A 57,481-nucleotide genomic window follows, 5' to 3' on the forward strand; every position below is an offset into this window, starting at 1 on the left:
CCGCTCCGCGCAACGACGTACGCCCAGCAGAAAGGCAGGACCGCGATGACCCGCGTGCTAGTGGTCGACGACGAGCCGCAGATCGTGCGTGCCCTCGTGATCAACCTGAAGGCGCGCAAGTACGAGGTGGACGCCGCGCCAGACGGGGCCACCGCCCTCCAGCTCGCCGCCGCCCGCCACCCCGACGTCGTCGTCCTGGACCTCGGGCTGCCCGACATGGACGGCGTGGACGTGATCCGGGGCCTGCGCGGCTGGACCCGCGTCCCGATCCTGGTGCTCTCGGCCCGCCACACCTCCGACGAGAAGGTCGAGGCGCTGGACGCGGGGGCCGACGACTACGTGACCAAGCCGTTCGGCATGGACGAGCTGCTGGCCAGGCTGCGGGCCGCGGTGCGCCGGGCGGAGCCGGTCGGGCCGGGCGGCGGGGACCAGGCCGTCGTCGTGGAGACCGCGGGCTTCACCGTCGACCTGGCCGCCAAGAAGGTCCACCGCGACGGCCGCGACGTACGGCTCACCCCCACCGAGTGGCATCTGCTGGAGGTCCTGGTCCGCAACGGCGGCCGGCTCGTCAGCCAGCGCCAGCTCCTCCAGGAGGTCTGGGGCCCCTCGTACGGCACCGAGACCAACTATCTGCGGGTCTACATGGCCCAGCTGCGGCGCAAGCTGGAGGCCGATCCCTCCCATCCCCGCCACTTCGTCACCGAGCCCGGCATGGGTTACCGCTTCGAGCGCGCCTGAAACCGCCGGCCGCCCCCGAGACGGCCGCGCACAGTCCTTCGTTCGAGTGAGACGGCGGCCACCCGCCACGCGCCCGCGGGACCGGTACCCTTCGGGTATGAGTGCTGTTCCCCGATCCGAGAAGCCCCACAAGGGCGACCGGCCGTCCGGGCGCTTCCGCCGGATGCTGGACCGGCTTTCCAGCTCCCAGCAGGACCTGGAGTGCGAGGAGCTGGAGGAGGACACGCAGGCATCGGGGTGCACCCGCATCTCCGAGTGCACCGACCGCCAGATCGTCAAGGTGACTGGTACCTTGCGGACGGTCACCCTGCGGCCGCGCGCCGGAGTGCCCGCCCTGGAGGCGGAGCTCTTCGACGGCACCGCGCCGCTCGACGTGGTCTGGCTCGGCCGCCGCTCCATCGTGGGCATAGAACCGGGCCGCAAGCTCATCGCCTCCGGCCGGATCGCCATGAGCCACGGCCGCCGGGTGCTGTTCAACCCCAAATACGAACTCCGACCGCTCGGCAAGGAGTAGCCGGTGACGTCTCTCGACAAGCCGACGTCCGACACGGACCGCACCACCGACCAGCAGGACGCCGACAGCAGGGCGGTCACCGAGGCCGCCCTCTTCGAGGCGTTCGGCGGCGTGAGGGGCATGGTGGAGACGGTCCTGCCCGGACTGCTCTTCGTCACGATCTTCACCATCGACAAGAACCTCACCAACTCGGCCATCGCGGCCGTCGCGGTGTCGCTGGTGCTGTTCGCCGTGCGGCTCATCCGCAAGGACACCGTCAAGCACGCCTTCAGCGGCGTCTTCGGCGTGGCCTTCGGTGTGGTCTTCGCCAAGATGACGGGCAACGCCAAGGACTTCTACCTGCCGGGCATGCTCTACACCCTCGGCCTCGCCGCGGCGTACCTGGTCACCGCGGCCGCCGGACTGCCCCTGATCGGCCTCATCCTGGGCCCGGTCTTCAAGGAGAACCTCTCCTGGCGCACCCGTAACCCCGGCCGCAAGAAGGCGTACGTCAAGGCCAGCTACGCCTGGGGGCTGATCCTCCTCGCCAAGTCGGCGGTCCTCTTCCCGCTGTACTGGTGGGCCGACACCACCCAGCTCGGCTGGGTCCTGGTCGCCCTCAAGATCCCGCCGTTCCTGCTCGCCGTCTACCTGACCTGGGTGTTCCTCGCCAAGGCGCCGCCGCCCATCGACGTCTTCGCCGAGATGGAGGCGGAGGAGGAGGCCGAGAAGGCCCGCAAGGCCGCCGCCGAAGCCGCCCGGAGCCAGGACGCCTGACGCTCATGGAAAGGGGCCCGTCACCACCGGTGACGGGCCCCTTCCGCGTACTCAGTCCTCCGGATCGCCCCGGCGCACCGACAGCAGATCCTCCAACTGCTCCTCGCGCGCCTGCGCGGCCACGAACAGCAGCTCGTCACCCGCCTCCAGGCTCTCCTCCGGGCTCGGCGTCAGCACCCGCTGACCCCGGATGATCGTCACCAGCGAGGTGTCCTCCGGCCAGGCGACGTCCCCGACCTGCGTACCCGCGAGCGCCGACTCCGGCGGCAGCGTCAGCTCCACCAGGTTCGCGTCGCCGTGGCTGAAGCGCAGCAGCCGGACCAGATCGCCGACACTCACCGCCTCCTCGACCAGCGCCGACATCAGACGCGGCGTGGAGACCGCCACATCGACGCCCCACGCCTCGTTGAACAGCCACTCGTTCTTCGGATTGTTCACCCGCGCGACGACGCGCGGCACGCCGTACTCGGTCTTCGCCAGCAGCGAGACGACCAGGTTCACCTTGTCGTCACCCGTCGCCGCGATCACGACGTTGCAGCGCTGCAGCGCCGCCTCGTCCAGCGACGTGATCTCACAGGCGTCCGCCAGCAGCCACTCGGCCATCGGCACCCGCTCCACCGAGATGGCGGTCGGCGCCTTGTCCACGAGCAGCACCTCGTGCCCGTTCTCCAGCAGCTCGCCCGCGATGGAACGCCCCACCGCACCGGCCCCGGCAATCGCGACACGCATCAGTGACCGCCCTCCTCGGGGCCCTCGGCGAAGGCCGCCTCGACCTTCGCGATCTCGTCCGTACGCATCATCACGTGGACGAGGTCGCCCTCCTGGAGCACCGTCTGCGACGACGGCAGCATGGCCTCGCCCAACCGGGTGAGGAAGGCGACGCGTACGCCCGTCTCCTCCTGGAGCGTGCTGATCTTGTGGCCGATCCAGGACGGGGTCGTATGCACCTCCGCGAGCTGCACCCCGCCGCTCGGGTCGCGCCACAGCGGCTCCGCGCCCGAGGGCAGCAGCCGGCGCAGCATCTGGTCCGCCGTCCAGCGCACGGTGGCGACCGTCGGAATGCCCAGGCGCTGGTACACCTCGGCCCGCCGCGGGTCGTAGATCCGGGCCGCCACGTTCTCGATGCCGAACATCTCGCGCGCCACCCGGGCCGCGATGATGTTGGAGTTGTCGCCGCTGCTCACCGCGGCGAACGCGCCGGCCTCCTCGATCCCCGCGTCCCGCAGGGTGTCCTGGTCGAATCCGACCCCGGTGACGCGGCGTCCGCCGAAGCCGGAGCCGAGGCGCCGGAACGCCGTGGGGTCCCGGTCGATGACGGCGACCGTGTGCCCCTGCTGCTCCAGGGTCTGCGCGAGAGCGGCTCCCACTCGCCCGCAGCCCATGATGACGATGTGCACCTTGCGCCTACCTCGCAGTCCTGGTCTTCCGGCTGACCTGCGAAAACACCCTGCTCACACTCTTTCCTCGGCTGGCCGGGCAAACAACGGGGCAACGGGGTGCCCCGTCGCCCGGCATTGAGCTTATGCCGGGCCCGTCGCGGCGCCTCATCCGAGTGGCCCCCTCGCGCGGCGGAGCCGGGCGGCGGGCGGGCGCGGCGCAAGGATCGCGTTAAGGATTCCGCGGCGTTTCCGGCCGAGCGCAGGAGATTGGCGGGCCACGCACGTCAGGCGGGGGCGGGCTCCATACGGAACCCTTACGATCCTCAGCGTGTCCAAACTGACCGACGTGCCCAAACGGATTCTGATCGGGCGGGCGCTGCGCAGCGACAAGCTGGGGGAGACGCTCCTCCCCAAGCGCATCGCCCTCCCCGTCTTCGCGTCCGACCCGCTGTCCTCGGTGGCGTACGCACCCGGAGAAGTCCTTCTGGTGCTGTCCATCGCGGGCGTGTCGGCGTACCACTTCAGTCCCTGGATCGCCGTCGCGGTCGTCGTCCTGATGTTCACGGTGGTCGCCTCCTACCGGCAGAACGTGCACGCCTACCCCAGCGGCGGCGGCGACTACGAGGTCGCCACCACCAACCTGGGGCCCAAGGCCGGGCTGACCGTGGCCAGCGCCCTGCTGGTCGACTACGTGCTGACCGTCGCCGTGTCGATCGCCTCCGGCGTGGAGAACCTGGGCTCCGCGATCCCCTTCGTCGTCGAGCACAAGACGGCGTGCGCGGTCGCGGCCATCGTGCTGCTGACCCTGATGAACCTGCGCGGGGTCAAGGAGTCCGGCAAGCTCTTCGCCATCCCCACGTACCTCTTCGTGGCCGGCGTCTTCATCATGCTCCTGTGGGGCGCCTTCCGCGGGCTCGTCCTCGGCGACACCATGCACGCCCCCACCTCCGGCTACACCATCAAGGCCGAGCACCAGGGGCTGGCCGGCTTCGCGCTGGTCTTCCTGCTGCTGCGCGCCTTCTCCTCCGGCTGTGCGGCGCTCACCGGCGTCGAGGCGATCAGCAACGGCGTACCCGCGTTCCGCAAGCCGAAGAGCAAGAACGCCGCGACCACGCTGGCGATGATGGGCCTGCTGGCCGTCACCATGTTCTGCGGCATCATCGCGCTGGCCATGGCCACCGACGTCAAGATGGCCGAGAACCCGGCGAAGGACCTGATCAGCGACGGCCGGCCGGTCGGCTCCGGCTTCGTCCAGGACCCGGTCATCTCCCAGGTCGCCGCCGCGGTCTTCGGCGACGGCACGTTCTTCTTCGTGATCCTCGCCGCTGCCACCGCCCTCGTCCTCTTCCTCGCCGCGAACACCGCGTACAACGGCTTCCCGCTGCTCGGCTCGATCCTCGCCCAGGACCGCTACCTGCCCCGCCAGCTGCACACCCGCGGTGACCGGCTCGCCTTCTCCAACGGCATCGTGCTGCTGGCCGGCGCGGCGATCGCGCTGGTGGTCGTCTACGGCGCCGACTCGACCCGCCTCATCCAGCTGTACATCGTCGGCGTGTTCGTCTCCTTCACGCTCAGCCAGACGGGCATGGTCCGGCACTGGAACCGCCATCTCGCCGTCGAGAAGGACCAGGCCAAGCGCCGCCGCATGATCCGCTCCCGCGCGATCAACACCTTCGGCGCCTTCTTCACCGGTCTGGTGCTCGTCGTCGTCCTCGCCACCAAGTTCACCCACGGCGCCTGGGTGGCGCTGCTCGGCATGGTGATCTTCTACGGCACGATGACCGCGATCCGTAAGCACTACGACCGGGTCGCCGAGGAGATCGCCGCCGACGAGACGTCACCGGACGAGTCGATCCGCCCCTCGCGGGTCCACGCCATCGTCCTGGTCTCCAAGCTCCACCGCCCCACCCTGCGCGCCCTGGCCTACGCCAAGCTGATCCGTACGGACCATCTGGAGGCGCTCTCCATCAGCGTGGACGCGGCCGAGACGAAGGCCCTGCGGGAGGACTGGGAGCGGCGCGGCATCAACGTGCCGCTGAAGATCCTCGACTCGCCGTACCGCGAGGTGACCCGCCCGGTCATCGAGTACGTCAAGGGCCTGCGCCGGGAGAGCCCGCGCGACGTCGTGAGCGTGTACATCCCGGAGTACGTCGTCGGCCACTGGTACGAGCATCTGCTGCACAACCAGAGCGCCCTGCGGCTCAAGGGCCGGCTGCTCTTCACACCCGGTGTGATGGTCACCTCGGTCCCGTACCAGTTGGAGTCCTCCGAGGCGGCCAAGAAGCGCGCCCGCAAGCGCGCCAACTGGTCGGCTCCGGGCTCGGTACGCCGGGGACCGGTGGAGCGCCGGAACTCCAAGGAGCCGACGCCCAAGGTGTGAGGGGCCGAGGCGGGGGAGCCGTCCGTGGTCGGCGGCCCGGCCACACCCACGTAGACTCGTAGGTTGTCGTCCGGCCGCCGGCCGTCCCCCTTCCCTCCCTGGAGCCATCCCCTCATGCAGAACGAATCCACGTCGCCGCAGACCGGGGAGACACCGCCGGAGTCGCTGGTCGGACGGGAGTACGAGGTCGAGGTCGGCCCGGTCGCGCACGGCGGCCACTGCATCGCGCGCACCGACGAGGGCCGGGTCCTGTTCGTCCGCCACACGCTCCCCGGCGAGAAGGTCGTCGCCCGGATCACCGACGGCTCCGAGGACTCGCGCTTCCTGCGCGCGGACGCGGTGGAGATCATCGAGGCGTCCAAGGACCGGGTGTCGGCCCCCTGCCCCTTCGCGGGCCCCGGCAAGTGCGGCGGCTGCGACTGGCAGCACGCCAAGCCGGGCGCCCAGCGCCGCCTGAAGGGCGAGGTCGTCGCCGAACAGCTCCAGCGCCTGGCGGGCCTCACCCCGGAGGAGGCCGGCTGGGACGGCACGGTCGTACCGGCCGAGGGCGACAAGCTCCCGGCGGGCGAGGTGCCCGCCTGGCGGACCCGCGTCCAGTACGCCATCGACGCGGACGGCCGCGTCGGCCTGCGCAAGCACCGCTCGCACGACATCGAGATCGTCGACCACTGCATGATCGCCGCGCCGGGCGTCTCCGAGCTGGGCGTCGAGCAGCAGGACTGGCCGCAGATGGCGACCGTCGAGGCGATCGCCGCCACCGGCTCCCACGACCGCCAGGTCATCCTCACCCCCCGGCCGGGCGGCCGCCTCCCCCTGGTCGAGCTGGACAAGCCGGTCTCCGTCCTGCGCGTCGACGAACGCGACGGCGGGGTGCACCGCGTCCACGGCCGCGCCTTCGTCCGCGAACGCGCCGACGACCGCACGTACCGCGTCGGCTCCGGCGGCTTCTGGCAGGTCCACCCCAAGGCCGCGGACACCCTGGTCCGCGCGGTCATGCAGGGCCTGCTGCCCCGCAAGAACGACACCGCCCTCGACCTGTACTGCGGCGTCGGCCTCTTCGCCGGCGCCATCGGCCAGCGCATCGGCGAGAAGGGCGCGGTGCTCGGCATCGAGTCCGGCAAGCGCGCGGTCGAGGACGCCCGGCACAACCTCCGCGACCTGGACCGGGTCCGCATCGAACACGGCAAGGTCGAGCAGGTCCTGCCCCGCACCGGCATCACCGAATGCGACCTCATCGTCCTGGACCCGCCCCGCGCGGGCGCCGGCAGGTCCACGGTGAAGCAACTGACCACCCTGGGCGCCCGCCGCATCGCCTACGTCGCCTGCGACCCGGCCGCCCTGGCCCGAGACCTGGCCTACTTCCGCGACGGCGGCTACCGCGTCCGGACCCTGCGAGCGTTCGACCTGTTCCCGATGACGCATCACGTGGAGTGCGTGGCGATTCTGGAGCGCACTACAAAGGGCGTCTGAACTGCTGTTTCTTGTGAATCGGCCAGTATGGCCGGGCGTGCTCGACCTGTTTCCTGAAGTACACGGCGTGAAGCGCGTCGTCTGGTGACGAACGCCGTCTGACCTGGCGTTCAGGGATTGTGCCGGGATGGCGATGCGCTCTTCGCCTCTCTCGGCAGGAAGGGAGGCTGACCGTCTCGACGCTCAGTTGACGCTCGTCCTGATGGATCGTCATCGATCGGGGCGCTGGTACTGCCGTTCGGTCTTCACCCTGTCGTCGGGTGGTCACAGCGGAGGGCTGCATGGGTCCCGGCCTGTCGATCGCCGCCGCGATCGCCGAGGGCACGGCGGACGACTGGAACTCGACACGCTACCCGGCGAGGGCTGCACGTTCCGACTCGTCCTGCCGGCCCGGTCTGCGGAGCAGGCAACCAGGTGACACCTCCCCCGGCTTCAGCCGGGGCGGGAGTCACAGCCAGTTCCTTCGTGCAGCCGTAGGTGACGTACGAGGCCCTGACCGAGGATTCGTCCTCATGCTGGGCCCGGAGCATCACGATGGCCACCCACGACCAGTGGGGCCTGGCGCGGCTTCGCCGAGCATGGGCGCTCACGCCGTGTGCACCGTCTGACCGGACTACGTTCTGACCGGGACTACGTTCCGACCGGACTACGTCGGGGCACTGCGGGCCCCGTCCGAGGACGGCCGGTGCCGCTCATTTGACGGTCCAGCCCCGGAAACCAGCGGAGAAGGGCGTCCGGCCCGGCACTCCGCACTGCGGGTGGTCGACCCGCCGTCGAGGACGTCCCCGATGGTCACGAGCAGGCCGAGACCCCTTACCGGGGCGCCGCGATCAGCCGTCCCTGAGAGACGAGTGAGGCGGCCTGCTTGAGGGAGCGCAGCCGGACGCTGACCGTGTAGCCGGTGACCCCGGGCACCGTCGCCAGCCGGCGGCTGAGCCAGTCGTAGAAGTCGGTGATGTCCGTGCACATGACGATGGCCATGAGGTTCTGTGTCCCGGTCGTGGCGCAGGCGAACACGACCCGGGGGAGCGCGGCGACGGTCGAGCCCGTCTCGTGCAGCCGCGCGGGGGAGGTGGTCAGCCAGAGGGCGGCGCTGAAGGGGTAGCCCAGCTTCTCCAGGGCCAGGTCCACGTCGTAGAACAGGGTGCCGGAGCGCTCCAGTGCCTCCAGGCGCCGCGCGACCCGTCCGGTCGTCCAGCCGGTGCGGCCGGCGAGCGTGGCCTGACTCGCTCGGCCGTCCTCGGCGAGCGCGCCGAGCAGGGCGGCGTCCTCCTCGTGCGGTTCGAGCGGCGGGCCCTGAGGGGTGGTGCGCGGGTGGTGCTCGCGGAGGTGCCTCACCGCCTCCTCGGGGAGCGACGGGCCGAGTTGCCCCCAGCCGGCGCCGGGCGGGGAGTAGGTGTGCAGAGTCATACGTGTGTCGATCTGCAGCACCCCCGGTGTGCGGGCGAGCTGGCGCAGCACCTCGGGCATTCGCCCCTCGTAGGGTGTTGCCATCGAGCACACGATCTCCGAGCCGCCGAACGAGATGTGCGCGAAGGAGACATCGGGAAGCCGCGTCAGCGCCTCGGCGCAGGCGTCGATCCGGTCGGGGCGCAGGGAGATCCGGACCACACTCGCCACCAGACCCTGCACCGCCGGGTTGACGAGTCCCACCACCCGTACCGTCCCCGTGCGGCGCATCGTTCGGTAGCGGCGGGCGACGGTCTGCTCCGACGCCCCCACCACCTCTCCGACCAGCCGGAACGGTGCCCGGGGGCTGATGTGGAGTGCGTGGAGGATATGACTGTCCAGAGTGTCGGCCATGGAGCAAGTATGCGGCGAGCCTGCCCCTGGTACGGGTTTCCTTCGGTTCCGTGGGTCCGATTTGATGGAAAGCCCTCCTTCGGTGAAGACTCGGGTGGGCGCTTGACACTCGTTCCCGGGCCCCCGGCCGACGACGTCCCGCGCGGCCCTCCCGTCCTTTCCCCGCGGCGCCGGATCCCGGCGCCGCGAAGGAGTTGTGTTGTCCCAGTCACCGTCCTCCGCCGTGCATCGTCGCGGCGCGACCATCGTCCTGGCCTGTCTCGGGGTCTTCGTCGCCTACCTGCCGGTGACCAGCGTCTCGGTCAGCCTGACCGCCATCCAGTCGGCGCTGTCCGCGACGACCTCGCAGCTGACCTGGGTGTCGGACGCCTTCGTGCTGCCGATGGCGGCCTTCATCCTCACCGCCGGGATCTTCGGCGACGTACACGGCCGGCGCAAGGTCTTCGTGGCCGGACTGCTGCTCTCCGCCGCCGGCGCGGCCACGTCGCTCACCGCGCACTCCATCGGCCAGCTGTGGGCCGGGCAGGCACTGTCCGGACTGGGCGCCGCCGCGCTGCTGCCCACGACACTGGCCCTCATCAGCCACGCCGTACCCGACCACCGTGAACGCGGGAAGTTCATCGGCATCTGGGCGATGTGCCTGCTGGGTGCGCTCGCCGTCGGCAGTGTGCTGGCCGGGGTGATCCTCAGCCACGCCGGTTGGCGCTGGATCTTCCTCGTACCACTCCCCGCGGCCCTCGTCGCCGTCGTCATATCGCTGCGGTCCCTGCCGGAGTCCCGCGCACCGCGCGCCGGGCGGCTCGACTGGGCCGGGCAGATCACCGCGGCGCTCGCCATCAGCGCGCTCGTGTACGGCGTCATCGAGGGCGGCGCGGGCTCTTTCGGCGACACGCAGGTCGTCGTCGTGCTCGCCGTCGCCGCAGTCAGCGGCGTTCTCTTCGTCGTGACCGAGCGGCGTTCCGCGCACCCGATGCTCGACCTCGCGCTCTTCCGCAGTCCGGGCTTCACCGCCACGGCCCTCGTCGCCATGATCATGTTCATGGGCATGATCGGCTTCTTCTTCGTGCTGAGTCTCTACTTCGGCATGGTCCAGCGGCTCGACACGCTCGGCACCGCCTGGCGGCTGCTCGTGATCACCGTGGCCGCGCTGATCGTCAGCGGTGTCGCGGGGCGCGTCATGCACCGGTTCTCCCCGCGCCTCATGATGACCACGGGGCTGCTCGTGTCGACGGCCGCCCTGCTCACCCTGCTCGACGCCGGCGCGGACACCTCCTTCGCCTCGTTCTCCTGGCGGCTGTTCCTGCTGGGTCTGGGCATGGGGCTGGTGACGACGCCGATGACGGCCGTCGCCGTGGCCTCCGTACCGCACCCCCTGGCCGGGATGGCGGCGGCGGGCAACAACGCCTTCCGCCAGGTCGGCGGAGCGCTCGGTCCCGCGGTGCTCGGCGCCCTCCTCACCAGCCGCGCCGTCTCCTCCCTCCCCGGCCACCTCGCCGACGCGGGGGTGAACGGCGCGGTGGCAGACCAGGTCACCGACGCGACGCGGGACGCCGGCCTCGGCGCGGTGGGCTCGATGGACCTCGGTCCGCAGACCGGCCAGGTCTTCGGCGCGGTCGGTGACGCCTTCCTCGACGGCATGCGCCTGTGCCTGATCGTCTCGGCGGGGCTCACGTTCCTGGCGGCGGTCGTCGCCTTCGTCCTCCTCCACCCCCGCCTGGGACGCAAACGCTCGGTGAACGTCACCGGCGAACCGGCCACGCAGGTGCCCGGCGGCACGGATCGGCACGAGGTCGGCACGGGGACACCTGCTTGACAGGGGCCCCTCGGCCGCGCCTGACCGGATGGCGTACCGCCGGGTGGTGTAAGAGATCAAGGCGCGGGAACCCGCAGGTCATCGGGCTGGAGCCGTTGGTTCAGGGACGTGACTCGCGTGAGTTGGGACCTTCGGCGGCAAGCTCGGCGACGGGCAGGGCCGTGACGGTGCGCTGGTCGAGGTCGCCCTTGTCCTTGGCGCCGGCGACCGCCGGCTCGGCGCGCACGCCGAGCGCGACGCCCAGCGGCTGTCCGTACAGCTGGGTGATCGGCGTCTCCCAGGGCAGCGTGATGCGGAAGGGCACACTGCACGGTTCTTCCGCCCCGAGCCGGAAGCCGCCGCCGACGGTGAACCGGTCGAAGACGACGACGCCCTCGCTCTCCCCGTCCTCGTGCTCCGCCTCGACCCGGGCCACCAGCTCGAGTGTGATGTGCTCGATGTCGAAGTCGGCCTGCCCGCCCTTGAGGTGAACCCGGCCGGTCAGCGTGGAGCCGGGCAGGCCGGGAGCCGGGTCGAGAACCGTGTCGACCGTGGGGGCGCCCACACCGAGCGAGCCGAGAAGTCGCTTGAACACCATAGTGGTGTCCACTCCTTGTGCGTACTCGTGTTCCATGAAGTGGCGCCGTCCGGCGGGAAGGATGTGGACGGACGGCGCCCCCCCCGCGTGTCGGGGACTACTTGGCGGTTTCGAGAGCGGCGAGTGCCTGGGCCCAGCGGACGTACTTCAATTCGGCCAGGTCCGCCACCGTCTTGACTCCGAACGCCTCGTCGAGCAGTTCGCCGTCGCGGTCGGAGACGCCCTTCAGTGCCGCGACCGGAGCGGCGAGTATCTCCGGCAGGCTCTTGTCCGCCCACGCCTTGTCCAGCACCTTGTCCAGATCGATCGAAGCCATGTGTGTCTCCAGGGAGTGCGGCCAGGGTCGCCCCCGGACCTGTTTCTACAAATGTGTAGAAGTATAGAGTCGGTCCGGCGGGCAGGGGGCGCGCTCCGGCCGGCCCCGCCCGGAAAGGCCGAAAGGCGCTCCTGACCTGGCCAGAGACCACTCACGAGGGGGTCTCGCCTTCGGCCACCTGTCGGGACGGAGTAGGCAGCGGGCCCGACACAGGGTCGGCACGCGGCGATGCCGGGAACCCGGTTTCGGGCAGAATCGTTTATATGTCCGCACGTCTAGTGAGGGAGCCAGAGCTTGTCCGCCAGATCGACGGACCCTTCGGGGCACAGTCCGCGACCATTGCGCCCGGTACTTCCTGAGCACGGCGCGCGGCGGGGTGGTGCGGGATGAGCGCCGTGGAAGCCTGGCTGGGTGTGCTGGCCGTGTTCGTGCTGACCGCGGGTACCGGCTACTTCGTCGCCCAGGAGTTCGCCTACGTCTCGGCCGACCGGCTCGCTCTCGCGCGTGAGGCCGAAGGGGGCGACAAGAAGGCCGCCCGTGCTCTGAAGGTGCTGGGGCGGCTGTCGTTCATGCTCTCGGGCGCCCAGCTCGGCATCACGGTGACCGGTCTGGTGGTCGGCTTCATTGCCGAGCCGTCCGTCTCCGTGCTGCTGCGGCCCGTGCTCTCCGGCATCGGCATCCCCGACGGCGCCGTCACCGGCATCTCCGTCGTCCTCGCCTTCGTCCTCGCCACGGTCGTGCAGATGGTGTTGGGCGAGCTGGCCCCGAAGAACCTCGCCATCGCCGTCCCGGAACGGCTGGCCAAGGCACTGGCCGGTTCCACCCTGGGCTACCTGAAGGTGGTCGGCCCGGTCGTCCGGATCTTCGACGGGGCGGCCAACAGGCTGCTGCGCGGGGTCGGCATCGAACCGGTCGAGGAACTGCACCACGGCGCCACCCTGGAGGAGCTGGGCCACCTGATCGGAGAGTCTCACGAACGGGGTGAGCTGCCGCGCGGCACGGCCGAGCTGCTCGACCACGCCCTGGAGTTCTCCGAGCGGACGCTGCACGAGGTGATGGTGCCGCGGGCCGACGCGGTCTTCGTCCGAAAGGACGCCACGGCCGCCGAGGCCGTCACCCTCATCGCCCGGCACGGCCACTCCAACTACCCCGTACTCGGCGACCATCCGGACGACGTCGCAGGCGTACTGGGCGTCCGGGAGCTGATGAGGCTGCCCGCCGGGCAGGCCACCGCCGCCACGGCCGGGGCAGCGGCCCGGCGTCCGCTGCTGCTGCCGGACACCTTGCCGCTGCCGGATGCCGTGGCGCGGATGCGCGAGGACGACGACGAGTTCGCCGTCGTCCTGGACGAACACGGAGGCGTGGCCGGCGTCGTCACCTACGAGGACATCGCCGAGGAACTGGTGGGTGACATCGCCGACGAGTCGGACACCGTCACCGAGGTGGCCGTCGCGGACGGCGAGGGCTGGCTGGTGGATGCCGGGCGCCGCCTGGACGAGGTGGCCGAGGCGACCGGCGTCGAGCTGCCCGAGGAGGACGACTACGAAACCGTGGCCGGGCTCGTCATCGACCGGCTGGGGCGCTTTCCGACGATCGGGGACCGGCTCACCGTGGAGCTGCGTGAGGGTGGCAGCGCGGTGATCGACGTACGCACTCTGGACCGGCACGTGCCCGAACGGATCCGGATCGAGCGGCTGGCCGAGAAGGCGGAGGAGCAGGCATGAGTTTCCCGACGGCGCTCTTCGTCACCGTCCTGCTGCTCGTCGGCAGTGGGTTCTTCGTCGCGGCCGAATTCGCGCTGGTCGCCGCCAAGCGGCACCGTATGGAGAAGGCCGTGGCCGACGGGCAGCGCGGCGCCAAGGCCGCGCTGGCCGGCATGCGTGAGCTCTCGCTGATGCTGGCCGGCGCCCAGCTGGGCATCACCGTGTGCACCCTGGGTCTGGGGTCCGTGTCCAAGCCCGCGATCTCCCACGAACTGGACCCGCTGCTGCACAAGCTGGGCCTGCCCACCGCGCTCAGCTACGGCGTGGCCTTCGCCGTGGCGATGATCGTCGTGGTGTTCCTGCACATGGTCCTCGGCGAGATGGCCCCCAAGTCCTGGGCCATTGCCCACCCCGAGCGCTCCGCGATGCTGCTGTCCGCGCCCTTCCGCGCCATCGTGACCGCCGTACGACCGCTGATCGGGGTCCTCAACCGGATCAGCAACGCCCTGGTCCGTCTCTGCCGGGTCACCCCGCGCGACGAACTGGCCTCTGTCCACAACCGGGAGCAGCTCACCCACCTGGTGGAGGAGTCCGAACGACTCGGCCTGATCAGTGAAACGGACTCCGATCTGCTGACCCGGTCACTGACCGAGCCCGAGACGCCCGTACGCGACCTGATGGTCCCGGCCGCCGACATCGTGGCCGTCGACGCCGACGCCGACGCGGAGCAGATCGTGAGTCTGGCCGCCGCTCACGGCCGCACCCGGCTGCTGGTCCGCCAGGGCGACGCGATGCTCGGCTCGGTGCATGCCCGCGATGTCCTCGTGGCGCGAGCGCAGGGGCGGGCAACCGGCGCCCGCGCGCTGGCACGGCCCGTGCCCGAACTGGCGGAGGACGCCACGGTCGCCGAGGCGATCGAGGCCCTACGCCGGCGCAGGGCGTCACTTGCCGTGGTCCACGACGGCGCAGGACGACTCACTGGCATCGTGACCCTGGACGACCTGCTGGCCCGCTACCTCCGGTAGAACGACTTGGCCGACGTGGTCGAGGCCGAGCCTCTGCGGGGTTCGGCCTCGGCTCTTCCTGTGTTGATCTCGTGGCAAAGCGTGATCGTCATCGGTTGAGCCGCTTGCGCTTGCGCGGGGCATGAGCACAATCGACGCGTGCAGATCTTGTCGTCTCCAGAAGCAGCCACTTCCGCCGACCTGCGTGTCCAGGTGAGAGAGATCCAGGAACAGGCATGGCCGTCCGAGGCGGGGCCGGACGCTCCTGTGGCCACCCCCACCCACGATCCCGCACTGCGGCCGTTGTCGATGCTGCTTGTGGGCGAGGGAACCGTGCTGGCCGCGCTGGACATCCTGTTCAAAGAGATCGTCCGTATCGGCCGGCGTCTTTCTGCCGGTGGGCTGAGCACGGTGGTGACGAGCAAGCAGGCACGTGGCCGTGGGTACGGTCGGCGGTTGGTGGCAGCGGCGCGGGAGAGGATGGACCGCCCAGGGCCTGGACTTGGGCCTGTTCACGTGTGATCGCCCCTTGCGGCCGTTCTATGAGAGCGCCGGTTGGCGTGTGCTTCCGGGAGCCGTGCTCATCGGAGGAACGCCGCAGGCCCCCTTCCCCAGCGATCAGCCCGGCTTCGACAAGGTCACGATATCGGGCTTCTTCTCGGCCGCGGGCCGTCAGGCGCAAGCGTCGTTCCGTCACTCCCGCATCGAGCTGTATCCAGGGGAGATCGACAAGCTCTGGTGATCGTCGCCGACCCGTCAGTTGCCGGCGGGCCGGCGTGCAGGTGAACCGCCCTGACCCCAGCGAGCGGATCGTGGAAGGTGCAGGCTTCGTCGACCACGGGTCTCGACCGAGTCGAACCGAGCCGCGTTCTTGCGCGGCCGAGGGATCCCGGTGCCGAGGACGGCGGTGCTGTCGGTCATGCGGAACACCTGACCGTGACACTGGCTGACCTGGGGTTATGTGAGATCCTCCCTCTCGAGACGTGTTTCCGATGACGCACCATGTGGAGTGCGTGGCGATCCTGGAGCCTGCGGACAAGGGTGCCTGACCCTTTGGCGCTCCCCCTCAGATACCAGTCCGGTATCATTGCTGTATGGCGATGACACTCCGGCTCCCCGAAGACCTTGACGCGAGGCTCACCGAGCGGGCTCGTCGGGAGGGCCGCAGCAAGCAGGAGCTTGCCATTGAGGCGATCCGCGACGCCCAGGACCGGGCCGAGCTGAAGGTCGACGACGTCCTGGCCGAGCTGATGGACAGTGACGCGGAGATCCTGGACTACCTGAAGTGACCGACGTGCGCTACATCCAGATCGACGAGATTCTGGCCATCGCTCGCACGGTCAACGCCACCGAGCACAGCGTGCGTGACATGGGACTTCTGGTGTCAGCGATCGAACGGCCCCGGACGAACGTGTTCGGGGCCGAGCTGTATCCCACGCTGCACGAGAAGGCGGCTGCCCTGCTGCACTCCGTCGCTCGCAATCACGCGCTGATCGACGGCAACAAGCGCACCGCCTGGCTTGCCATGCGTGTCTTCCTGCGCTTCAACGGTGTCAGCGCCGGCACCGCCCCGCCACCCGTCTGCGTGGCCGGCCCGTTCGTCGAGGAAGTCGCGCAGGACAACATCGACGTACCGGCTATCGCGAAGCGCCTCGCGACATGGTTCCCCGTTTCCTGACGCTTGAGACTCCTGCGGGCCCGGCCGGGTTCGTTGCTGCGCTGGGTTCGGTCATGGGGCTATCGGGCCGGTCGCGGCCAGTTCGGGGATTGACCGGTGCCGGTCCGTCAGCGGTTGACCGTACTCGGCGCCGTTACGTGATTCCGACTTCTCCATGCGCGCTGAGGAATTGGCGGCGGCTTGCTCCGAAAGCCGGGTCCAACGGCGCATGAAACCTCCGACCGGGGACGGGTCGAACAGGTCCGTCGCGTACTCCACGACCACCTCGGTGCCGACCGGGTCCGTGGCCGGATCGCGATTCGGCGAGCGAGAGCGACATGTCGGAGCGGAAGGTTCCGGTGCTCGCCGCGCCCGACCATACCAGCCCGCCGAAGAGTCCGACAGGGGCGCTCGGGGCGCCGGCGGTTGTCCGGCGCCGGGTCGCCAATGAGTCTGCAGTTCAGATCTGTTTGTCTCGCAGACCTATTGGGTAGCCTTGTCGTCAAGGATCACGACGAGGACTCCGACGAGAGGAGTGCGGCATGGCCGGGAACAGCGGCACAGGGGGAACGGCGGGCCTGGACCGGGTTCGCTTCATCAGCGCCCACTACGAGATGCTGCAGGGCACGGTGGTCGTCCCGGCTCTGCTGGTGTTCGCCTTCGTGCTGTTCGCGGGCACCCCGGCCGCGCCGGGGCTCGACACACCCGTCTGGTACGGAGGCGTGGTGGCCGCCGGGCTGGTCGCCACCCTGCTGGCGGTACGGGCCAACCGCAGGTTCACCGACACCTACGGCGATGTGCGCCCCAAGCGCCGCGTGGGGCAGCGGATGATCCTCCTCACCGTGCTGGGCACCGTGCTTGTCGGCGGGCTCCACGCGCTGGACCTCGACACGCCGGTCAGCCCCGAGGGGCTGGCGGTTTCCGTGGTGCTGCTGGGCTGCGCGGTCCGGCTGGGCCCCCTCGCGCTGCCCGTCCGACTGGTCGGCGGCCTCGGCCTGGTGGCCGGACTGCTGCCGCCGGCCTCGATGCTCGGCACCGACCGGCATCCGCTCTCGGTCGTCGAGTACCTGCTGGCCCTGGTCTGTCTCGCGGGCGCGGCAGTGGCGCTGTGGGGCAGGCTGATCGTCCGGCGCAGCCTCGCCACGGAGGAGTGAGCGGCGGTGGGTACGCCTTTCGAGGAACTCGCCGGCCTGGACCGGCTCATTCACGAACCCGGCCGGCTCGCCATCGTCTCGGCGCTGGCGGCGTGTGACAGTGCCGACTTCCTCTTCCTGCACCGGGTCACCGGACTCTCCCGGGGCAACCTCAGCGCGCATCTGACCGTGCTGGAGAAGGCGGAGGTCGTACGCGTCACCAAGGGGTTCTCCGGCAAGCGCCCGCGCACCTGGGTCGAACTGACGCCGCACGGGCGGCAGGCCGTCGCGGGGTACTGGGAGGGCATGGGCCGGCTGCGGGGCATGGTCGCCGAATGGCGACGGGAGAGCGAGGCCGAATGAGGCCGCCCGGCCGTCCGTGACGTCGCGGATCGCGGCGGCCGAATGCCGGAGCCCGGCCGGCTTCCCTGGGGGAGGCCGGCCGGGCTCGTCGTCACTCAGTGGCGGTTACAGGCGCTGCCACAGGGCCGGGACGTTCGGCGGGTCCCAGCCGGGGTAGGCGGTGTGCCCCTGGATGCAGCGGTAGCGGACGCCGTTGTAGGAGACGATGTCCCCCGCGGCGTAGGTCGCTCCGAGCTGCCAGGTGGTCTCCCCGGTGTCACCGGGCACCGTCAGGGTGTACGTGGTGGTGTGGGTGACTTCACCGGTACCGGTCAGGGTCAGCGTGTAGCGGCCGCCGGCCGTGCCGTCCGCCACGTTGACGGTCGCGGTCGACGTCTGGCCGGAGGTGACCGACGACGGGCTGAAGCTGACGGTCACACCGGTGGGCAGGTTCGACGCCGAGAGGTTCACGGACTGCGCGGAACCACTCGTGGTGGCCGTGGCGACCGAGACCGTGGCGGACGAGCCGGGGCTCACCGTACCGGCCGACGGGTTGGCGTTGATCGAGAAGTCGTTGTTCGGGGTGGGCGTGTCCCCGACCGCGGTCTTCCAGATCGTGTAGGCGATGCCGTCCGCGGCGCGGTTCAGCGCCGTGGCGTTGATGTTGCTCGTGGTGTCGCACGAGGAGTGGTAGCAGGGGTCGTACGAACGACCGGCCGTGCCGCCCCACTTGTTCGCTTCCGCGACCGACTTCGTCGCCGAGGCGCCGGTGGCGTAGCCGGAGGTCGGGATGCCGACCATCTGGAACGAGTAGTCGTCCGAGCGGCCCTGGCCCTCGACGTTCTCCTGCGGGGCGAGACCCAGCGAGTCCCAGTACGCCTTCATCGGCGCCGCGGCGGTCGAGTTCAGGTTGTTGACGAAGTAGCCGGCGTTGGTCGACGCGATCATGTCGAAGTTGTAGTACGCCTTGATCTTCGCGCGCTCCGTGCCGGACAGCGTCCGGGCGTAGAAGTCGGAGCCGTTCATGCCCTGCTCCTCGTCCGTCCACCAGGCGAAGCGGACCCGGTTCTTCATGGACGGGTCGTTCTGCGCCAGGCTGAGGGCGGTCTCGAGGAGTGCGGCGGAGCCGGAGCCGTTGTCGTTGATGCCGGGGCCCGCGGACACGCCGTCCAGGTGGGCACCGAACATGTAGACGCTGTTGGCGTCGCCCTTCGGCCACTCGGCGATCAGGTTGTTACCCGCGCCGGCCGAGCAACCGGAGGTGCAGGTCTGCTCGGTGACCGTGTAGCCGGCCGCCTCCAGCTTGCCCTTGACGTAGGCCAGCGAGGCCCGGTAGCCGTTGGTGGTGGCCCGGCGGTTGCCGCCGTTCTGCTGGGCGATGGTGTACAGCTGGGAGAGGTGGCCCTGCACCTTCGCCACGTCGATGTCCGGCGGGGTCGTCGGGGTGCCGCCGCCACCGACCCGCAGCACGTACTGCGCGGTGTGCGTCTTGTCACCGCTGCGGCCCGTGACCGTGATCGTGTACGAGCCGGCGGCCGTGCCGGACGAGGTGGTGACGGTCATGGTGGAGTTGCTGCCCGAGGTGACCGTGGACGGGCTGAACGAGACGTTCACCCCGGACGGCGCGCCGGAGGCGGTCAGCGCGATCTGCTGGGAGCCACCCGACACCGTGCCGGTGGTCACCGTGGTGCTGGCCGACGAGCCCGGCTCCACGCTGCCCGAGGCGGGGCTCAGCGCCAGCGAGAAGTCGGTCTGGGTCGCGGTACAGGACGGGTCGCCCGGCTGGGCGCCCACGCTGATCGCGTTCCACGCGGCCTTGGTCCGGTCGAACAGGGCGCAGCTCGCGTCCATGTTCTTCGCGGCGGTCAGGGTGGCGGTCCGGTAGCGCTTGTACGTCATGCCGCTGGTCTTGAGCAGCATGCCGCCGTAGAAGATCTTGCCGGCGTTCTGGATGCCGACACCGGTGACGCTGGAGCCGTCGCAGGTGGAGCTGGAGGGCTTGCCGCCGCCGGGGTTCGAGCCCTCGGCGAGCAGGTAGAACCAGTGGTTGAGCGGGCCCGCCGCCGCGTGCTCCTCGGTGTTCGGGATGGAGGAGGAGTAGCAGGAGGGGTGGCCGAGCGCGCCGGGGTTGTACATGTTGCGGATGGGGCCGCGGCCCTGCAGGTTGACCGACTCGCCGACGGTGTAGTCGGGGGTGTCGTAGCCGGAGGGCTGGTTGGCGTACGCCTCGGTGAGGGCGCCCATGATGTCGCCGGTGGCCTCGCCCAGACCGCTCTCGTGGTTGGCGCCGCCCGGCGTGAACGAGTCGAGCCCGTGCCCGTACTCGTGGGCGACGACGTCCATACTGGCGATCCACTTGTTGGCGCTGTTGTGGCCGATGGTGACGGTGGAGCCGTCCCAGTAGGCGTTCAGCTGGTTGAGGCCGACGCGGGTCGGCCAGCTGCCGCCGTTGCCGTTGTGCCCGTTGCGGCCGAGCCATTCCTTGAGCATGTCCGACTGCTTCTGCGCCGCGTACATGACGTCGACACAGCCGGTCTCACGGCTGGACGCGTTGCCGGTGCCCCAGCTGTCGGTGGACTTGGTGAACAGACCGCCGTTGTAGTCCGAGCACTGGAGTCCGGGGCGCGTGGTGTCGCGCAGTACGTACTGGCTGCCCGAGCGGGAGGTGTCGATGCTGAGCGGGTTCGGGCCGTTCCACTCGCTGTTGCCGGTGCCGGCCCGGACGTCGTCGTAGGTGTCGACGACCTTGCCGGTCTGCGCGTCGACGAAGACGTGCAGCTTGCTGGGCACGTTCTTCTTCGTCTGGCCCGTCAGCACGGTCTCCCAGACGAGGACCGGGTGGTCGTTCTCGATCCGGACCACCAGGCGCGGGGCGTCGGCCTTCTTGACCTTCGCCAGCCGGGAGCGGCTGGTCGAGGCGGCCTGCTTCGCGGTGACCTTCGCCGTGGTCGGTACGGAGATCCTGGCCGTGGTCGCGGACTGCACCGAGCGGACCGTGCCCTCGCCGTCGGCGAGCACCACGGCGTCGCCGCCCACCACGGGCAGGCCGTTGTAGGTGCGTTCGTACGCGACCGCGAACAGGTTGTCGGTCCAGGGGATGACCTGGCTCCGGTCGTAGCGGTCGGCCGGGCCCTTCGCCAGCGAGTCCACGCCGCTGCCCGTGGCGCGGTCCGCGGCGGCCACCGCCGCCTCGACGGGCGAGGGTCTGGGCTTGCTCACCGGGGGTGAGGACGCCGGGGCGGCCGCGGCGAAGGGTATCGGCGACACCACCCCGAGGGTCATGGCCAGAGATGCTCCGGCCACCGCCAACTTCTTCAACATCAGGGCTCCTTGTGAGAGGTGATGGAAACCATCACAAGATTTGTCATGGGTATGACAAATCCAACTTCCATGGGAGCGGGTGGAGTTGTCAGGTTCCCACCCGCCGGACCGGCGTGACGTGCTGCCGGACAGGCCGCACCCTCACACTCGACCGGGCTTGCGTTCAAGCGATTCGGCGGGCGGTGACCCGTCTGTCAAGTTCCGGCAAGTGGCAGGTCGGATTGTCACCCGTCTTTGGTCCAGACCTATTGACGGGCCCGTCCTCCGCTTCTACGATCCCGTCGATCGCCGCACTGCATATCCCCAGTTCGTGCGTCCACGCCCCCCTCACGCACGCTCACGCCCACGGCACGTGGCGAGAATGGAGCACAGCATGTTCCGTCGGAGGATTCGTACTCTCCCCGAGGCGGAAGCCGGGCATTCGACCGCCGCCCGCACCCCCCGCAGCTCGACCGTCATGACCCGTACGCTCGCCGGGGTGAGCGCCGCCACCGTCATCGGCGCCTGCGTCACCCTGGTCGGCACCGGTTCGGCCGGCGCCGCCACCACCAACCTGGTGACCAACTCCGGCTTCGAGAGCGGACTTTCCGGCTGGAACTGTGCGAACGGTTCGGGTGTGGTCACCAGCAGCCCCGCGCACTCCGGCTCGTCCGCGCTGAAGGCCACGCCGTCCGGCCTGGGTAACGCCCAGTGCACCCAGACGGTCAGCGTGCAGCCCAACTCGAAGTACACGCTGAGCGCCTTCGTCCAGGGCAGCTACGTGTACCTCGGCGCCAGCGGCACCGGAGCCACCAGCGAGCCGTCGACCTGGACCCCCAGCTCCGCCTCGTACAAGGAGCTGAGCGTCGACTTCACCACCGGCGCCAACACCACGTCGATCACGGTCTACCTGCACGGCTGGTACGGGACGCCCGCCTACTACGCGGACGACGTGTCGCTCACCGGCCCCGGTGGCTCGACGCCCCCGCCCACCTCCGAGCCGCCCACCTCGGAGCCGCCCACCGCGGAGCCGCCCACTTCCGAGCCGCCGACGTCGGAGCCTCCGACCTCCGAGCCGCCCACCTCCGAGCCCCCGACCTCGGAGCCTCCGGGTGACGCCACGTGCGCCACGAAGCCCAAGCCGACCGGCAAGGTCCTGCAGGGCTACTGGGAGAACTGGGACGGCGCCTCGAACGGCGTCCACCCGGGCATGGGCTGGGTGCCCATCTCCGACAGCCGGATCAAGCAGCACGGCTACAACGTCATCAACGCCGCCTTCCCGGTGATCCTCTCGGACGGAACCGTCCTGTGGGAGGACGGCATGGACGCGACCGTGAAGGTGTCCACGCCGGCGGAGATGTGTGAGGCCAAGGCGAACGGCGCCACGATCCTGATGTCCATCGGCGGCGCGACCGCGGGCATCGACCTCTCGTCGAGCAAGGTCGCCGACCGCTTCGTGGAGACGGTCGTCCCGATCCTCAAGAAGTACAACTTCGACGGGATCGACATCGACATCGAGACCGGTCTGTCCGGCAGCGGCAACATCAACACGCTGTCCGCCTCCCAGTCCAACCTGATCCGCATCATCGACGGCGTGCTCGCCAAGATGCCGGCCGGTTTCGGTCTGACGATGGCGCCCGAGACCGCGTACGTCACCGGCGGCAGCGTCACCTACGGCTCCATCTGGGGCTCGTACCTGCCGATCATCAAGAAGTACGCGGACAACGGCCGCCTGTGGTGGCTGAACATGCAGTACTACAACGGCAGCATGTACGGCTGCTCCGGCGACTCGTACAGCGCCGGCACCGTGGAGGGCTTCGTCGCCCAGACCACCTGCCTCAACAACGGCCTGACCATCCAGGGCACCACGATCAAGGTGCCCTACGACAAGCAGGTGCCCGGCCTGCCGGCCCAGCCCGGCGCGGGCGGCGGCTACATGGCGCCCAGCCAGGTCAGCCAGGCATGGAACTCGTTCAACGGCTCGCTCAAGGGCCTCATGACGTGGTCCCTCAACTGGGACGGCTCGAAGGGCTGGTCCTTCGGCAACAACGTCAAGGGCCTCCAGGGCCGCTAGGCCCGAAGCGACAACCTGATCCACCCCGTCGACCGGAGCCGTCCACCGCCGCAAGGCGGCCGGACGGCTCCGGCCGCACGTTCCGGCCCCGCCGTCATGCCAGGGAGAGGAACAGTTTCTCCAGGCGGGTGCGCATCTGGTTGCGGTCCACGGTGGGCTGCTCCTCGGCCATGCACTGCTGAAGGCCGGTCGCGATGATCGCGAAGCCCGCCCGGTCGAGCGCGCGCGAGACCGCCGCCAGCTGCGTGATCACGTCCTCGCAGTCCCGGCCTTCCTCGATCATCTTGATGATCCCGGCGATCTGGCCCTGCGCCCGCTTCAAACGGTTGAGCGCCGACTTCAGCTCCTCGGCCGCCATGTCCAGCTGCACGGTACCTCCCTTTTCATACCCCGAGGGGTATAGCGTACCGCGTTCGGTGCCCGACCGGCCCGGACCGCCGTGCCCGGCCTCCCCGTACGGCGTACACCCGCTTGTGGGCCGCGGCACACCGGGTGAGGGTGGCGGTGCCCAGGGTTCGCCAGGGGGCCGGATGCCCAGGCCGTCCCCGCGAGGGAGACCAGCATGCCGCAGGATGCCGGGAGCAGGCCCGCCGAGCGGGCCGTCGCCGAAGCCAACCGGGCCGTCCGGCGCGACTACCCCTTCGCCGACACCCAGGACCTGGAGGACGCCCGGCACGGCTTCATGGGCACGGCGCCGGGCCCCCTCGTCCGGGACGCCGCCGGAAGCGCGGTCTGGGACATCGAGGCGTACGGCTTCCTCGACCAGGACTGCCCGGACACCGCCAACCCCAGCCTGTGGCGGCAGAGCCGGCTGTGCTCCGAGCACGGCCTGTTCGAGGTGACCGCGGGCATCTACCAGGTCCGCGGCTTCGACCTCTCCAATATGACGCTCGTCGAGGGCGAACGCGGCGTCCTCGTCATCGACCCCCTGGTCTGCGCCCCCACGGCCGCCGCCGCACTCGCGCTCTACCGCGCCCACCGGGGCGAGCGGCCCGTGACCGGAGTGCTGTACACCCACAGCCACGTCGACCACTTCGGCGGGGTCCGCGGGGTGCTGACCGACGAAGCCGTGGCGGGCGGGGTCCCGGTGCTCGCCCCCGAGGGCTTCCTGGAGCACGCCGTCAGCGAGAACGTCTACGCGGGCGCCGCCATGAGCCGTCGCGCCGCCTTCATGTACGGCGCCGCCCTGCCCAAGGGGCCTCGCGGCCAGATCGGCGCCGGCCTCGGGCAGAGCGTCTCGACCGGCGCGCCCGGCCTGATCCCGCCCACCCTCGACATCACCCGCACCGGCCAGACGGAGACCGTGGACGGCATCCGGATGGTGTTCCAGCTCACCCCCGGCACCGAGGCACCGGCCGAGCTGAACATCCACTTCCCGGACTTCTCCGCCCTGTGCATGGCGGAGAACGCCACGCACAACCTGCACAATCTGCTGACCCTGCGCGGCGCCGAGGTCCGCGACCCGCACGTCTGGTCCCGCTACCTCACCGAGTCGATCAGCCTCTTCGGCGAACTCTCCGACGTGGCCTTCGCCTCCCACCACTGGCCCGTCCGGGGCCGCGAGCGCGTGATCACCTTCCTCTCGGAGCAGCGCGACGTGTACGCGTACCTCCACGACCAGGTGCTGCGCCTGCTCAACCGGGGACTCACGGCGGCGGAGATCGCCGAGGAGATCGTGATGCCGCCCGCCCTGGAGCGCGCCTGGCACACCCACGGCTACTACGGCTCCGTCAGCCACAACGCCAAGGCCGTCTACCAGCGCTACCTCGGCTGGTACGACGGCAACCCGGCGCACCTGTGGCAGCACCCGCCGGTCGCGGCGGCCCGGCGCTACGTGGAGTTCATGGGCGGCGCCGACGCCGTCCTGGACCGGGCCCGGCGCTGTTTCGACGAGGGCGACTACCGCTGGGTGGTGGAGGTCGTCAACCATGTGGTCTTCGCCGACCCCGGCAACGCGCGGGCCCGCGCCCTGCAGGCCGACGCCCTGGAGCAGCTGGGCTACGGCAGCGAGAACGGCACCTGGCGCAACGTCTATCTGATGGGCGCCCGCGAACTGCGCCACGGCAGCCTCGGCACCCCCACCACCACCGCGTCGCCCGACGTCATGGCCGCCCTCACCCTGGACCAGCTGGTCGACGCGATCGCCGTCCGGGTCAACGGCCCCCGCGCCTGGGACGCCGACATCACCATCCGCTGGGACGTCAACGGCGCCGAACCCCTCACGACCCGGCTGCGCAACGGCGTCCTCACCCAGATCACGGGCCCCGGCCCGGCCGCGGGCGAGCCCGACCTCACCGTCGCCCTGGCGGAGGCCGATCTGCGGGACGTCCTGACCGGCGCGGTCCCGCCCGGCGACCTGGCGTCCCGGCCGGGCGTCGAGGTCACCGGGGACATCGCCCGGCTCACCGAACTCCTCGGCCACCTAGACGACCCCGACCCCGACTTCGCCATCGTCACCCCCTGACCGCCCGCCGCCATCGACCACCGTCCGCCGCTGCGAGGCCCCGCACATGCGGGCAGGGGGCCGGGTCAGGCCGGGTCCGGCGGGCCGGCCGCTGCCGCTTCCGCCGCCCGGCCGCCCGCGCCCAGCAGGCCCGTCGCCGTGAACTGGGAGCGGGTCAGCTCCTTGCGGGTCGCGCGGGCGACCACCCCCGGCAGCCCGGCCCGCACCGCCTGCACCCCGCGCAGCCACCCCGGCACGTACACCGACGGCGACCGCCGTTCCACCGCCCCGACCACGCGCCGGGCCACGTGCGGCGCGGAGTACGTCCGGCGGGCGGGCGGCGGCATGTGCGCGCGCAGTTCGCGCAGCACCGGGTACCGGTCGGCGTCCCGGATCATGTCCGTGTCGATCCAGTTCAGGTACGCGATGCCGACCCCGACGCCGTGCGGGGCCAGCTCCGCGCGCAGCGAGTGGCACAGCGCCTCCACGCCCGACTTCGAGGCGCAGTACGCGCTCATCATCGGCGCGGCCCCGATGGCGGCCAGCGAGGCGATCTGGAGGTAGTGCCCGCGGGTGTCCAGGAGCTGCGGCAGGAACACGCGGGCGGTGACCGCGCTGCCCACGAGGTTGACTTCGATCACGCGCCGCCAGCTCGCCGGATCGGACTCCGCGAACGGACCGCCCTCGGCCACGCCCGCGTTGGCCACGACCACGGACGCGGGCCCGAGCCTGCGGCGTACCTCCTCGGCGACGCGCGCCATCGCCGCGTCGTCCGTGACGTCCACGTGCCAGTGCCCGGAGGGCGCCGGGAGCGTGCCTGCCACCCGCGCGAGCGCCTCCTCCTCCAGGCCGAGCAGGGCCACGCGCGCACCGCGGGCCGCCAGCTCGCGGGCCACGGCCTTCCCGAGGCCGCGCGCCCCGCCGGTCACCACGGCCGTACGGCCCCGCAGCGGGTGCTTCCGGTAGGTCACGGGACTCCTTCGCGCTCTCGCAGGGCCGGGCACGCCCGGTTCCCGGCCATGGTCACCCGAGGCCGCCGGATGTGCGCGGCGGGAGGGTCCGGGCACGGGGCGGCCGGGGCGGGGCACGAGGCCGGAAGCCGCCCCCGGGTCGCGCCGGGCGGCGGGCACGTTCACGCTGGACGGGATGGGCCCGCACCGGTGAGGAACGAGAACCGCCTTCCCCCGCATGGAGGATTCGGATGACGACGACCGCCGCCGCACCAGACCGCCTCGGGCGACGGGCGGCTAGTCGCCGGCCGGGCGCAGAAGCACCGGAAGCGTCTGGTGGCCGTTGGTGATCAGGGACGGGACGGGGCGCAGGTCCTCGGCCGGGACGGCGAGGCGGGCGTCGGGGAAGCGGGCGAAGAACTGCTGGAGGGCGGTGACGACCTCCAGGCGGGCGAGCGGGGCGCCGAGGCAGAAGTGGATGCCGTGCCCGAAGGCCAGATGCTCCTTGGACGGGCGGGTGACGTCGAACGCGTCCGCGCTCTCGCCGTGCCAGTCCGGGTGGCGGTTGGCGGGCGCGTACGAGGCGAGGATCGCCTCCCCCTTCGCGATCACCCCGCCCCCGGGCAGCGGGATGTCGGAGAGCGCGTAGCGCAGGGGGATGTGCTTGACCGCCGGTTCGTGCCGCAGCGTCTCCTCGACCACGTCGTTCCAGTCGGCGCGGCCGGCGCGGCCGGCGCGCAGGTGGGCGAGCTGGTCCGGGCGGGTCAGCAGGGCGGTGACCGCCTGGTCGATGACGTTGACCGTGGTCTCGTACCCGGCGGAGATCATGAGGAGGAGCGTGTCGCGCAGTTCCTCGTCGCCGAGCCGGCCGCCGTCGCCCTCCTCGTCGCGGGTGGCGAGCAGCAGCGAGGTCATGTCGTCGCCGGGCAGGGCCCGCTTGGCGAGGATGAGCTGGTCGAGCGCCTGGTAGAGGGAGGCCGTGTTGGCGGTGGCCTCCTCGACGGTGAGGGTGGTGTCGAAGACGCCGTCCACGACGGACCGGAAGCCGTCGAGCTGGTCCTCGGGCACGCCCATGAGGCGGCCGATCACCGCGATGGGCAGCGGGTAGGCCAGTTCCGTGCGGAGATCGACGACCTCACCGGCCGGCCGGGCGGCGAGACCGTCGAGCAGTTCGGCGACGATCTTCTCCACGGAGACGCGCAGGTCCTGGATGCGGCGGGCGCTGAACGCGGGCGCGATCATCCGGCGCAGCCGCCGGTGGTCGCCGCCGTACGCCGTGAACATGTTGTTCACCGCGACCCACAGGGCGAGCGGCCAGGTGGTCACGGTCTCCGCGAAGGCCGGCCAGTGGGCGCGGGCGTCCTTGGAGACCTCGGAGCTGGTCAGCAGCTCCTTGAGGAGGAACGGATCGCTGACCGACCACGCGGTCACGCCGAGGACGTCGACACGGGTGGCGGGGCCGCGCTCGCGCAGCGCCCGGTATTCCGCGTGGCGGTCGGTGCCGGCGGGGTCGAGGACGAGGATCGGCTGCTCGGACATGGCGATTCCTTCATCGGTGGGAGGCATCGAAGACGATCGGGAGGGACTCCAGTGCACGGTGGAACGGCCCCGGCCGCCACCGCAGTTCGTCCGCCGGGACCGCGAGGTCCATCTCGGGGAGGGCGTCGAGCAGATGCGTGACCGCGGTCTCCGCGATCAGATACGCGTGGGAGCGGGCCGGACAGGTGTGCGGGCCGATGCTCCACGCCAGATGGGCCCGGTTGCCGGCGATGCCGCCGGGGGCCCGTGCGATGGCCGGGTCGTTGTTGCAGGCGGCCATCGAGATCAGGACCGGCTGGTGGGCGGGGAGCAGCACACCGTCCACGTCGGCCGGATAGGGGGGATAGGTGATGCAGTAGTTCGCCATCGGCGGGTCCGTGTAGAGGACGGTGTCCAGCGCGTCCCGCACGGTGGAGTGCCCGGCGTGCAGCCCGGCGGAGAACTCCTCGTCGACGAGGATCTTCAGCTGGGTGTTGGCGATGAGATTGGTCAGCGGCTCGATGCCGGCCCCGTACAGCGTGACCAGCTGGTGGCCCATCTCCTCGTCGCTCAGCCGCGCCGAGTGGGCGACGAGCCGGCTGGTGATGTCGTCGGCCGGATGGTTCCGGCGCAGCGCGACCAGGTCGGCGACGGCCTGGCCGAGGATCTCGTTGCCCCGCTGGGCGTCGGTGGCCTCGAAGATCCGGGACATCCCGTCGGCGATCCGCGCCCCGATCTCGTCGGGGCAGCCGAGCAGGGAGCTGAGGACGCGGAAGGCGATCGGCCAGGCGTACTGGGTGAGCACATCGGCGCGGCCCGCCGTGACGAACTCCGCGACGGCGCTCGCCGCCAGCTCCTCCACCCGGGCCCGCAGCGCGTGCTGGTCCACGGCGTCGATCGCGGAGGTGTTGGCGGCCCGGTAGCGGGCGTGGGCGGTGCCGCTGCTGCGCAGGGCGTTGGGCCGCCACTCCATCATCGGCCGCACCGGACAGGTGGCCGGCACCCCCTCCTGCCAGACCCGCGGATCGGAGGGGAAGTACAGCGGATCGTTGAGGATGCGCCGGGCCTGGAAGTAGCCGATCACCAGCGTGGCGGGAATGCCCGGCGACAGCTCGACCGGCACCAGCGGCCCGTACGACTCGCGCATCCGCCCGTACGCGCCGTGCGGATCGGCGGCGAACGCCGGATCGTAGAGGGCGACCCGGCCGGACGGGGCCGACGGCAGGGTGATGCTGGGGGACGTCATGGGGTGGGCTCCAGGGAGAGGGCCGTACGGTGTGCGGCGAGGTATTCCGTGAGCGTGATCAGGGCGTACACGCACGAGGTGCGGTCCCGCGCGTCACAGGTGGTCAGCGGCGTCGCCGGGTCCAGGGCGAGCGCCTCGCGGATCTCGTGCAGGGCGTACGCGGGCGCCTCCGGGAAGACGTTGATCGCGACCGCGTACGGGATGCCCTGGTCCTCCAGGAGCCCCAGCGCCTCGTGGCTCGCGTCCAGGTCCCGGGTGTCGGCCAGCACCAGGCAGCCGAGCGCGCCGTGCGCCATGTCCTCCCACAGCGGCTGGAATCGCACCTGGCCGGGCAGTCCGAACAGATAGAGCGCGAGGGCGCCGCCCGCCAGGTGGATACGGCCGAAATCCATCCCCACGGTCGTGGTCGTCTTGTCCGGTACGCCCCGCAGGTCGTCCACCCCGGCACTGTCCTGGGTGATCGGCTCCTCCATCCGCAGCGGTCTGACCTCCGAGACACTGCCGATGAGGGTCGTCTTGCCGACGCCGAAGCCGCCGGCGATCACGATCTTGGCGGACCTGGTCACCGTGACCGGCACGTACGCGATGCCGTTCGGTGAGTCAGACCAGTTCTCGCAGTCCATCAAGCACCTTCTGCAGGAGGTCGTTTCGGGGCTGGTCGTCGGCGGCGGCCGCCGGGCCGGCCAGATGGCCGCTGTCCATGAGGGACGACACGATGATGCGGACCGTGGACGGCGGCAGTTGCAGCGCCGCCGCGATGTCGGCGACGGCCAGGCCGCCCCGCCCCACCGCGAACAGGCCCATCACCCGGCGTGCGTCGGGCCCCAGCTCACCGGTCGGGCCCGGCGCGGCGACCATCACGCTCTCCGGGCGGACATCCCGGTCCGGGCGGACCCGCCCGCCCGTGCGGACGTAGGGCCGGACCATGTCCGGATCGTGCCGTGGGCCACTCATGCGACGGAGCCCCCGTCCGGCTGGAGCACCGGCATCCGCTCCGCCGTCCCCAGCTGCTCGCCCAACTGCACCACCAACAGGGCCATGTGGTGGCTGATCAGGCCGACGTCGGCGTGCGGGCCCGTGGTGACGACGGACAGCATGGTGTGCTGCCCGGCGGCGGTCGTCAGGCCGATCGTGGACACGGACTCGATCAGCTGCTGGCGCACGCCCTGCCCGCCGGTGAACTCGTCCCAGGCCCGGCCCGAGGCGCGCAGCGACGCGGTCAGCGCTGCCAGCTTCTCGCCGTCCTCCTGGCTGATGGTGCGGGTCCGGGCCTTGAGCAGCCCGTCGCCGCTCATCAGCACGGCGTACCGGACGCCCTCCACCGACCCCAGCTGCTCGTCCAGCAGCCAGCCCAGGGTGTTCGCGTGCGTGTCCGACATGATCAACGTCCTTCGTCCGTACGAGGGGGGTTCTGGTTGTCCCGGCTGCGGCGGCTGCCCGCCATCCACGCGGCGGCCACCGCCGGCCTGCCCGGCTCGACGACCGGTTCGGGCCCCGGCCGCGCCCCGGCGGCCGGCCGCGTACCGCGCCGGCGGACGGTGAGCCCACTGGCCGTGGTGGCGGGCGCGGGCTGCGGCGCGGACTGCGGCACCGTCTCCGGGACGGGCGGCTGCGCGAGCTGCGGGACGGTCTGCCGGGACGGCTGCGGCGCGGACGCCGGCCTGGACGGCCCCGGCGTCGTGAGCAGCGACTGCGGCAGCACGATGATCGCGCGGGTGCCCCCGTACAGGTTGGGCGCCGTCAGCTCGACGCGGAAGCCGTACTGATGGGCCAGCACCGAGGCCACCCGCAGCCCCGTCTGCGGATAGGCGCCCAGCCGCGTGATGTCGTCCCGCTGCTCACCGGACATCACCCGGCGCGCCCAGGTCAGCCGCTCGTCCTCCACCCGCAGCCCCGCGTCGTCCACGACGAGGAACGCCGCGTTCGCCCCGTGCTCCAGGGAGACGTGCACCCGCGCGTTGGGCGGCGAGTAGCGCAGCGCGTTGTCCAGCAGCACCGACAGCGTGTGCACCACCGCCTCCACGGCCCTGCTCTGCACCGCGAAGGCCTCCAGGTCCGTGTGCTGGACGCGCTGATAGCCCTCGACCCGGCCCATCGCCGTACGGACGACATCGGTGAGCGTGGTCGCCGGCCAGCGCCGCGACAGCTTGTCCCCGGCCAGCACGCCGTAGCCGGACGCGGTCAGCAGCATCTGCTGCGCCAGGTGGTCCAGCTCGACCAGCGTCGCGTACGCCTCGTCCGAGACATGGCGCCGCACCCCGGCGCTGATCGTGCTGCTCAGCTTCGCCGCGCGGTGCACGGTGCTGGAGGCGAAGGCGCGCACCGCGGCGGAACGGCGAGATCCGGCTGGAGGGCGCGGCCGGTCTGCGCGTCGGCGGCGGCCGACTGGACGACGCCGCGGGAGATGTGTGCCACGTACTGCTCGGCGGCCCGCATCTGCTGGGCCAGCTGGTCGCGCTGCTGCCGCAGCTCCTCGGCCCGGCGCCGCTCGGCACGGGCCCGGCTCAGGAACCAGAGCGAGGCGCAGCCTCCCACCGCCGGCGCGAGCAGGATCAGTATCGGTTCGGTCATGGGGTCCTCGCGGAGATCGGGGGACGGTTCCGCCGGCCGCGCGGGCGCCGGCGGACATGCCGGTGCCCCGGACGCCGCGGCCGGAGCACCCGCTTCCGGGTAAGGGGAGTGAACTCGCTTCGACGGGCCGCTCGTTCAGCGGCGGCCGGGGCCGGCGGGTCGTCTTCGCAACGCGTCACGACCGGTGCCGGGGCCGGACGCCGGAAGGGGAGCTGAGCGGTTGACCGGCGAGGGGGACATGACAGAACCCTAAACACAGATGACCAAGAAGCGCACGGTGAAGGTCAGTTGACGATGTATCGGTGGCTGAAAAGTGGAACCGATGGCGGCTCGCGACCGTCCGGGGTGCCCTCGTTAGGATGCGGTTCGGCGCCTGACCGGGCGGACGGCCGGGGCATCGAGTGAGCGGAGACCAGTCATGCGTGGAGGCAGCATCGCCGTGGTCGGCGGGAGCATAGCGGGGTGTGCCGCGGCCCTGGCCGTGTCGCGCGGCGGGGCGGACCGGGTCACCGTCCTCGAACGCGCCGACGCCGAACTCCGGGACCGGGGCGTCGGGATCGGCCTGCAGAACGAGCGCTACGAGGAGCTGAGAGAGGCCGGCTACCTGGCCCCCGAGATGCCCTGGGCGCCGCTGACCCGGCGGGTGTGGAGCGTACGCGACGGGGACGCCCACCACGGACGGGCCATCGGGCAGCAGCCGTTCCCCTTCCGCGCCTACAACTGGGGCTCCCTGTGGAGCGAGTTGCGCCGCCGGGTGCCCGCGGACGTCGACTACCGCTCCGGGGCCGCCGTCACCGCCGTGGAACCCGCCGGCGACGAAGTGACCGTGCGCCTCGCGGACGGGCACGAGGAGCGCTTCGACCTCGTCATCGGCGCCGACGGCTACCGCTCGGTGGTCCGCGAGGCCATGTTCCCCGGCATCAGCCCCCAGTACGCCGGATACATCGGCTGGCGCGGCACCACCGAGGACGTCGAGGGACTGCCGTCGGACGGCCTCGACGCCCACAACCTCGTCTTCCCCGGCGGCCACTGCATGAGCTACCGCATCCCGGACGGCTCCGGCGGCCACCGCCTCAACTGGGTCCTCTACACCACGCCCCCGCGGACGGACGGCCTCCACCCGGACCTGCGCACCCCGACCTCCCTGCCGCCCGGCCGCCTCAACTCCGAGCTGACCGACTGGCTGCGCGCCCTCGTCGCCGAGCACTTCCCGCCGTTCTGGGCGGCCAAGATCCTCGGCACGCCCGCCGGGACCACCTTCATCCAGCCCATCTACGACCTGGTCGTCCCGCACTACACCTCGGGCCGGATGGCGCTCGTGGGCGACGCCGCCAGCATCGCCCGGCCGCACGTCGGCGCCGGCAGTGTGAAGGCCCTCCAGGACGCCACCGCCCTGGAGGCCGCGTGGGCCGCCGGCGAGGACTGGAAGGACGTCCTGGAGCGCTACGACGCCGCCCGCGGCGGGGTCGGCTCCGCGATGGTCGCCCTCGCCCGCCGGATGGGCAGCACCCAGGTCGAGGCCACCCCGGACTGGTCCGCCATGGACCAGCCCGGGTTCGACGCCTGGTGGCAGGAGCAGAACAGCGGCTCCGACCGCAGCAGCGGCTTCGGCGGCCACAGCCTCAAGGTCAGGTAGCCGCCGGCGCCAGCTCCAGCGCGGCGTGCAGAGCGGTCGGGTCCTCGCGCGCCTCCGCCCCGTCCAGCCGCAGCGCCACCCGCCCCGACGTCAGGACCGTCAGCGTGTGCGCGCACCGCGCCGCCGTCGCCGGACTCGGCGACACCAGGAGTACGGCGATGCCCTCGTCGGCCAGCGTGGTGACCAACTCGTGCACCTGGCGCACCAGCGCCGGGGCGAGCCCCTCCGTGGGCTCGTCGAGCAGCAGCACACTCGGCGAGCCGAGCAGCGCACGGGCCAGGGCCAGCATCTGCTGCTCCCCGCCGGACAGGTCCGTGCCCCGGTTGTTCCGGCGCTCGCCCAGCCGGGGCAGCAGGTCGAGGACCCGCTCCGGCGTCCACACGCTGGGCCGCGAGGTGTCGCCCCGGCGCGGCGGCCGGTGCGAGAGCCGCAGATGCTCGGCGACGCTGAGGTTGGCGAAGACCCGGCGGCCCTGCGGGACGAGACCGATCCCGGCGCGGGCGATCCGGTGCGCCGGCCGGCCCGTCACCTCCCGGCCGGCCAGCCGTACGGTGCCCGCGTCCGGGCGCATCAGACCGGCGACGGTGTGGACGAGCGTCGTCTTGCCCGCGCCGTTGTGGCCGACGACGGCGTGCACCGTGCCGGCGGGCACGGACAGGTCGAGGCCGTGGAGGACCGTGCCGCCGTGGTAGCCCGCGGTCAGGCCCGTGAGTTCGAGCATCGGGGGTCGGTCATCCTCTCGCTTCGGTGGAGCCGGTGACGGGGGCGGCCGCCGCACCCGTGTTGTGGTAGGCGTCGCGCACCTCGGGATGGGCCAGCGCCTCCCGCGTCGGCCCGGTGACGAGCACCCGCCCGGCCGCCAGCACCGTCACCGACGTGGCGACCTGGGCGACCACCTCGACGTGGTGCTCCACGAGCACGACCGCCACGCTCTCGGGCAGGGCGCCGAGGATCGCGAGCAGCCGGCCGATGTCGCCGTCGGTCAGCCCGGCCGCCGGCTCGTCCAGGAGCAGCAGCCGCGGATCGCCCGCCAGGGCCGCCGCGAGGTCGAGCATGCGCCGCTGCCCGTGCGAGAGCGTGGCGGCCGGCCGGTGCGCCAGGTCCGCGAGCCCGACCGTCTCCAGGTGCCGCCCGGCCGACTCGGTGTGCAGCCGGTAGCGGGACCGGCTGCGCCAGGCACCCCTGCGCCGGGGGTGGTGCGCCCAGCCGGCCAGCACGATGTTGTCCAGCACCGTCAGCTCGCCGATGACGGACGGCTGCTGGAAGCTGCGCGCGATGCCCAGCCGGCTGCGCCTGGCGGTGGAGGCGCGGGTGACGTCGGCACCGTTCAGGACGATGGTGCCCCGGTCGGGCCGGTCGGTGCCGGCGATGAGGTTGAGCAGGGTCGTCTTGCCGGCGCCGTTGGGGCCGATCACGGCGTGCCGGGCGCCCGCGGGCAGCCGCAGCGACACGTCGTCGACGGCGGTGAGGCTGCCGTACCTGCGGGTGAGGTGGCCGAGGTCCAGCACGGGGGGCGTGGCTTCGGGTACGGGCGTCATGGGGAGACCTTCCCGGAGGATGCGGCGGGCACGGGGCGGCCGGCGGCGGCGCGCAGTCCGGCCAGGCCGCGCGGCAGCAGATACACGGCGGCCACGAACAGCACCCCGAGCAGCAGCGGCCCGTGGCCGGGCCAGGAACCGGCGACCCAGTCCCGGGTGAACACGATCAGCCCGACACCCAGCAGCGCGCCGACGACCGACGTCGTCCCGCCGATGACGACGGCGAGCAGGGCGAACGCGGCGATCTCGAAGCCCACGTCGGCGGGGGAGAGGTACTGCTGGACGGTGACCATCAGCGAACCGCCCACGCCGGCCAGCGCACCGGCGCAGATGTGGGCCACCAGCAGATAGCGCCCCACCGGATGCCCCGAGGCACGCATCCGCGCCTCGGCGCCGCGCGTGCCGGTGAGCAGCTTCCCGGCCGGGGAGCGCAGCACCAGCAGCGTGATCGCGACGGCGACCACGGCCACCACGGCCGCGTACACGTACAGTTCGCGCTCCTCGGTCATGCCCTCGCCGCCCCACAGGGCCTGGGTGGCGGGGAAGCCGACGAGGCCGTCCGCGCCGCCGGTGACGGACTTGACCTGGTTGATCACCGCGCTCGTCAGCTCGCCGATCGCGAGGGTGATCATCAGCACGGTGGTGCCGCGCGCCCGGATCACCGCGGGCCCGGTCACCGCCGAGAACACCGCGGCGGCGAGCGCCGAGAGGACGATCTGGACCGGGCCCACCGTCCACCCGGCGTCGGCCAGGTTGGCGGTGGCGTACGCGCCCACGGCGAACGGGGCGGTCTGCCCGAGAGTGGGCAGTCCGGCGTACCCGGTCAGGACGGTGACGCTGACCGCGAGCAGCCCGAGCGCCAGCGCGGACCCGGCCAGCGAGATGCTGTACGCGTCCAGCACACCGGGCAGCGCGAACAGGACGGCGAGCAGCACCAGCAGCGGGGCCGCCTGCCGCCACCCGGCGGTGCGCAGCCACGCCCCGAGCCGGCCGGGGGCCGCCGGGGCGGCGGCCTCCGGGACCGGTGCGGGCGCCGCCGCGCGCGGCCGGTTTTGCCGGCGGGCGGCCAGGAGCCGGCGCAGCCGGGCGACCGGGTCGGTGTCCGGGCCGCGCTCCTCGTGCGCCGCAGGTTCGGCGAAGCGGGAGCGGAACACGAGGACCGCCGCCATCGCGGCGAACAGCAGGTACGGGGCCAGGTCCGGCAGCACCGACACGCCCAGGGTCTGCACCTCGCCCACGGCGATCGCCGCCGCGAACGTCGCCCACAGCGAGCGCAGCCCGCCCAGGACGACCACCACGAGGGACAGCATCAGCACGTTCTCGGAGGTGCCGGGCCCTGGGCCGATGATCGGCGCCCCCAGCACGCCCGCCGCGCCGGCCAGCGCGCCCGCGGCCGCGAGCACACCGATGTGCACGGCGCGGGGGCTGTGGCCGGTGGCGGCGAGCATCTGGGGGTCGTCCGCCGACGCGCGCACCGCCGCGCCCACCCGGGTCCGGGTCAGCACCCACGTACCGAAGGCCGCCAGGGCGACGGCCATCGCGATGAAGCCGAGCCGGTAGGCGGGGTAGCGGTGGCCCAGCAGGTGGACCGACGAGTCGAGCGCGCCGGGGACCCGCACCGGTAGCTCGTCCGCTCCGAAGAGCTGGATGAGCAGGTCCCCGCCGACCAGGGCGATGCCGAAGGTCAGCAGGGCCTGAGCGAGATGCCCACGCCGGGCGAGCGGCATCGTCGCGGCGGAGAGGCCCGCCCCGGCGAGTGCCGCGGCCGCCGTTCCGGCGGCCAGTCCGAGGGCGAGGCCGCCCCAGGTTCCGTCGCTCAGCTCGGCGCCGGTGTAGGCGCCGATCGCGTACAGCATGCCGTGCGAGAGGTTGAGTACGCCGGCGGTGCCGAACGCGAGGCTCAGGCCGGCGGCGACGACGAACAGCAGCAGCCCGTAGGCCACGCCGTCGACCGCCGGCACGAGGTGGGCATCGAGAAGCTCCATGTCAGCCGCCGAGCGTCGCCAGGTCCTGGACCATGACGTTGGACAGCTGGTTGCCGTCCGAGCGCACCTGGCGCAGGTACCACGTCTGCACCGGCGCGTGCGCCTTCTCGCTGAACTCCCAGTTGCCGCGCGGGCTGTCGATCTGGCCCAGGCCCGCGATGGCCTTGTTGATGGTCTCCGGGGTGACCTCGCCCTTCTTGTCCGCGTCCGCGATCGCCTTGTCGAGCACGGCCGCGGCGTCGTAGGAGGACATCGCGTACGTGGTCGGCTGGGTGTCGTGCTCGGCGGTCCAGTCGGCGGCGAACTTGCGGTTGGCAGCGTTGTCGAGGTCCGGCGCGTAGTTCAGGACGGAGTAGATGCCCTTGGCCGCCGGGCCCTCGGCCTGGAGCACGCTGCCCTCGGTGACGAACGCCGTGTACAGCGGCAGGTCGGCGATGTCGGACTGGGCGTACTGCTTGGCGAAGTCGATGGCCGCCTTGCCCGCGTAGAAGCAGTAGACCGCCTTGGCGTCGGTCTTGGCGATCTCCGCGAAGTACGGCATGAAGTTGGTGGTCTGCGGGAACGGCGTCCACTTGGTCTTGCCGTCCGGGTTGGCCAGCTTGCCGCCGACGCGCTTGAACTCGTCGGTGAACCCGCGCAGTTCGTCGTAGCCACCCTGGTAGTCCGGACCGATCGCGTAGACCGGGCCGTCCACCTTCTCCTTGACGTACGGGGCGATGGCCTTGCCCGGTTCGTCGGACATGAAGCTCGTCGTCCACACGTACTCGGGGTCCTTGACCTCGGGACGGGCGTTGGAGCCGAGGAAGGGGATCTTGGCCTGGGTGACCAGCGGCAGGACGGCGTTGACCGAGCCGCCGCTGACGAGGCCGGTCAGCACGTCGACCTTGTCCTTCTTGACCAGCTTGGTGGCGGCCGGCACGGCGGTGGGCGGGCCGTCGCCCTCGTCGGCCACGATCAGGTCGACCTTGCGGCCGCCGAGTTTGTTGTCGTGTGTCTTCAGATACAGCTCGAAGCCGGCCCGCAGATCGGTGCCGACGGGCTTGTAGGTGCCGGAAAGCGAGGCGACCAGACCGATCTTGACCGTCTCGTCGCCGGAACCGCTGTCGCCGCTGCAACCGGTGACGGCGGCGAGACCCAGGGCGAGGGCGGCCGCGCCCGCCGGCCGGATGAATCTGCGGTGACGGGTACGGCGGGATATGTCGAAGAACATGTGGGCTCTCATCGGGGGTGTGTGAGGTGGACAACGGTGTGACCCGACCGCGGAGCGAGTGCTCCGCGAACGGGTCGTTGCGGCCGTGTGGGGAGCGGCCGGGTCAGTGTGTGGGGGAGTGGTGGTGGTCGCGGACCTCGGGGGACAGGGAGTCACCGACCTGGTTGATCAGTTCGGACATCATGTAACTGACCTCGCCGATGTCCGCGTCCCTGGTCGTGGTCACCAGGAGCGAGGCACCGCTGGAGACCGCCATGGAGAACATGTAGCCGCCCTCCATCGCGGTGAGGCTGTGCTCCACCGGGTCGGTGTCCGTCAACTGGGCCGCCGCCGACAGCAGGTTGACGACGCCGGAGGCGATCGCGGCCAGCCGGTCGGCGTCGTCGCGCTCCACGCCGGTGTACGCGAGCGCGAGTCCGTCCACGGACACGGCTATCGCCTGGGTGACCTCCGGAATGCGTCCGGCGAAGTCGCTCAGAATCCAGCTCAGGTCGGTGGGTGAGGTCATTTCTTGGTCCGTTCGGTTTCGTCATTGTTGGCGGGACGCCCGCGGGGGTTCGTGCTCCGGCTGATGCCCTGCGCGTAGGCCGCGAGGACGTCGGAGACCTGCCGGGAGTCCCGGCGGCGGGGGGTCGTCGGCCGCGGCGTGCCGGTGCCGGGCCGCTGCTCGGCGGCGCTCCGCTTGCCCAGCGCCGGCCACTGCTGGGGCGCGGTGCGCTTGCGGACCGGCAGGCCGGACGCGCTGACCCCGGCGATACGGGAGACGGGCTCGTCGTGCACGGGGTGCGGGGCGCCGTCGTGCTCGCGGGCTCCGGTGCCCCGCGCGTCCGCCGGGCCCTCGTGGTCCCTGCGTCCGCCCCGCTCCGCGTCGCCGCCGGGGCGGGCCGCGAGGCCCGTGCCGACCGGCCGGCCGACCCGGCCGCGCACCTCGCGCGGCTTGCGGCCGTCGGCGGCCGCGCGGGGCGCCTGGCGACGGCTCGGCGCGGGCGCCTCCGGGACCGGGATGGGCTCCTCGGACACCTCGGCCAGGACGTTCTTGGGCAGGGTGACCTCGGCGATGGTGCCGGGGCCCGAGGAGTCGCGCAGTTCGACAACGATGCCGTGCCTGGCGGCGAGCCGGGCGACCACGTGCAGACCCATGGACCGCACGTCGCCGATGCCCGCGGTGGGCTCGCGCAGCGCGGCGTTCAGCACGGTGCGGCGGTCCGCCGAGATGCCGACGCCCTCGTCCACGATCTGTACGACGGCCCGGTCCCACAGCCGCCAGACGGCGACGCCGACCTGGGCCTCGGGCGGCGAGAAGCGGGTGGCGTTGTCGAGCAGTTCCGCCAGGATGTGCGCCACGTCGTGCACGGCGCGGGCGGCGATGCCGATGCCGCCCTCGATGGCGCCGAGCGAGACGCGGTCGAAGCGTTCGATCTGCTGGGCCGCCGCCACGATGACGGTGGAGGCGGCGATGTCCGCCGACCGCACCCGTGCGTTGCCGTAGCCGCCGAGCACCAGCAGGTTGTTGGTGTTGCGCTCCATGCGGATGGCGAGGTGGTCGAGCGCGAAGAGCGTCTTCATACGCTCCGGGTCGGCCTCGTCGCGCTGCACGGCGTCCAGTTCGGACACCATGACGCTGGTGAGCTGGGCGCCGCGGCGGGCGACCCGGACCAGGGTCTCGGCGAACTGCTCGTGCACCCGGGCCTGTTCGGCGGCGAGGCGGACCGCCTCGTGGTGGACGGCGTTGAACGCCTCACCCACCTCGCCGATCTCGTCCCCGCCCGTGGTCTCGATCGGGTTGCCGGTGCGTTCCGCGACCTCCTCGGGCGTGGACCCGCTCAGCGCGCCGGGCTGCGACAGCTCGCTCATGACCTCGGGCAGCCGGGTGTGGGCGACCTCGTGCGCGGCGTTGCGCAGGTCGCGCAGCCGGCGGATCATGACCCGGCCGAGCCGGACGGCGACGAGGACGACGCCCACCAGGGTCAGCAGTACCAGGGTGACCTCGCCGCCGGCGGTCCACAGCAGCCGGGTGCGCTCCGCCTCCACGGTGGCGGCGACGGACTCGTCGATCCGCTCCTCCACCTGGTGCAGCAGGGTCTGCCGGTCGTCGGCGGCCTTCTGCCAGGACTCGGGGGAGACGCCGATGGGCTTGCTGGCGTCGGTGCGCCCGATCCTGTCCTCCAGCTTGCGGGAGGCCAGGGCCTTGGGGCCGGAGAGGGTGCGCTCCAGCCAGGTCCGCCACGCGGCGGGGCCGAGGCTGAACATCACCCCGGTCGACTCGGTGTAGCCGAGGCGGCTGGCGTCGAAGGTGCGCTGCGAGGCGACGGTGAAGCCGCCCGCGGCCTGCGCCCTCATGACGGTGACCTGCTCCTGAGCGGTGTGCTCGGCGGCCTCCGAGAGGGCGGCGGCGGCGCGGATGCGGTCGGCGATGTCGGCGTCGACACCGTCGGCCTGGGCGATGCCGTCGCGGTAGGAGTTGAGGTCCGCGATCACGATCCGGTAGCCGAAGGCGAGGGCGGAGATGGTGGTGCTGCCCGAGCGCACCTGGGCGCGCAGGGCGGGGAGTTGATCGTTGAAGCGGTCGATGCGGTCCAGCGCCTCCTGGGCACTTCCGGGCACCTCGGAGAGCCGGCCGATCCGGCTGTTGAAGGCGGCGAGGCTCTTGTCCGTCGCGTCGGAGCTCTGCTGGAAGGCGTCGGAGTCTGCCTGATGGGAGACCAGAGCGGTGGCTGCGGCGCGTTCACGCTGCAGTTGATGTGCTAAGTCGGCCGCGTGGGCGGCGACGTCGACCATGTTGGCCAGCCGGTTCGCCTGCAGTGCCTGGTTGGTCGCCGGAGCGAGGGCCAGAGCCGAGAAGGTGACCGCGACGGTGAGGGGCGCGGTGACCAGCAGGACGAGGCGACGATTGATTTTCACTGCGCGGCTCCATCGCCGGAACCGGTGCTGAGTATCGGTGACACGCAGATACCTGTTAACGGGTTGTGGGGTGTCGGTAGGGGCGCTCGTACATCGTGTGCACAGTTGCGGATGGGACAGGCGGGATAGACGGGGCTCACGTTGCGCGGCTTGATCCTATGCCTAGTGCACAACCACCGATGCGGGCAGCGTCGAAAATTTGCGTTCAGTTAGGTGTGCGGAAACGGTCTCATTCGGTCGATGCGGTCGGTTCGGGCCGTGGGGCGCCGCTAAGCGGAATGACTCGGTCTCGCTTGTCTGCGCTACCTGTCCCCTGATCCACGGGAGTTGCGGCCGTCGGCGCTGAGCAGGCGGAATGCCCGGAAGCCCCCTCGCTGTCCCCGCCGGGCCAAACCTCGCTCGTTGGCCGGATGTTGCGGAAAGGTTAGATCTGATTAGCGATGGCGATTGTTTCGGATCGGTGCCTGCGCGGCCCCGGACCCCCGGTCCTCACAGGTGAGCGGCCCACCGCTCGAATTTCACTCAACAGGGGCGCTGTGCAAGCTTGGTGGCGATCCGTCAGGATTCGTCACCGCACCCGCACGCGCCCACACCTGCGCGAACCGGCCATCTTGAAAAGTATGCGGATTTCACGGCAAGCCGCCTTGATCTGATCATGTGTCCGGGCCGTCCGTCAGACACCCCGCCGCGCCGAGATCACCCCGGGCCCGCTCGATCCGGGCCAGCACGGACGCCTCCACCGCCCGGCCGTGCGCCGTGTCCTGGAGCGAGAGCAGGTACGACTGGGCGCGGGCCGCCTGGGCATGGTCACCGATCCCCTCCAGCGCCCGGCTCAGCGCCCGCAGCCGGTCCGCGTCCGGCCCGGTGTCGTCCAGCAGCCGGATCAGCTCCACCCGTGCATGCCCGTACAGGCCCTGACGGCGTGCCAGCTCCACCCAGGTGAACGCGTCCGGCCCGTGCGCGGCGACCAGCGCCGCCGCGACCAGCCGTTCCTCGAACCACTCGCCCCGGACCGCGTCCTCCCGCGCCAACAGGGCGCGCAGCCGCGGCAGATCACCCTCGCGCCGGTCCTCCCACGCCGCCCACAGCACCCCGGCCCGCAGCACCGGATCGGCCTCCGCCTCCTCCAGCGCCCCCGCCGCACCGGAGCGCAGCCGCCGCACCGCCGCCCGGCCGGGGCCGAGCACGACGTCCCGCAGGCACATCCGGTACTCGTCGTCCAGCCGGTACGCGCACAACTCCGCCGAGTTCAGCAGCAGATGGTCCGGCTCAGTACGGCGGGCGGCCGACTCGGACAGCGCGAACAACTCCGTCAGCGGCCGCTCCGGCAGCCCCAGCCCCGCCAGCAACGCGGCCCGCTGGGCGTCGAGTTCGGGCGCGAACTCCTCGCGCGCCGCCGCGTCACCGGCCGCCACGGCGGCCCGCAGCCCGTCCTCGTCCAGGCCGGCCGTCAGCCCCTCGCACCAGTCGGGCAGCCGCACCAGCATCTCCAGCGCCTCCGAGACGCTGTCGGCGATCAGGACGGCGTCGCCCTCGGAGGACGCGTACAGCACCGACGTACCCCCGCACAGGAAGTAGGTGCCCCCGCCACCGTCCCCCGCGATCGGCTCCAGCGCCGCCCCGGACGCCAGACACACCTCCTCGACATGGCGGGTCCGCTCCACGTCGAAGTCGAACGGGAAGGCGGCGATCTGCGCGAGATCGGGACGGCTGCGCAGCAGCTCCAGCACGGGGTCGGTCATCCCCGCATCCTAGGAACCGCCCGCCGGGCCGGGTGCCTCCACCCGGCCCGGCTCCGCTCAGGCGCCCACGTACCGCGCCAGGTGCTCGCCCGTGAGCGTGGAGCGGGCGGCGACCAGCTCGGCGGGCGTGCCCTCGAAGACGACCGTGCCGCCGTCGTGACCGGCGCCGGGGCCGAGGTCGATGATCCAGTCCGCGTGCGTCATCACGGCCTGGTGGTGCTCGATGACGATGACCGACTTGCCGGACTCCACCAGCCGGTCGAGCAGCCCGAGCAGCTGCTCCACGTCCGCGAGATGGAGCCCGGTGGTCGGCTCGTCGAGCACGTACACCCCGCCCTTCTCGCCCATGTGCGTGGCCAGCTTGAGCCGTTGGCGCTCGCCGCCGGAGAGCGTGGTGAGCGGCTGGCCCAGGCTGAGGTAGCCGAGCCCGACGTCCACGAGCCGTTCCAGGACGCGGTGCGCGGCCGGCGTACGCGCCTCGTCCGAGCCGAAGAACTCCTCCGCCCGCGCCACCGACATCGCGAGCACCTCGCTGATGTCCCGGCCGCCGAGCCGGTACTCCAGCACCGACGCCTGGAACCGCTTGCCCTCGCACTCCTCGCAGACCGTGGCCACCCCCGACATCATCGCCAGGTCGGTGAAGACGACACCCGCGCCGTTGCAGGTGGGGCAGGCACCCTCCGAGTTGGCGCTGAACAGGGCCGGCTTCACCCCGTTGGCCTTGGCGAACGCCTTGCGGATCGGGTCGAGCAGCCCGGTGTACGTGGCCGGGTTGCTCCGCCGCGAACCCCGGATCGGGCTCTGGTCGACGGTCACCACACCGTCCCGCCCGGCCACCGAGCCATGGATCAGCGAACTCTTGCCGGACCCGGCGACCCCCGTGACGACGGTCAGCACACCGAGCGGGATGTCCACGTCCACACCGCGCAGGTTGTTCGCGCGCGCCCCGCGCACCTCCAGCGCGCCGGCCGGCTCGCGGGTGGACTCCTTGAGCCGGGACCGGTCGTCGAAGTGCCGGCCGGTGACGGTGTCCGAGGCGCGCAGCCCCTCCACCGTGCCCTCGAAGCAGACGGTGCCGCCCGCCGTACCGGCGCCCGGCCCGAGGTCCACGACATGGTCGGCGACGGCGATCGTCTCCGGCTTGTGCTCCACCACCAGCACCGTGTTGCCCTTGTCCCGCAGGCGCAGCAGCAGATTGTTCATCCGCTGGATGTCGTGCGGGTGCAGCCCGGCGGTCGGCTCGTCGAAGACGTACGTGGTGTCGGTCAGCGAGGACCCGAGGTGCCGGATCATCTTGACGCGCTGCGCCTCGCCGCCGGACAGGGTGCCGGCCGGGCGGTCCAGCGAGAGGTAGCCGAGGCCGATCTCGACGAACGAGTCCAGGGTCTGCCCGAGCGCGGTGAGCAGCGGGGCGACCGAGGGCTCGTCCAGGCCGGCGATCCAGGCGGCCAGGTCGCTGGTCTGCATGGCGCAGGCGTCCGCGATGGAGATGCCCGCGATCTTGGAGGACCTGGCGCCCTCGCTGAGCCGGGTGCCGTCGCAGGCGGGGCAGGTGGTGAAGGTGACCGCGCGCTCCACGAACGCCCGGATGTGCGGCTGGAGCGCGTCCTTGTCCTTGGACAGGAAGGACTTCTGGATCTTGGGGATCAGCCCTTCGTAGGTGAGGTTGGCGCCCTCCACCTTCACCTTGACGGGCTCCCGGTACAGGAAGTCCCGCATCTCCTGCTCGGTGTACTTCGCGATCGGCTTGTGCGGGTCGAGGAAGCCGGACTCCGCGTAGACGCGCACCGTCCAGAAGCTGTCCGACTTCCAGCCGGGGATGGTGAACGCGCCCTCGGCCAGCGACTTGGAGTCGTCGTAGAGCTGGGTGAGGTCGATGTCGGAGACGGTGCCCCGGCCCTCGCACTCGGTGCACATGCCGCCGGTGCGGTTGAAGGACGCCTTCACGGTCTTCCGGTTGCCGCGCTCGACGGTGATCGCGCCGCTCGCCTTCACCGACGCGGTGTTGAAGGAGTACGCGCTGGGCGGTCCGATGTGCGGGGTGCCGAGGCGGCTGAAGAGGATGCGCAGCATGGCGTTGGCGTCGGTGGCGGTGCCCACCGTGGAGCGGGTGTCGCCGCCCATCCGCTGCTGGTCGACGATGATCGCCGTCGTCAGCCCTTCGAGCACGTCCACCTCGGGCCGGGCCAGGGTGGGCATGAACCCCTGGACGAAGGCGCTGTACGTCTCGTTGATCAGCCGCTGCGACTCGGCGGCGATGGTGTTGAACACCAGCGAGCTCTTGCCGGAGCCGGAGACGCCCGTGAACACCGTCAGCCGGCGCTTGGGGATCGCGATGCTGACGTCCTGGAGGTTGTTCACGCGTGCCCCGTGCACCCGGATCAGATCGTGACTGTCGGCGAGGTGCGGCTGCGCACCCGTGGCCCTGCTCATCGTGTCTCCTCGGATTGGCGGGGCCGTCGCACGAGCCCCGTCGTTGCGGCCCGGCCTACGCTAGTGGCGCCCCTGGCAGCGGTGCTTCTCGATTTCTGATCGGACGTGTCACCTGCTTCGCGACGCAGGACGGCATCCCCGCGGTGGCGCGCGCCGCCTCCTGCCGGTACACGCTCGGCGGCATCCCGACCAGCTCGGTGAACCGCGTACTGAACGTGCCGAGAGAGGCGCAGCCGACCGCGAAACAGGCCTCGGTCACGCTCATGTCGCCCCGGCGCAGCAGCGTCATCGCGCGCTCGATGCGCCGGGTCATCAGGTAGCCGTACGGCGACTCCCCGTACGCGCGGCGGAACTCGCGGCTCAGATGGCCGGCCGACATATGGGCCCCGCGGGCCAGGTCCTCGACGTTGAGGGGCTGGGCGTACTCGCGGTCGATCCGGTCGCGGACCCGGCGCAGCCGGGCGAGGTCGCGCAGATGCTGTGCCGCGTCGGGTTTGCTGGTCACGTCCGAAAGCGTACGTCGCGGCGGGGCGGCCCGCCCCGGCGGGCGGGCCGGTGCCCGGCCGGGTCAGGTACGGGTGGCCGTGCCGCACTCCGAGGCGTCCCGGCCCCGCATCCGCTCGTCCATCGACGTGTCCCGCTCGTAGGGGTCGACGCGTGCGCCCTCCTTCGAGGGGCCCCGGTCCTTGCCGAACTCGGGGACGAAGTAGCCGGTGGTGTCGCCGCAGCCGCCGTTGGCGGCGTCCATCCGGTAGGTCCGCAGCGAGAAGGTTCCCGGCGCGATCTCCACCTCGGCGGGGTTCTCCCAGCTCATCACGATCTCGCGGCGGACGATCGTACGGGCGACCTCGTCACTGTCCCCCTCCGCCCGTACGACGGGGTAGACGAAGGTGACGTCGGCGGTGACGTCGACCGCGCCGCCGTCGCCCTCGCGGTACGTGATCCTGCCGCGCGTCCTGATCACGTCACCGGCCAGGCGGACGTACGACGGGTCGAAACGGCTGAACAGCAGCAGCGGGTCGTCGCCGCGGGTCGGGCGGTCGAAGGCGTGCGCCAGGTACTCCCTGACGTCGGCCTGCTCCGGGTTGAGCGCGGCGATCGCCTTCACCGGGCGCTCCCCGCGCAGCACCGCCGGGTCCAGGCCGGAGTCGACGAGGAAGGCCAGGCTGCTCTCCAGCGCCTCGTCCACCTGCTTCTCGCTCATCCACCCGGTCGCGCGCGCCGAAGGCATCGTGATCCCGGCCGTCCCGGTCGCCCAGTGCTCCGCGGGGGACCCCTTGAACGGGGCGTCCAGGGTCGCCCGCCCGGACGCCCCGGCGGAGCCGCCCCCGGTGCCCCCGCCGAACCAGCCGTCGAGCAGGCCGGGGGTGAGCGTGAGGCCGAACAGGGCGAGGACGACGATCAGGCCCACCACGTACCAGCGCTTGCCGTTCCGCCGGCGGGGCGGCTCGTGGACGCGCCAACCGAGGGGCAGGGCGGGTTCGTCGTCCAGCCGCCGGGTGACCATCCGGGCGCGGGCGGACGGCTCCTCGGGGGCGTCGCCGGTCCCGGCCTCGGCCTCCCGCAGGAAGCGCTCCCATTCCTCGTCCGGTATGGATGACCCCTTGTCCACGCTGTGCTCCCGCCCCTCCCGGCCGCTCCCTTTCTCCGCATCATCACACAGCCCGGTGACACCGGGCCCGGCCGGCGGACGCGCCACGTGCCGCCGGGCCGGCGTACCGGGACGACGGGTTACGGCTTGCGGCCGACCGCCACATAGCCCGGAGTGACGATCTCGCCGGTGCCGGGGACCGGCTCGCCCAGCTCGGGGTGCCAGGCCTCGGCGGCGACGATGCCCGGCTCCACGATCTCCAGCCCCTCGAAGAACGCGCCGAACTCGGCACGGGTGCGCGGCGCCAGGGTCAGCGTGTTGGCCCGGTACATCTCGTCCACCTGGCGCGCCTCCTCCGGGTGGAAGTCGGCGGTGATCTGCGAGATGACCATGTAGCTGCCGGGCGCGAGCACGTCGGTCAGCCGGCGCACCAGCTCGTGGGCGCCGTCCTCGTCGCTCACGAAGTGCAGCAGCGCGATCATCGACAGGGCGACCGGGGCACTGAAGTCCAGCGTCCTGCCCGCGCGTTCGAGGATCGTGTCGACGTGGCGCGCGTCCGCCTGCACATAGTCGATGACGCCCTCGGGCGTGCCCTTGAGCAGCGCCTCGGCGTGGGCCAGCACGATCGGGTCGTTGTCGCAGTAGACGACGCGGGTGCTGGGAGCGGCCTCCTGGGCCACCTGGTGCAGGTTGGGCTCGGTGGGTATCCCGGTGCCGATGTCGAGGAACTGGCGGACGCCCTGGGCGGAGAGCCAGCGGGTGGCGCGGTGCATGAAGGCGCGGTTGATCTTCGCCATCACCGGCACGTTCGGTTCGACGGCCAGCATCTGACGGCCCATCGCCTCGTCGACCGGGTAGTTGTCCTTGCCGCCCAGGAACCAGTCGTACATCCGCGCGGGATGCGGCTTGCTGGTGTCGATGAGCGGGGTGGCGGCGGGGTCGTTCTCCGGTCGGGACATGGCCAACTCCTGGGTGCGGGAGGCTGCGGATGATCAGCTGGCGCCCACAATAGGCAACCTGACGACCGGACAGGCCCGGTCGGGTGCCCGAGGAGAGTTACCAATGCGTAACTTACTGCTGGGTTACCACCGGTAAGTCCCGCTGTTAGCTTGCGCTCACCCGCCCATCGGAGCAGAGCGAGGAGTGAGCTGTGAGCCGCACGGACAGCCGTTCGCGTTCCACCGTCCTGATACCCCCCACCCGCCGCCCGCGCGCCGGAGCCCTGCGGGCCGCCGCCGTCGCCGTGACCGCGGCGGCCTGCGTGGCCGCGTACGCCGCGCCCGCATCGGCCTCGGCCGGCACCGAACCGGTCGTGTCGCGGGGCGTGACCATCCCCTCCTTCTACAACCCGCCCGCCGAACTCCCCGCCGTCAACGGCGCGCTGATCCGCACCGAGCCCCTGCCGCTCGGCCTGGACCTGCCCGGCCTGGACGGCCGCCGGATGCCCGGCACGGCGACCCGCCTCATGTACCGGTCGACCGACTCCAACGGGCAGCCGGTCGCGGTGACCGGCGCCTACATCGAGCCCTCGGCCTCCTGGAAGGGCGGCGGCGCCCGGCCGCTGGTCGCGGTGGCCTCCGGCACCATGGGCCAGGGCGACCAGTGCGCCCCCTCGCTGTCCCTGCAGCATCCGCTCTCGCTCACCCCCGAGACGGTGTCGATCGGCTACGAGATCCTGTCCGTCTACCGGCTCCTGTCCGCCGGGATCGCCGTCGTCGTCACCGACTACGTGGGCCTCGGCACCACGGACCGGCTGCACACCTACGTCAACCGGGTCGACGAGGGCCACGCGCTGCTGGACGCCGTCCGCGCCGCGCACCGGCTCCCCGCCACCTCGCTGACGCCCGACTCCCGGACCGGCCTGTACGGCTACAGCCAGGGCGGCGGGGCCAGCGCCTCCGCCGCCGAGCTCCAGCCCTCGTACGCCCCCGAGATCGAACTGGCCGGCACCTACGCCGGGGCGCCGCCCGCCGACCTGACCGCGACCATGAAGGGCATCGACGGCAGCGCCCTGGCCGGCGCCCTGGCCTGGTCGATCAACGGCTTCGCCCAGGCCGACCCGGATCTGCGCGACGTCGTGGAGAACAACATCAACGACGCCGGACGGGCCGCGCTGAAGGACGCCTCCACCATGTGCGTCGGCGACGCGATCCTCGGCTACGGCTTCGCCCGAAGCACCAAGTGGACCACCAGCGGCAAGTCCCTCGGCGAGATCATCGCCGCCGAGCCCGGGGCGCGGGCCGCGCTCGACAGGCAGCGCATCGGCACCCTCAAGCCCGCCGGCCCGGTGCGGGTGGCGACCGGCACCCAGGACGACATCGTGCCCCACAAGCAGGCCCGTCAACTCGCCGTGGACTGGTGCCGCAAGGGCGGTGACGTCACCTATGACGCCGTCATCCTGCCCAACCTCGGCGACAAGATCCTGATCAACCACATGGTGCCGCTCATCACCGACCAGGGCGACGCCATCTCCTGGATCACCGACCGCCTCGAAGGCAGGCGGTCCGTCTCCAACTGCTGGTCGATGCCGATCCAGCCCTGACCCCGCCCCGGCCCGCGCGCACCGCACACAAAGCGGATGCGCGCGGGCCGGACCGCGGCTAGGGTCGCCGCATGAACATCGTGCAGCTCTACGGCTGACGCGGACGGGGGCACGCCCCCGGTCCCGTCCGGCACACCGCGTACGCGCGCCCACCCCCAGGCACCGCCGGGGTGGCGACGCGCCGGTTCGCCGTATCCACTTCCGCCGCAGAACTGAAACGAGTGATCCCTCATGTCATCCCGCCGCGCCCACATCGCCATGGTCGGCATCCCCGCCGTGAGCCATGTCCTGCCGAGCATCGAGATCATCCGCGAACTGGTCGCACGCGGCCACCGCGTCACCTACGCCAACGACCCGCTGATGGCCGAGCGCATCGAGGCCACCGGCGCCACCTTCGTCCCGTACGAGTCGCACCTCCCGGTCGGCGACCACAACTGGCCGGACGACCCCATCGCCGCCATGGGCCTCTTCCTGGACGACGCCGTGCGGGCCCTGCCGCAACTGCGCGCCGTCTACGACCGCGACCCGGCGGACCTGTACCTGTACGACATCGGCGCCTACCCGGCACGGGTGCTGGCCGAGTCCCAGAACCGCCGGCTGATGCAGTTCTCGCCCACCTTCGTGGGCTGGCGGAGCTACGCGGAGGACGTCGCCGCCCACCTCTGGGCGCTGCCGGGGGCCGACGCCTACCGGGCGAGGTTCACCGAGTGGCTCGCGGGCTGCGGGGCGACCACGCTGGACATGGAGGACTTCGTCGGCCGCCCCGCCGACACCCTGGCCCTGATCCCGAAGGCGATGCAGCCGCACGCCGACGACGTGGACACCGACACGGTCACCTTCGTCGGGCCGTGCTTCGCGGGGCGCGGCGAGGAGCAGACCTGGACCCGGCCCGCCGGGGCGGAGCGGGTGCTGCTGATCTCGCTCGGCTCCGCTTACACCAACCGGCCCGAGTTCTACCGCAGTTGCCTGGCGGCCTTCGGTGACCTGGCCGGGTGGCACGTGGTGCTCCAGATCGGCAAGCAGACGGACCCGGCGGAGCTGGGCACCGTCCCCGGCAACGTCGAGGTGCACCGTTGGGTGCCGCAGCTGGCGATCCTCCGGCAGGCGGACGCCTTCATCACGCACGCCGGGATGGGCGGCAGCTCCGAGGGCCTGTACAGCGGGGTGCCCATGATCGCGGTCCCGCAGGGCGTCGACCAGTTCATGAACGCCGACAGACTGGTCGAGCTGGGCGTGGCCCGCCGCATCGACACCGACGATGCCACCCCGCAGGCGTTGCGCGAAGCCCTCGACGCGCTCGTCGGGGACCCCGAGGTAGCCCGCCGGTCGGCACGGCTGCGCGACGACGCCCGCGCGGAGGGCGGCACCCGGCGGGCCGCCGACCTGGTGGAGGAGCTGCTCGGCCGAAGCTGAAACGGCGCCGGCCGGGGCGGTGAACGCGATCTCCGCGTTCACCGCCCCGGCCGGACCCGGCAGTTGAGGGGCCGTCAGCCCTTGCGGGTGTTGATCTCCTCGGTGAGCTGGGGCACGACGTCGAAGAGGTCGCCGACGACGCCGTAGTCGACGAGGTCGAAGATCGGGGCCTCGGGGTCCTTGTTGACCGCGACGATCGTCTTCGAGGTCTGCATCCCCGCCCGGTGCTGGATCGCACCCGAGATGCCCGACGCGATGTACAGCTGCGGGGAGACCGACTTGCCGGTCTGGCCGACCTGGTTGGTGTGCGGGTACCAGCCCGCGTCCACCGCGGCCCGCGACGCGCCCACCGCGGCACCCAGCGAGTCCGCCAGCGCCTCGATCACCGCGAAGTTCTCCGCACCGTTCACCCCACGCCCACCGGAGACCACGATCGCCGCCTCCGTCAGCTCCGGACGGCCCGTCGACTCACGCGGCGTACGCGAGAGCACCTTCGTGCCCGACGCGGCGGCGGAGAACTCCACCGCCAGCTCCTCCACCGCACCCGCACCCTGAACCGGCTCGACGGGCGCCGAGTTCGGCTTCACCGTGATCACCGGCGTGCCGTGCGTGATCCGGGACTTCGTGGTGAACGAGGCGGCGAACACCGACTGCGTCGCCACCACACCCTGCTCACCGGCCTCGACGTCGACCGCGTCGGTGATGATCCCCGACCCGATCCGCACGGCGAGCCGGGCGGCGATCTCCTTGCCCTCCGCCGACGACGACACCAGCACCGCCACCGGCGACACGGCGGCGTGGGCGGCCTGGAGCGCGTCCACCTTCGGCACGACGAGATAGTCGCCGAACTCGGAGGCCTCCGACACGAGAACCTTCACCGCGCCGTGCCCGGCCAGCACATCCGCCGTCCCGGCGGCACCCGCGCCCACCGCGACCGCGACCGGGTCGCCGATCCGCCGCGCGAGCGTCAGCAGCTCCAGCGCCGGCTTACGGACCGCACCATTCACATGATCGACAAAGACGAGAACTTCAGCCATCGGACTTCCCTACTCCTGCACATCAGCGACAACGACCACGACCACGAACCCGCGGACTAGATGAACTTCTGACCGGCCAGGAACTCGGCCAGCCGCTTGCCGCCCTCGCCCTCGTCCTTCACGATCGTGCCCGCGGTGCGGGCCGGGCGCTCCGTCGCGGAGTCGACCACGCTCCAGGCACCCGCCAGGCCCACCTGTTCGGCGTCGATGCCCAGGTCGTCCAGGTCCAGGGACGTCACCGGCTTCTTCTTCGCCGCCATGATCCCCTTGAACGAGGGGTAACGCGCCTCACCGGACTGGTCGGTCACCGACACCACCGCCGGCAGCGACGCCTCCAGCTCCTCCGACGCACTGTCCCCGTCCCGGCGACCCCGCACCACACCACCCTCGACCGACACCTGCGACAGCAGCGTCACCTGCGGCACACCCAGCCGCTCCGCCAGCAGCGCCGGAACCACACCCATCGACCCGTCCGTCGACGCCATCCCCGAAACCACCAGGTCGTACCCGGTCTCCTCCAGCGCCCTCGCCAGCACCAGCGACGTCCCCAGCGCATCCGTCCCGTGCAGATCGTCGTCCTCGACGTGAACCGCCTTGTCCGCACCCATCGACAACGCCTTGCGCAACGCGTCCCTGGCGTCCTCCGGACCCACCGTCAACACGGTGACCTCCGCGTCATCGGCCGCCTCCGCGATCTGCAACGCCTGCTCGACCGCGTACTCGTCCAGCTCCGACAGCAGACCGTCCACGTCCTCACGGTCCAACGTCAGGTCATCGGCGAAATGCCGGTCACCGGTCGCGTCGGGCACGTACTTCACACAGACAACGATCCTCAAGCTCACGCCGGCTCTCCCTGTACCTGGTGGTGTCCTGCGGGAATCCTATGGCACTCAGTACCCTTCGTAAAGGTACCCAGTGTCGGCGGACCGTATTCGGTGTTACGTTTCCGGCATGACCGAAGACCGCCGACCGGCCAAGAAGCCCCCCATGCGTGACGTGCTCGCCGAGGCGGCCTTCGCGCTCTTCCTGGAGCGCGGCTTCGAGCGGACCACGGTGGACGACATCGTCGCCCGCGCCGGCGTGGGGCGGCGGTCGTTCTTCCGCTACTTCCCCTCGAAGGAGGACGCGGTCTTCCCGGACCACGAGCGGTGCCTCGCGGACATGACCGCGTTCCTGGCCGCCGCCGAGGACGGCGACCCCGTCGGCACGGTGTGCGACGCGGCCCGTCTGGTGCTGCGGATGTACGCCGAGAACCCGGAGTTCTCCGTACAGCGCTACCGGCTCACCCGCGAGGTGCCCGGACTGCGGACGTACGAGCTGTCCGTGGTGCGCCGTTACGAGCGGACCCTCGCCGGCTATCTGGAGCGGCGCTGGGCGCGCGACCCGGACGCCGGTCCCGACGCGCCCCTGCGGGCCGAGGTGATCGCGGCCTCGGTGGTCGCCGCGCACAACAACGGGCTGCGGTCCTGGCTGCGTTCGGGCGGCGAGGGCGACGCGGGCGCCGAGGTGGACCGGGCGCTGGAGCTGGTGCGTACGGTCTGGAGCGCGGCGGACGGGCGGCCGGCCGCGCCCGCACAGGCCCCCGCGCCCGTGTCCGCCGGAGTTCCGGTGGGCGACGACGAGGTGATCGTCATGGTGGCGCGCAAGGGCGCTCCGATGTGGCGCGTGGTGCAGCACGTGGAGGCCGCGCTCGGCGGCGCGTGACGCCCGGACGAGAGCCACATCACGGATTCGCGGCACTCAGTGCCTTTACTTCGCGGAACTTAGTGCCATACGGTGCCGCTGTGCCGCTGCCGAAGGTGCGGCGCGTACCGAGTCGAGCGCGGGAGGCGGAACGTGTTCAGTACCGGAATCGATGTGGGGCCGGCGGCCCGGGAAACAGTTCAGCCGCACAGCCAGGAAGGGCTGGTCTACCAGGTGTGCCGCTGGTGCGGCACGGCGTCCTTCCGCAAACTCCTGTGCCCCGTCTGCGCGTCGAGCGATCTGGAGTCCGCGCGGAGCGAGGGGTACGGCGTCGTCGTACGCTCCAACGTCGTCAACCGCTACTCGCGCGTGATGCGCAACGAGTCCCTGGTCCGCTTCCCCGAAGGCTTCGTCTACCGCTGCCGGATCGTGGGAGCCGCCCCGCACCTGGTGAACGTGGGCGACCGGGTCAGGCCGGCCGGCGGCAGGACGTCGGTGTCCGGCGAGGTCGTACTGGAACTCTGCGACCCGCCCGGCGCCTCCAGCTGGTACTGAGCGCGGACTGTTTCCGGAGAGCGCAGTACGGCGAGAACGCGCCGGCGGCGGGAGGCCGGCCGTGCGAGCGGCCGCCGACTCGGCTACACCACTCGCACCTCGTGCAGCCACGGACAACGGCGCCAACTGGTTCCAGGGCTCCGAGCCGTCCGGGGTGACCGGCGGCGGCACGGTCGCGGCGGCGGCCGACGCGAGCGGCTTCGTCTGGAGCCCCGAGGGCGCCGGCGTCCACCACACGACCGGGTACGGCAGTTCGTGGTCGGCGTCCACCGGGATTCCGCAGGGCGCGACGGTCGAGTCGGACCGCGCGAACCCGAAGAAGTTCTACCTCTGATCTTGCGCAGTGCTCCGCCCTTCAGGGCGGGGGTGAAGCGCATCCTTGGCCCGGAGCCGCGAAGCGGCGGAGTTCGCTATGGCTCCGGGGTGACGGTCGGATGGGCCGCTTCTGGTTCTCGATGTACTGCTTGACCACGGTCAGCGGTGGGCCGTCGCAGGAGCCTGCGAAGTAGGAGCCGGACCAGAAGTGTCCGCCCCACAGGTGCCGGCGGACATGGGAGTCGTACTCCTTGCGCAGCAGCCGGGCCGAGACGCCCTTGAGGGAGTTGACCAGCCTGGAGAGCTGGACCTTGGGCGGGTAGTGCACGAGAAGGTGCACGTGGTCGTCCTCGCCGTTGAACTGTTTCAGCTCGGCCTCGAAGTCCGAGCACACCTCACGCATGATCTCTTCGCACCGCGTCAGCATGGCGTCGGTCATGGCCTTGCGCCGGTACTTCGTAACGAAAACCAAGTGGACGTGCAGGTTGTAGACGACGTGACGCCCGGTGCGAACGTCCGGATTTGGATTCCATCGTGGTGACATAAACCAAAGGGTATAGTGATCAACATGCAGCTCCGGTACTCGTTCCGCGTGTACCCGGGCGCCGGTCAGCGCATGGCGTTGGCACGGGCGTTCGGGTGTGCTCGGGTTGTCTTCAACGACGCGCTTCGCGTCCGCGAGACCGCCCGCGCCGCCGGGCTGCCGTTCGTTCCCTCCGGGGAGCTGTCCAAGCAGCTCACCGCCTCGAAGAAGACCTCCGAAAGGGCATGGCTCACCGAGGTCTCCTCGGTCGTGTTGCAGCAGTCCCTCCGGGACCTCGACACCGCCTACAAGAACTTCTTCGACGGCCTCAAGGGTAGGCGCCCCCGCATGGGGGCACCCCGGTTCAGGTCCCGCAAGGACAACCGGCAGTCGATCCGCTTCACCGCGAACGCCGGGTGGAAGATCACACCGGGCGGGAAGCTGCGCCTGCCGAAGATCGGCGACGTGGTCGTGAAGTGGTCACGCTCGCTGCCGTCGGTGCCGTCAACGGTGACCGTGGTCAAGGACGCCGGCGGCCGGTACTTCGCAAGCTTCATCGTGGAGACCGACCCGAACACCGACCTGGACCGGATGCCCGCCACTGACAACGTGGTCGGCATCGACCTGGGGCTGTCGCACTTCGCGATCCTCTCCGACGGCACGAAGGTCGACAGCCCCCGCTTCCTGCGCCGAGCCGAGAAGCGGCTCAAGAAGGCGCAGCGGAACCTCAGCCGCAAGGCCAGGGGATCGAACAACCGGAGCAAGGCCCGCGTCAAGGTCGCCCGCGCCCACGGCCGGGTGGCTGATGCGCGGCGCGAGTTCCACCACCAGCTCTCCACCAGGCTGATCCGCGACAGCCAAGCGGTCGCAGTGGAAGACCTGGCGGTCAAGGGACTCGTGCGCACGCGCCTGGCCAAGTCCGTCCACGACGCCGGATGGTCGGCGTTCACCACGATGCTGGAGTACAAGGCCGCCAAGTACGGCCGCACCCTCATCCGCATCGGCCGTTTCGAGTCCACGTCCCAGGTGTGCTCGCAGTGCGGCGTCAAGGACGGCCCCAAGCCGCTGAACGTCCGTGAGTGGACGTGCGGGGCGTGCGGGGCTGTCCTCGACCGGGACATCAACGCGGCGGTCAACGTCGCCAAGGCCGCCGGACTGGCGGTATCAGCCTGTCGAGCGCGGGTAGGACCGGGAGCAATCCCGGCGCGGCGCGAAGAAGCAGGAACCCACCCGAAGGTGAGCCGAGCATCCGGCAGCCAGGCGGGAATCTCCGTCCTTTAGGACTCCGTTGGGGAATGCAGAAACCGGCGTCGTCGACTCGTTGTGGTTGGCATGATCGTTCTGTTCGTTGGAGCGAGGGGTGGGCTGGGTGTCGTTGGAGTCCCGGGATGACCGTGGGGTGCCGGAGCTGACCGCTCGGGTGGTGCGGGCGGCGTTCCCGAAGGGCACGCTTGCGGTGCGGGTGCGCGAGGCTCTCGGCTCGCTGTTCGAGGACGGGTCCTTCGCGGAGGCGTTCGCGAAGCGGGGGCGTCCGGCGGTCTCGCCCGGCGCGCTGGCGCTGGTCTCGGTCCTGCAGTACGCAGAAGGGCTCACCGACCGGCAGGCCGCTGACCAGGTGCGGGCCCGTATGGACTGGAAGTTCCTCCTCGGCCTGGAACTGGACGACCCCGGGTTCGACTTCTCTGTCCTGAGCGACTTCCGCGTCCGACTGATCGAGCACGGCCTGGAGGAGAAAGCCCTGGACCTGGTCCTGGAGCGGATCTCCGCGCTTGGGCTGCTGCGGTCGGGGGGCCGTCAGCGCACCGACTCCACCCATGTGCTGGCGGCGGTGCGGACACTGAACCGGATGGAGTTCGTCGGCGAGACCCTGCGCGCCGCGCTGGAGGCGCTGGCCGTGGCTGCCCCGGACTGGCTGAGCGGGTTGGTCACCGCCGACTGGGTCAAGCGCTACGGCGCCCGGGTCGACTCCTACCGGTTCCCCAAGGGCGAGAACGTCCGCGCGCAGTGGGCCGAGCAGGTCGGCCGGGACGGCTTCACCGTCCTTGAGGCCGTCCATGCCCCCGGGGCCCCCTCCTGGCTGCGGCAGATCCCGGCCGTCCAGGTCCTGCGCCGGGCCTGGGTCGAGCAGTACCACCGCGACAGCGAGGGGGTGCACTGGCGGGAGGGCAAGGACCTCCCGCCGGCCAGACGTCGGCTCTCCTCGCCCTACGACCCCGACGCCCGCTACGGCGTGAAGCGGGGATCGGGCTGGTGCGGCTACAAGACCCACCTGAGCGAGACCTGCGAACCCGACGCCCCGCACCTGATCACCCATGTCTGCACCACGGACGCCACCGTCGCCGACACCGAGATCACCGAGGCCGTCCACCAGGGCCTGGGACAACGGGAGTTGCTTCCCGACGAACACGACGTGGACGCCGGCTATGTCACCGCCGCGCACATCGTCACCGCCCGGGACCAGTACGGGATCGAGCTGGTGGGGCCGGTCGGCCTGGACACCTGCCACGAGAACCATGACGGCGAGCACTTCACACAGAGCGCGTTCACCATCGACTGGAACGCCAAGACGGCCGTCTGCCCCCAGGGCAAGGTCAGTGCCAGCTGGTCCGATCAGCGCAAGAGCAGCGGCACACCCGTCTCGCGGGTGCACTTCACCGCTCAGGACTGCGCGGCCTGTCCGGTGCGGGACA

50 protein-coding genes and 4 pseudogenes (1 of these 54 running past the window's edge) are annotated in these 57,481 nt (G+C 71.4%); 25 read left to right on the forward strand and 29 right to left on the reverse strand.

What is annotated here, in order from left to right:
• Positions 1-45 precede the first annotated feature (45 nt).
• The 3 genes from DNK56_RS28505 (at position 46) to DNK56_RS28515 (ending at position 2,008) form a co-directional block, all read left to right on the forward strand.
• Positions 46-738 (forward strand): response regulator, encoded by a 693-nt coding sequence (locus tag DNK56_RS28505; RefSeq protein WP_111338649.1) that lies wholly within the window; start codon positions 46-48, stop codon positions 736-738.
• 97 nt (positions 739-835) lie between these two features.
• On the forward strand, positions 836-1,252 hold the full coding sequence (locus DNK56_RS28510; RefSeq protein ID WP_199563594.1) for an OB-fold nucleic acid binding domain-containing protein: 417 nt from the start codon (positions 836-838) through the stop codon (positions 1,250-1,252).
• A 3-nt stretch (positions 1,253-1,255) separates the two neighbouring features.
• Entirely contained in the window at positions 1,256-2,008 is a 753-nt protein-coding gene (locus DNK56_RS28515) for a DUF3159 domain-containing protein (protein WP_111338651.1), read from the forward strand.
• 51 nt (positions 2,009-2,059) lie between these two features.
• On the opposite strand, the gene DNK56_RS28520 is transcribed toward DNK56_RS28515, so the two are convergent.
• The gene (locus tag DNK56_RS28520) at positions 2,060-2,737 is read right to left on the reverse strand and encodes a potassium channel family protein (protein WP_111338652.1); all 678 of its coding nucleotides are present in this window, start codon (positions 2,735-2,737) and stop codon (positions 2,060-2,062) included.
• A complete protein-coding gene (locus DNK56_RS28525; protein WP_111338653.1) occupies positions 2,737-3,405 on the reverse strand; it encodes a potassium channel family protein in 669 nt (222 codons plus the stop codon). The genes DNK56_RS28520 and DNK56_RS28525 overlap by 1 nt, the downstream gene beginning before the upstream one ends.
• 310 nt (positions 3,406-3,715) lie before the next feature.
• Between DNK56_RS28525 and DNK56_RS28530 the strand changes: the two genes are divergently transcribed.
• Together DNK56_RS28530 and DNK56_RS28535 are read left to right on the forward strand one after the other, a co-directional pair.
• Entirely contained in the window at positions 3,716-5,767 is a 2,052-nt protein-coding gene (locus tag DNK56_RS28530) for an APC family permease (RefSeq protein ID WP_111338654.1), read from the forward strand.
• Positions 5,768-5,881: 114 nt separating this feature from the next.
• Entirely contained in the window at positions 5,882-7,237 is a 1,356-nt protein-coding gene (locus DNK56_RS28535) for a class I SAM-dependent RNA methyltransferase (protein WP_111338655.1), read from the forward strand.
• Positions 7,238-8,050: 813 nt separating this feature from the next.
• Here the strand turns inward: DNK56_RS28535 and DNK56_RS28540 are convergent.
• A complete protein-coding gene (locus tag DNK56_RS28540; protein WP_111338656.1) occupies positions 8,051-9,040 on the reverse strand; it encodes an Lrp/AsnC family transcriptional regulator in 990 nt (329 codons plus the stop codon).
• A 199-nt stretch (positions 9,041-9,239) separates the two neighbouring features.
• Between DNK56_RS28540 and DNK56_RS28545 the strand changes: the two genes are divergently transcribed.
• The gene (locus tag DNK56_RS28545) at positions 9,240-10,853 is read left to right on the forward strand and encodes an MFS transporter (protein WP_241990108.1); all 1,614 of its coding nucleotides are present in this window, start codon (positions 9,240-9,242) and stop codon (positions 10,851-10,853) included.
• 130 nt (positions 10,854-10,983) lie between these two features.
• On the opposite strand, the pseudogene DNK56_RS28550 reads toward DNK56_RS28545, so the two are convergent.
• A pseudogene (locus DNK56_RS28550) lies at positions 10,984-11,430 on the reverse strand (sporulation protein); the annotation flags it as partial.
• A gap of 97 nt (positions 11,431-11,527) precedes the next feature.
• Positions 11,528-11,746, reverse strand: coding sequence for a hypothetical protein (locus DNK56_RS28555; protein ID WP_111338658.1), 219 nt, complete (start codon positions 11,744-11,746; stop codon positions 11,528-11,530).
• 386 nt (positions 11,747-12,132) lie between these two features.
• Here DNK56_RS28555 and DNK56_RS28560 point away from each other — a divergent pair, with 386 nt between their 5' ends.
• The 8 genes from DNK56_RS28560 (at position 12,133) to DNK56_RS28590 (ending at position 17,606) form a co-directional block, all read left to right on the forward strand.
• The gene (locus tag DNK56_RS28560) at positions 12,133-13,470 is read left to right on the forward strand and encodes a hemolysin family protein (RefSeq protein ID WP_111338659.1); all 1,338 of its coding nucleotides are present in this window, start codon (positions 12,133-12,135) and stop codon (positions 13,468-13,470) included.
• Positions 13,467-14,474 carry a hemolysin family protein gene (locus DNK56_RS28565; RefSeq protein ID WP_111338660.1) on the forward strand — a complete coding sequence of 336 codons (1,008 nt, stop codon included), beginning with the start codon at positions 13,467-13,469 and terminating at the stop codon, positions 14,472-14,474. Before DNK56_RS28560 ends, DNK56_RS28565 begins: the two co-directional genes overlap by 4 nt.
• 138 nt (positions 14,475-14,612) lie before the next feature.
• Positions 14,613-14,975, forward strand: a complete 363-nt coding sequence (locus tag DNK56_RS36250) for a hypothetical protein (protein ID WP_241990109.1) — start codon at positions 14,613-14,615, stop codon at positions 14,973-14,975.
• 55 nt (positions 14,976-15,030) lie between these two features.
• On the forward strand, positions 15,031-15,195 hold the full coding sequence (locus DNK56_RS36255) for a hypothetical protein (RefSeq protein WP_241990110.1): 165 nt from the start codon (positions 15,031-15,033) through the stop codon (positions 15,193-15,195).
• A gap of 352 nt (positions 15,196-15,547) precedes the next feature.
• Positions 15,548-15,742, forward strand: a complete 195-nt coding sequence (locus DNK56_RS28575; RefSeq protein ID WP_111338661.1) for a ribbon-helix-helix protein, CopG family — start codon at positions 15,548-15,550, stop codon at positions 15,740-15,742.
• Positions 15,739-16,131 (forward strand): type II toxin-antitoxin system death-on-curing family toxin, encoded by a 393-nt coding sequence (locus tag DNK56_RS28580; RefSeq protein ID WP_111338662.1) that lies wholly within the window; start codon positions 15,739-15,741, stop codon positions 16,129-16,131. The genes DNK56_RS28575 and DNK56_RS28580 overlap by 4 nt, the downstream gene beginning before the upstream one ends.
• A 521-nt stretch (positions 16,132-16,652) precedes the next feature.
• A complete protein-coding gene (locus tag DNK56_RS28585; protein ID WP_111338663.1) occupies positions 16,653-17,264 on the forward strand; it encodes a hypothetical protein in 612 nt (203 codons plus the stop codon).
• Positions 17,265-17,270: 6 nt separating this feature from the next.
• Positions 17,271-17,606: a winged helix-turn-helix domain-containing protein gene (locus tag DNK56_RS28590; RefSeq protein WP_111338664.1), complete on the forward strand. Its 336-nt coding sequence runs from the start codon at positions 17,271-17,273 to the stop codon at positions 17,604-17,606.
• A gap of 105 nt (positions 17,607-17,711) precedes the next feature.
• Here DNK56_RS28590 and DNK56_RS28595 read toward each other — a convergent pair whose 3' ends face one another.
• Positions 17,712-20,906: a M20/M25/M40 family metallo-hydrolase gene (locus DNK56_RS28595; protein WP_111338665.1), complete on the reverse strand. Its 3,195-nt coding sequence runs from the start codon at positions 20,904-20,906 to the stop codon at positions 17,712-17,714.
• 457 nt (positions 20,907-21,363) lie between these two features.
• On the opposite strand from DNK56_RS28595, the pseudogene DNK56_RS36260 reads away from it, so the two are divergent.
• A pseudogene (locus DNK56_RS36260) lies at positions 21,364-21,795 on the forward strand (carbohydrate binding domain-containing protein); the annotation flags it as partial.
• 246 nt (positions 21,796-22,041) lie between these two features.
• Positions 22,042-22,959, forward strand: coding sequence for a chitinase (locus tag DNK56_RS36265; RefSeq protein WP_241990193.1), 918 nt, complete (start codon positions 22,042-22,044; stop codon positions 22,957-22,959).
• Between the two features lie 94 nt (positions 22,960-23,053).
• Here DNK56_RS36265 and DNK56_RS28605 read toward each other — a convergent pair whose 3' ends face one another.
• On the reverse strand, positions 23,054-23,329 hold the full coding sequence (locus DNK56_RS28605) for a metal-sensitive transcriptional regulator (protein WP_111338667.1): 276 nt from the start codon (positions 23,327-23,329) through the stop codon (positions 23,054-23,056).
• Positions 23,330-23,521: 192 nt separating this feature from the next.
• Between DNK56_RS28605 and DNK56_RS28610 the strand changes: the two genes are divergently transcribed.
• Positions 23,522-25,423 (forward strand): alkyl/aryl-sulfatase, encoded by a 1,902-nt coding sequence (locus tag DNK56_RS28610; RefSeq protein WP_111338668.1) that lies wholly within the window; start codon positions 23,522-23,524, stop codon positions 25,421-25,423.
• Positions 25,424-25,488: 65 nt separating this feature from the next.
• Here DNK56_RS28610 and DNK56_RS28615 read toward each other — a convergent pair whose 3' ends face one another.
• From DNK56_RS28615 to DNK56_RS36270, 8 genes are all read right to left on the reverse strand, one after another.
• Positions 25,489-26,373: an SDR family oxidoreductase gene (locus DNK56_RS28615; RefSeq protein ID WP_111338669.1), complete on the reverse strand. Its 885-nt coding sequence runs from the start codon at positions 26,371-26,373 to the stop codon at positions 25,489-25,491.
• Positions 26,374-26,649: 276 nt separating this feature from the next.
• Positions 26,650-27,891, reverse strand: coding sequence for a cytochrome P450 family protein (locus DNK56_RS28620; RefSeq protein ID WP_111338670.1), 1,242 nt, complete (start codon positions 27,889-27,891; stop codon positions 26,650-26,652).
• A gap of 10 nt (positions 27,892-27,901) precedes the next feature.
• The gene (locus tag DNK56_RS28625) at positions 27,902-29,116 is read right to left on the reverse strand and encodes a cytochrome P450 (protein ID WP_111338671.1); all 1,215 of its coding nucleotides are present in this window, start codon (positions 29,114-29,116) and stop codon (positions 27,902-27,904) included.
• Entirely contained in the window at positions 29,113-29,739 is a 627-nt protein-coding gene (locus DNK56_RS28630) for a GTP-binding protein (RefSeq protein ID WP_199563593.1), read from the reverse strand. Before DNK56_RS28630 ends, DNK56_RS28625 begins: the two co-directional genes overlap by 4 nt.
• Positions 29,717-30,043 carry a DUF742 domain-containing protein gene (locus tag DNK56_RS28635; RefSeq protein ID WP_199563592.1) on the reverse strand — a complete coding sequence of 109 codons (327 nt, stop codon included), beginning with the start codon at positions 30,041-30,043 and terminating at the stop codon, positions 29,717-29,719. Before DNK56_RS28635 ends, DNK56_RS28630 begins: the two co-directional genes overlap by 23 nt.
• 23 nt (positions 30,044-30,066) lie before the next feature.
• The gene (locus DNK56_RS28640; protein WP_111338673.1) at positions 30,067-30,495 is read right to left on the reverse strand and encodes a roadblock/LC7 domain-containing protein; all 429 of its coding nucleotides are present in this window, start codon (positions 30,493-30,495) and stop codon (positions 30,067-30,069) included.
• A gap of 2 nt (positions 30,496-30,497) precedes the next feature.
• Positions 30,498-31,439 carry an ATP-binding protein gene (locus tag DNK56_RS28645; RefSeq protein ID WP_241990111.1) on the reverse strand — a complete coding sequence of 314 codons (942 nt, stop codon included), beginning with the start codon at positions 31,437-31,439 and terminating at the stop codon, positions 30,498-30,500.
• Positions 31,394-31,687, reverse strand: a complete 294-nt coding sequence (locus DNK56_RS36270) for a hypothetical protein (RefSeq protein ID WP_241990112.1) — start codon at positions 31,685-31,687, stop codon at positions 31,394-31,396. Before DNK56_RS36270 ends, DNK56_RS28645 begins: the two co-directional genes overlap by 46 nt.
• 418 nt (positions 31,688-32,105) lie before the next feature.
• Between DNK56_RS36270 and DNK56_RS28650 the strand changes: the two genes are divergently transcribed.
• Positions 32,106-33,323, forward strand: a complete 1,218-nt coding sequence (locus DNK56_RS28650) for an FAD-dependent monooxygenase (protein ID WP_111338674.1) — start codon at positions 32,106-32,108, stop codon at positions 33,321-33,323.
• On the opposite strand, the gene DNK56_RS28655 is transcribed toward DNK56_RS28650, so the two are convergent.
• From DNK56_RS28655 to DNK56_RS28705, 11 genes are all read right to left on the reverse strand, one after another.
• Positions 33,316-34,044: an ABC transporter ATP-binding protein gene (locus tag DNK56_RS28655; protein WP_111338675.1), complete on the reverse strand. Its 729-nt coding sequence runs from the start codon at positions 34,042-34,044 to the stop codon at positions 33,316-33,318. The genes DNK56_RS28650 and DNK56_RS28655 overlap by 8 nt on opposite strands.
• A 10-nt stretch (positions 34,045-34,054) precedes the next feature.
• Positions 34,055-34,861: an ABC transporter ATP-binding protein gene (locus DNK56_RS28660; protein ID WP_111338676.1), complete on the reverse strand. Its 807-nt coding sequence runs from the start codon at positions 34,859-34,861 to the stop codon at positions 34,055-34,057.
• Positions 34,858-36,846, reverse strand: a complete 1,989-nt coding sequence (locus tag DNK56_RS28665; protein ID WP_111338677.1) for an ABC transporter permease — start codon at positions 36,844-36,846, stop codon at positions 34,858-34,860. The genes DNK56_RS28660 and DNK56_RS28665 overlap by 4 nt, the downstream gene beginning before the upstream one ends.
• A 1-nt stretch (position 36,847) precedes the next feature.
• A complete protein-coding gene (locus DNK56_RS28670; RefSeq protein WP_111338678.1) occupies positions 36,848-38,056 on the reverse strand; it encodes an ABC transporter substrate-binding protein in 1,209 nt (402 codons plus the stop codon).
• A gap of 103 nt (positions 38,057-38,159) precedes the next feature.
• The gene (locus DNK56_RS28675; protein WP_111338679.1) at positions 38,160-38,564 is read right to left on the reverse strand and encodes a roadblock/LC7 domain-containing protein; all 405 of its coding nucleotides are present in this window, start codon (positions 38,562-38,564) and stop codon (positions 38,160-38,162) included.
• Positions 38,561-40,957, reverse strand: coding sequence for a sensor histidine kinase (locus DNK56_RS28680; RefSeq protein ID WP_111338680.1), 2,397 nt, complete (start codon positions 40,955-40,957; stop codon positions 38,561-38,563). Before DNK56_RS28680 ends, DNK56_RS28675 begins: the two co-directional genes overlap by 4 nt.
• A gap of 653 nt (positions 40,958-41,610) precedes the next feature.
• Positions 41,611-42,699 (reverse strand): hypothetical protein, encoded by a 1,089-nt coding sequence (locus DNK56_RS28685; RefSeq protein WP_199563591.1) that lies wholly within the window; start codon positions 42,697-42,699, stop codon positions 41,611-41,613.
• 57 nt (positions 42,700-42,756) lie between these two features.
• Entirely contained in the window at positions 42,757-45,132 is a 2,376-nt protein-coding gene (locus DNK56_RS28690; protein ID WP_111338681.1) for an ATP-binding cassette domain-containing protein, read from the reverse strand.
• Positions 45,133-45,187: 55 nt separating this feature from the next.
• Positions 45,188-45,637 carry a helix-turn-helix transcriptional regulator gene (locus DNK56_RS28695; protein ID WP_111338682.1) on the reverse strand — a complete coding sequence of 150 codons (450 nt, stop codon included), beginning with the start codon at positions 45,635-45,637 and terminating at the stop codon, positions 45,188-45,190.
• Positions 45,638-45,700: 63 nt separating this feature from the next.
• Positions 45,701-46,744, reverse strand: coding sequence for a hypothetical protein (locus DNK56_RS28700; RefSeq protein ID WP_111338683.1), 1,044 nt, complete (start codon positions 46,742-46,744; stop codon positions 45,701-45,703).
• A 119-nt stretch (positions 46,745-46,863) separates the two neighbouring features.
• Complete coding sequence (locus DNK56_RS28705; protein WP_111338684.1) at positions 46,864-47,682, reverse strand: SAM-dependent methyltransferase; 819 nt, start codon at positions 47,680-47,682, stop codon at positions 46,864-46,866.
• A gap of 191 nt (positions 47,683-47,873) precedes the next feature.
• On the opposite strand from DNK56_RS28705, the gene DNK56_RS28710 reads away from it, so the two are divergent.
• Positions 47,874-49,265, forward strand: a complete 1,392-nt coding sequence (locus DNK56_RS28710) for a lipase family protein (RefSeq protein WP_111338685.1) — start codon at positions 47,874-47,876, stop codon at positions 49,263-49,265.
• 231 nt (positions 49,266-49,496) lie between these two features.
• Positions 49,497-50,678: a macrolide family glycosyltransferase gene (locus DNK56_RS28715; RefSeq protein ID WP_241990113.1), complete on the forward strand. Its 1,182-nt coding sequence runs from the start codon at positions 49,497-49,499 to the stop codon at positions 50,676-50,678.
• A 74-nt stretch (positions 50,679-50,752) separates the two neighbouring features.
• Here the strand turns inward: DNK56_RS28715 and DNK56_RS28720 are convergent, their stop codons facing one another.
• Positions 50,753-51,715, reverse strand: a complete 963-nt coding sequence (locus tag DNK56_RS28720; protein ID WP_111338686.1) for an electron transfer flavoprotein subunit alpha/FixB family protein — start codon at positions 51,713-51,715, stop codon at positions 50,753-50,755.
• A gap of 56 nt (positions 51,716-51,771) precedes the next feature.
• Positions 51,772-52,557: an electron transfer flavoprotein subunit beta/FixA family protein gene (locus DNK56_RS28725; RefSeq protein ID WP_111338687.1), complete on the reverse strand. Its 786-nt coding sequence runs from the start codon at positions 52,555-52,557 to the stop codon at positions 51,772-51,774.
• Positions 52,558-52,666: 109 nt separating this feature from the next.
• Here DNK56_RS28725 and DNK56_RS28730 point away from each other — a divergent pair, with 109 nt between their 5' ends.
• The 3 genes and pseudogenes from DNK56_RS28730 to DNK56_RS28740 all read left to right on the forward strand — a co-directional run.
• Positions 52,667-53,419 (forward strand): TetR family transcriptional regulator, encoded by a 753-nt coding sequence (locus DNK56_RS28730; protein WP_111338688.1) that lies wholly within the window; start codon positions 52,667-52,669, stop codon positions 53,417-53,419.
• A gap of 132 nt (positions 53,420-53,551) precedes the next feature.
• Positions 53,552-53,953, forward strand: coding sequence for a zinc ribbon domain-containing protein (locus DNK56_RS28735; protein ID WP_111338689.1), 402 nt, complete (start codon positions 53,552-53,554; stop codon positions 53,951-53,953).
• Between the two features lie 94 nt (positions 53,954-54,047).
• Positions 54,048-54,281: pseudogene (locus DNK56_RS28740) on the forward strand (xyloglucanase); the annotation flags it as partial.
• Positions 54,282-54,389: 108 nt separating this feature from the next.
• On the opposite strand, the pseudogene tnpA reads toward DNK56_RS28740, so the two are convergent.
• Positions 54,390-54,812 (reverse strand): annotated as a pseudogene (gene tnpA, locus DNK56_RS28745) (IS200/IS605 family transposase); the annotation flags it as partial.
• Between the two features lie 24 nt (positions 54,813-54,836).
• Between tnpA and DNK56_RS28750 the strand changes: the two are divergent.
• Together DNK56_RS28750 and DNK56_RS28755 are read left to right on the forward strand one after the other, a co-directional pair.
• The gene (locus DNK56_RS28750; RefSeq protein WP_111339655.1) at positions 54,837-56,072 is read left to right on the forward strand and encodes an RNA-guided endonuclease InsQ/TnpB family protein; all 1,236 of its coding nucleotides are present in this window, start codon (positions 54,837-54,839) and stop codon (positions 56,070-56,072) included.
• A gap of 88 nt (positions 56,073-56,160) precedes the next feature.
• Positions 56,161-57,481: the 5' portion of an IS1182 family transposase gene (locus DNK56_RS28755; RefSeq protein ID WP_111335593.1), read on the forward strand. 335 nt of this gene lie beyond the right edge of the window; only the first 1,321 of its 1,656 coding nucleotides appear in the window; its start codon is at positions 56,161-56,163; its stop codon lies off the right edge, out of view.

The sequence above is a fragment of the Streptomyces sp. AC1-42W genome (assembly GCF_003248355.1).
Taxonomy (GTDB): Bacteria; Actinomycetota; Actinomycetes; order Streptomycetales; family Streptomycetaceae; genus Streptomyces.

Coding starts and splice junctions, on each gene's coding strand:
- DNK56_RS28720 (WP_111338686.1), bottom strand. CDS start 51,715: ATGGCTGAAGTTCTCGTCTTTGTCGATCATGTGAATGGTGCGGTCCGT.
- DNK56_RS28640 (WP_111338673.1), bottom strand. CDS start 30,495: ATGTCGGACACGCACGCGAACACCCTGGGCTGGCTGCTGGACGAGCAG.
- DNK56_RS28670 (WP_111338678.1), bottom strand. CDS start 38,056: ATGTTCTTCGACATATCCCGCCGTACCCGTCACCGCAGATTCATCCGG.
- DNK56_RS28535 (WP_111338655.1), top strand. CDS start 5,882: ATGCAGAACGAATCCACGTCGCCGCAGACCGGGGAGACACCGCCGGAG.
- DNK56_RS28560 (WP_111338659.1), top strand. CDS start 12,133: ATGAGCGCCGTGGAAGCCTGGCTGGGTGTGCTGGCCGTGTTCGTGCTG.
- DNK56_RS28635 (WP_199563592.1), bottom strand. CDS start 30,043: ATGGTCCGGCCCTACGTCCGCACGGGCGGGCGGGTCCGCCCGGACCGG.
- DNK56_RS28520 (WP_111338652.1), bottom strand. CDS start 2,737: ATGCGTGTCGCGATTGCCGGGGCCGGTGCGGTGGGGCGTTCCATCGCG.
- DNK56_RS28730 (WP_111338688.1), top strand. CDS start 52,667: ATGACCGAAGACCGCCGACCGGCCAAGAAGCCCCCCATGCGTGACGTG.
- DNK56_RS28620 (WP_111338670.1), bottom strand. CDS start 27,891: ATGTCCGAGCAGCCGATCCTCGTCCTCGACCCCGCCGGCACCGACCGC.
- DNK56_RS28690 (WP_111338681.1), bottom strand. CDS start 45,132: ATGAGCAGGGCCACGGGTGCGCAGCCGCACCTCGCCGACAGTCACGAT.
- DNK56_RS28555 (WP_111338658.1), bottom strand. CDS start 11,746: ATGGCTTCGATCGATCTGGACAAGGTGCTGGACAAGGCGTGGGCGGAC.
- DNK56_RS28655 (WP_111338675.1), bottom strand. CDS start 34,044: ATGCTCGAACTCACGGGCCTGACCGCGGGCTACCACGGCGGCACGGTC.
- DNK56_RS28610 (WP_111338668.1), top strand. CDS start 23,522: ATGCCGCAGGATGCCGGGAGCAGGCCCGCCGAGCGGGCCGTCGCCGAA.
- DNK56_RS28595 (WP_111338665.1), bottom strand. CDS start 20,906: ATGTTGAAGAAGTTGGCGGTGGCCGGAGCATCTCTGGCCATGACCCTC.
- DNK56_RS36270 (WP_241990112.1), bottom strand. CDS start 31,687: ATGACCGAACCGATACTGATCCTGCTCGCGCCGGCGGTGGGAGGCTGC.
- DNK56_RS28540 (WP_111338656.1), bottom strand. CDS start 9,040: ATGGCCGACACTCTGGACAGTCATATCCTCCACGCACTCCACATCAGC.
- DNK56_RS28630 (WP_199563593.1), bottom strand. CDS start 29,739: ATGGACTGCGAGAACTGGTCTGACTCACCGAACGGCATCGCGTACGTG.
- DNK56_RS28650 (WP_111338674.1), top strand. CDS start 32,106: ATGCGTGGAGGCAGCATCGCCGTGGTCGGCGGGAGCATAGCGGGGTGT.
- DNK56_RS28575 (WP_111338661.1), top strand. CDS start 15,548: ATGGCGATGACACTCCGGCTCCCCGAAGACCTTGACGCGAGGCTCACC.
- DNK56_RS28705 (WP_111338684.1), bottom strand. CDS start 47,682: ATGTCCCGACCGGAGAACGACCCCGCCGCCACCCCGCTCATCGACACC.
- DNK56_RS28505 (WP_111338649.1), top strand. CDS start 46: ATGACCCGCGTGCTAGTGGTCGACGACGAGCCGCAGATCGTGCGTGCC.
- DNK56_RS28565 (WP_111338660.1), top strand. CDS start 13,467: ATGAGTTTCCCGACGGCGCTCTTCGTCACCGTCCTGCTGCTCGTCGGC.
- DNK56_RS28750 (WP_111339655.1), top strand. CDS start 54,837: ATGCAGCTCCGGTACTCGTTCCGCGTGTACCCGGGCGCCGGTCAGCGC.
- DNK56_RS28625 (WP_111338671.1), bottom strand. CDS start 29,116: ATGACGTCCCCCAGCATCACCCTGCCGTCGGCCCCGTCCGGCCGGGTC.
- DNK56_RS28665 (WP_111338677.1), bottom strand. CDS start 36,846: ATGGAGCTTCTCGATGCCCACCTCGTGCCGGCGGTCGACGGCGTGGCC.
- DNK56_RS28675 (WP_111338679.1), bottom strand. CDS start 38,564: ATGACCTCACCCACCGACCTGAGCTGGATTCTGAGCGACTTCGCCGGA.
- DNK56_RS28510 (WP_199563594.1), top strand. CDS start 836: ATGAGTGCTGTTCCCCGATCCGAGAAGCCCCACAAGGGCGACCGGCCG.
- DNK56_RS28660 (WP_111338676.1), bottom strand. CDS start 34,861: ATGACGCCCGTACCCGAAGCCACGCCCCCCGTGCTGGACCTCGGCCAC.
- DNK56_RS28685 (WP_199563591.1), bottom strand. CDS start 42,699: ATGACCGACCCCGTGCTGGAGCTGCTGCGCAGCCGTCCCGATCTCGCG.
- DNK56_RS28715 (WP_241990113.1), top strand. CDS start 49,497: ATGTCATCCCGCCGCGCCCACATCGCCATGGTCGGCATCCCCGCCGTG.
- DNK56_RS28585 (WP_111338663.1), top strand. CDS start 16,653: ATGGCCGGGAACAGCGGCACAGGGGGAACGGCGGGCCTGGACCGGGTT.